The following is a 57,671-nucleotide window of genomic DNA, read 5'->3' as shown; positions in this document are numbered from 1 at the left end:
CATCTGCAGTGCAGAGATACCTTCGCGGGAACCCGCTACTTTGAAGTCCATATCGCCCAGGTGATCTTCGTCGCCCAGAATGTCAGACAGAACAACAAAGTTGTCGCCTTCTTTCACCAGGCCCATTGCGATACCCGCAACAGCAGCTTTGATTGGCACGCCTGCATCCATCAGAGCCAGGGAAGCGCCACACACGGAAGCCATGGAAGAAGAACCGTTAGATTCGGTGATTTCAGAAACCACACGAACGGTGTACGGGAATTTGTCAGCTTCCGGCATAACTGCCAGCACGCCGCGCTTCGCCAGACGACCGTGACCAATTTCACGACGCTTAGGCGAGCCAACCATACCGGTTTCACCTACGGAGTACGGAGGGAAGTTATAGTGGAACAGGAAGCTGTCAGTGCGCTCGCCCATCAGTTCGTCGATGTTCTGTGCGTCACGTGCAGTACCCAGAGTCGCGGTTACCAGCGCCTGAGTTTCGCCACGGGTGAACAGTGCGGAACCGTGAGTACGTGGCAGAACGCCAGTACGCACATCCAGACCACGGATCATGTCTTTTTCGCGGCCATCGATACGCGGTTCGCCAGCCAGAACGCGGCTACGTACAGCATTTTTCTCGATAGCGTGCAGGATTTCGCTCAGCTCGTTCGCGTCCAGGGATTCATCTTCTGCAACCAGCGTAGCGATAGTTTCAGATTTGATGACATCAATCTGCGCGTAACGCTCTTGTTTGTCAGTGATGCGGTATGCATCGCTCAGACGCGCTTCTGCCAGTGCAGCAACGCGCGCGTTCAGCGCTTCGTTAACGGCTTCTGGCTGCCAGTCCCAACGTGGTTTACCGGCTTCTTTCACCAGATCGTTGATGTTCTGGATAACAATCTGCTGCTGCTCGTGGCCGAATACCACGGCGCCCAGCATCTGGTCTTCGCTCAGCAGTTCTGCTTCGGATTCAACCATCAGTACGGCAGCTTCGGTACCGGCAACAACCAGGTCCAGCTTACTTTCTTTCAGCTCATCCTGAGTCGGGTTCAGTACGTACTGGTCGTTGATATAACCAACGCGAGCAGAACCGATAGGACCGTTGAATGGAATGCCTGACAGGGAGAGTGCAGCGGATGCACCGATCATCGCCACGATGTCCGGGTTAACCTGTGGGTTAACGGAAACAACGGTCGCGATAACCTGAACTTCGTTTACGAAGCCTTCCGGGAACAGCGGACGAACCGGGCGGTCAATCAGACGCGCAATCAGGGTTTCGCCTTCGCTTGGACGACCTTCACGACGGAAGAAGCCACCCGGGATTTTACCAGCAGCGTAGGTACGCTCCTGATAGTTCACGGTCAGAGGGAAGAAGTCCTGACCTGGTTTTGCTTTTTTCTGGCCTACAACGGTCACGAATACAGCGGTGTCATCCATGCTTACCATAACGGCAGCAGTAGCCTGACGTGCCATCATGCCGGTTTCCAGCGTGACGGTATGCTGACCATACTGGAATTTACGAACGATCGGATTCAGCAAAATTCTGTCCTTTCTTAATGAATGACAGCACACCTTCGGTGTGCTGTCGATTTAACCCGACCTTCTTCGCATCCTCGCGACTAATGACAACCGACACCCCCATGGGTGAAGCCTCTCATTAGCCGCGCGAACCTCTGCAATGAAGATCATTTATAGCAACAATACAATAGTTTCCAGTGAATTGCTGCCGTCTGGTTGAAAAAAGGGGCCATTAGGCCCCTTTTTCTGAAACTCGCAAGACTTAGCGACGCAGACCCAGACGCTCGATCAGCGCGGTGTAGCGTGCAACATCTTTACGTTTCAGGTAGTCGAGCAGTTTACGACGCTGAGAAACCATACGCAGCAGACCACGACGGCTGTGGTGATCTTTTTTGTGCTCTGCAAAGTGACCCTGCAGGTGGTTAATCTGTGCAGTCAGCAGGGCAACCTGAACTTCGGTAGAACCGCTGTCGTTAGTACCACGACCGAACTCGGAAACGATTTTAGCTTTAGCTTCAACGCTTAGAGACATGATGAACTCCAAAAAATAAAGAATGAAAGGGTGCCGATCTCTAATTCAGCAACCCCAGTTTACGCCGCGCAGATTGTTAAACAATTTGCCCGACGTTAAGCGGCGATATTCTACCCGTCTCCCCTGCTTATCGCAAGGCAAGTAAATCGCTTAGAGGGGATATTCAACAACCAGGCGACGCGGTGCGACGCGGCCTTCGTCGTCGATTTCACCCATTCCGATAAACTTGTTTTCTTCGCCTTCGGTAACGCGGACCAGCCCGGTATGCGGGGTATCTGTCGTGCGAACCGGATTGCCGTTTTTAAAGTAAACGGATGAAGTCAGGGGCAAATTCACAACCGGGAAATCAGCAGCCGGGCTGTCCATCGGCATCAGCAGCGGGTCAAGCAAATCGGCCGGGGAGATCCCCTGCTCTTCTGCCTGATCGACCAGCGCGCGAAGATGCTCAAGCGTCACCATACGTTCAACTGGATATTTACTGACCGCAAGACGACGCAGGTAAATCACATGCGCGCCACAGCCCAGTTTTTCACCCAGATCGTCAATGATGGTGCGAATGTACGTGCCTTTCGAGCAGTGAACTTCCAATTCCAGTTCGTCACCTTCGTGGCGAATGAACAGCAGTTCGTAGACGGTGATCGGGCGCGCTTCACGCGGTACTTCAATCCCCTGGCGGGCATATTCGTAGAGCTTTTTGCCCTGATACTTCAGCGCCGAATACATGGACGGCACCTGCAGGGTATCCCCACGGAAGCTTTCCAGCGCGGCCTGAAGCTGCTCGGCACTGAAGGTCACCGGACGCTCTTCGACAACCTGACCGTCTGCGTCGGAGGTGTCCGTACGCTGCCCAAGCTTCGCGATCACGCGATAGCGCTTATCGGAATCGAGCAGGTACTGAGAAAACTTGGTTGCTTCGCCCAGACAGACCGGCAGCATGCCAGTCGCCAGTGGGTCCAGCGCACCGGTATGCCCGGCGCGATTTGCGTTATAAAGACGCTTCACTTTTTGCAGCACGTCATTGCTGGATGCGCCCTGAGGTTTATCCAGCAGCAGCACGCCGTGCACGTCGCGACCGCGACGACGAGGACGACTCATCAGTCCTCCTTGCTGTCGTCCGGGTTCACACGACGTTCATCGTCATGTTTAACCACGCTGGTCACCAGGTTGGACATCCGCATACCTTCTACCAGCGAGTTATCGTAGAAGAAAGTCAGCTCCGGCACGATACGCAGACGCATCGCTTTACCGAGCAGAGAGCGGATAAAACCAGAGGCTTCCTGCAATGCTTTAATGCCATTCTTAACAGCGGCTTCGTCTTTGTCGTTCAGGAACGTGACGAACACTTTGGCATAGGCCAGATCACGGGACATCTCAACGCCCGAAACAGTGGTCATCATACCCACGCGTGGGTCTTTGATTTCGCGTTGCAGGATGAGTGCGATCTCTTTCTGCATCTCCTGAGCCACGCGCTGTGGGCGACCAAATTCTTTCGCCATAATAAATTCTCCAGACAAAAAAGGGGCCATAAGCCCCTTTTGATATTTCATGCCGGGTGGCGCTTCGCTTACCCGGCTTACAATTTTCTTAATCCTTTCGGGGATTAAGCAATGCTACGCTGGATTTCGATGATTTCGAACACTTCGATCATATCGCCAACGCGAACATCGTTGTAGTTCTTAACGCCGATACCACATTCCATGCCGTTACGGACTTCGTTAACGTCATCTTTGAAGCGGCGCAGGGATTCCAGCTCGCCTTCGTAGATAACCACGTTGTCACGTAGAACGCGGATTGGGTTATGACGTTTGATGGTACCTTCGGTAACCATACAACCCGCGATCGCACCAAATTTCGGTGATTTGAACACGTCACGAACTTCAGCCAAACCGATGATCTGCTGTTTCAGTTCTGGAGACAGCATGCCGCTCATCGCTGCTTTCACTTCGTCGATCAGATGGTAGATGACGGAGTAGTAGCGCAGATCCAGGCTTTCTGAATCGATAACTTTACGCGCAGAAGCATCAGCACGAACGTTGAAGCCAACCAGAATCGCGTTGGACGCCGCAGCCAGGGTTGCGTCGGTTTCGGTGATACCACCGACACCAGAACCGATGATCTTCACTTTCACTTCGTCGGTAGACAGTTTCAGTAAAGAGTCGGAGATCGCTTCCACAGAACCCTGAACGTCTGCTTTCAGTACGACGTTCACTTCGTGAACTTCGCCTTCAGTCATGTTAGCGAACATGTTCTCGAGTTTAGATTTCTGCTGACGAGCCAGCTTAACTTCACGGAATTTACCCTGACGATACAGTGCAACTTCACGCGCTTTCTTCTCGTCACGAACAACGGTCACTTCATCACCGGCAGCCGGAACACCTGACAGACCCAGGATTTCCACAGGAATGGATGGACCAGCTTCCAGAACTTCCTGACCCAGTTCGTTACGCATCGCACGAACACGACCGTATTCGAAGCCACACAGTACGATGTCGCCTTTGTTCAGCGTACCTTCACGGACTAGAACTGTTGCAACCGGACCACGACCTTTATCCAGGAAGGATTCGATAACGGCACCGCTTGCCATGCCTTTACGAACGGCTTTCAGCTCCAGAACTTCAGCCTGCAGCAGGATTGCGTTCAGCAGGTCATCAATACCGGTACCCGCTTTTGCAGATACTGGGATGAACTGAGACTCACCGCCCCACTCTTCCGGCATAACGCCGTACTGGGACAGTTCGTTTTTAACGCGATCCATATCAGCTTCTGGCTTATCGATCTTGTTCACAGCAACAACCACTGGCACCTGCGCCGCTTTCGCGTGCTGGATTGCTTCGATTGTCTGTGGCATCACGCCATCGTCTGCTGCTACAACCAGAACAACGATATCCGTTGCTTGTGCACCACGAGCACGCATAGAGGTAAACGCGGCGTGACCCGGGGTATCCAGGAAGGTGATCATACCGTTGTCAGTTTCAACGTGGTAAGCACCGATGTGCTGGGTAATGCCGCCCGCTTCGCCAGAGGCCACTTTCGTTGAACGAATGTAGTCCAGCAGAGAGGTTTTACCGTGGTCAACGTGACCCATGATGGTCACAACGGGTGCGCGGGATTCTGCCGCAGCGCCGGTGTCACGGTCGCTCATTACCGCTTCTTCCAGCTCGTTTTCACGACGCAGGATAACTTTGTGGCCCATCTCTTCAGCAACCAGCTGCGCGGTTTCCTGATCGATAACCTGGTTAATGGTTGCCATTGCGCCCAGTTTCATCATCGCTTTGATGACCTGAGAACCTTTAACAGCCATTTTGTTTGCCAGGTCGCCCACGGTGATGGTTTCGCCAATCACAACGTCGCGGTTAACGGCCTGAGCAGGTTTCTGGAAGCCCTGCTGTAAAGAGGAACCTTTACGCTTGCCACCTTTACCACCGCGAACAGCGGCGCGCGCTTCTTCACGGTCAGCTTTGGATTCAGAGTGCTTGTTGCCTTTCTTCTGAGGACGAGCCGCTTTAGTCGTGCGAGTACGGCCACGGCCGCCTTCAACTTCACGATCGTTCTCATCTTCGGCCTGGCGAGCATGCTGAGAAGTCGTGACGTGATAATCGCTCTTATCCTCTTCACCTTTCTCTTTTTCTTGCTCAGCCCAAACACCGGCATTTTCTTCCGCCATACGACGTGCTTCTTCAGCTACGCGACGCGCATCTTCTTCGAGCTTGCGACGTGCTTCTTCTTCCGCTTTACGCTTCAGGTCGGCTGCTTCAGTTTCACGACGGGCTTTTTCTGCCTGGGCGGTTTTGGTCATTTCGTCAGTTTGTTGATTGCTCACTTTGTCTTTTTCCGCAGCTTCACGCTTTGCTTTATCACTGGCATCGCGTTTCGCTTTTTCAGCGGCCTCACGTTCAGCTTTTAATACTGCCTCACGCTTGGCTGTTTCTTCTGCCTCACGATGGGCTTGCTCTTCCGCTTCACGCTGCGCCTGCTCTTCCGCTGCAAGGCGCTCGGCCTCTTGCGGATCACGTTTTACAAAGGTGCGTGTCTTGCGGACTTCGATTTGTACCGATTTGCTTTTTCCACCGGTACCTGGAACATTTAACGTGCTGCGCGTTTTACGCTGCAACGTCAGTTTGTCAGGCGTTGAACCGTGTTCACGGTTCAGGTGCGCTAACAAAGTTTGTTTTTCTTGTGCAGTTACTGAGTCATCAGCAGCCTTTGGGATCCCTGCATCAGCAAATTGCTGTACCAGGCGGTCCACAGGGGTCTGAATCTCAGCAGCCAGCGATTTTACAGTTACATCAGTCATGCTGTTCCTTCCTGCTACAGTTTATTACGCTTCGTCGCCGAACCAGCAAATATTACGTGCGGCCATGATGAGTTCGCCGGCTTTCTCGTCGGTTAAACCTTCGATATCAGCCAGGTCATCAACGCCTTGCTCAGCGAGATCTTCCAGCGTACAAACACCACGGGCAGCCAGCTTGAACGCAATCGCACGATCAAGACCTTCCAGATTCAGCAGGTCATCAGCCGGCTTGTTATCACCAAGGCTTTCTTCCTGAGCCAGCGCCAGGGTGGTCAGTGCGTTTTTAGCGCGTTCACGCAGGGCTTCAACGGTTGCTTCATCCAGGCCGTCAATTTCCAGCAGTTCTTTAATTGGCACATAGGCCAGTTCTTCAAGCGAAGAGAAACCTTCTTCGACCAGGACAGTGGCGAAATCTTCGTCGATATCCAGGTACTTCGTAAAGTTATCGATCGCTGCATGGGCTTCAGCCTGATGCTTAGCCTGCAGGTCATCAACCGTCATTACGTTCAGATCCCAGCCGCTCAGCTGAGACGCCAGACGGACGTTCTGACCGTTACGACCGATAGCCTGTGCCAGGTTACCTGCTTCAACGGCGATATCCATGGTGTGCTTGTCTTCGTCGACAACGATAGAAGACACGTCAGCCGGAGCCATAGCGTTAATCACGAATTGTGCCGGGTTGTCGTCCCAAAGCACGATATCAATGCGCTCGCCGCCCAGTTCAGTAGAAACAGCCTGGACACGTGCGCCACGCATACCAACGCAAGCACCGACCGGGTCGATACGCTTATCGTTGGTTTTTACCGCGATCTTAGCGCGAGAACCCGGATCGCGGGCCGCTGCTTTGATCTCGATAACTTCTTCACCGATTTCTGGCACCTCAATGCGGAACAGTTCGATCAGCATTTCTGGCTTAGAGCGAGTGACGAAGAGCTGCGCACCACGCGCTTCCGGACGCACTGCGTACAGAACGCCGCGGATACGGTCGCCTGGACGGAAGTTCTCACGCGGCAACATGTCTTCACGCAGGATCACGGCTTCAGCGTTGCTGCCCAGATCCAGAGAGATGTTGTCACGGTTCACTTTCTTCACCACACCGGTGATGATTTCACCTTCGTGTTCGCGGAACTGATCAACCACCATCGCGCGCTCAGCTTCACGCACTTTCTGTACGATAACCTGCTTAGCGGTCTGAGTGGTGATACGGTCGAAGGTGACAGATTCGATCTGATCTTCAACATATTCGCCAACGTTGAAGCTTTCGTCTTCATAACGAGCCGCTTCAAGCGTGATTTCTTTGGTTGGTTGGGTCACTTCTTCGACGATCACCCAACGGCGGAAGGTATCGAAGTCACCACTTTTACGATCGATTTCTACGCGAACATCGATCTCTTGTTCGTATTTTTTCTTGGTTGCTGTAGCCAGTGCACTTTCCAGCGCTTCGAAAATCTTCTCACGCGGCAGTGATTTCTCGTTAGAGACGGCTTCAACAACAGCCAAAATTTCTTTGTTCATCGCGGGCTTTTCACCTCAATCCAGACTGTTAAAAGTGGGGAACCAGGTTCGCCTTCTGGATATTACTCAGCGCGAACACTTCATCTTTGCCTTCGACTGTCACCGTGATCATCTCACCATCAACGGCCTTAATAATGCCCTGCCATTTACGGCGGTTTTGCACAGCCATACGCAGAACGACAGTCACTTCTTCACCGAGATACCGCGTGTAGTGCTCAGCGGTGAACATCGGACGGTGGAGACCAGGCGAGGAAACTTCCAGGTTATAGGCAACAGTAATAGGATCTTCAACGTCAAGAACTGCACTAACCTGGTGGCTGACATCAGCACAATCATCAACATTGATGCCATCTTCACTATCAATATAGATGCGCAGCGTGGATGTGCGGCTGCGAATAAATTCGATGCCGACCAGTTCGTAGCCCAGTGCTTCGACCGGTGCCTTAATCATCTCTGTTAATTTTTGCTCTAATGTGGACAAGCCCACCCCCAAGACATAAAAAAAGGGCCTAAAGCCCAGTTATTCTGTAGTCAGATAACAAAAAACCCCGATAAATCGGGGCTTTAGATAACTGAACCCTATAGCCGCAACTGCGGCCTGGAGCACTTTCTGAAAGAATTTTTTCAAATCCAGCTACGAAGGCTCTGAGTCTTCACAGTATATTTGAAAAAGAACTTTATAGGAAAGTGGTTGCGGGGGCCGGATTTGAACCGACGACCTTCGGGTTATGAGCCCGACGAGCTACCAGGCTGCTCCACCCCGCGCCTGAAACGTGGCAAATTTTACTCGTTTTGGGTAAAAAATGCAAATAATGCTGGGATTTGGTACCGAGGACGGGACGTAAAATCTGCATGCATTATATTGGTTAGAGCATTCCGCTGTCAACTCTGGTTTCCATGCGCTACGCTGAATAACGTTAAAGGCTTGTGTCTTTTTTCCTGTTTGCCTCGCAACAGGCAGCAGCACAGGATTTTTCACAAAAAATGCACGAATCTCTTCCGGTCATCGACAAAAGATGATTAAATGAAAACTCACTTATTTTGCATAAACATGCAATGAGAGCGAAAGCGGTCTCTAATCAGTCAATCAAGCAGGGTTTTATTTTATGACGACGATTCTCAAGCATCTTCCGGTAGGACAACGTATTGGCATCGCTTTTTCTGGCGGCCTGGATACCAGCGCTGCACTGCTGTGGATGCGCCAAAAGGGAGCGGTTCCTTATGCTTATACTGCGAACCTGGGTCAGCCGGATGAGGAAGATTATGATGCGATCCCTCGTCGTGCCATGGAATATGGCGCAGAGAACGCACGTCTGATTGACTGCCGTAAGCAGCTGGTTGCGGAAGGTATCGCTGCGATTCAGTGCGGTGCATTCCATAACACTACGGGCGGTCTGACCTATTTCAACACCACACCGCTGGGTCGTGCGGTGACGGGCACGATGCTGGTTGCCGCCATGAAAGACGATGGCGTGAACATCTGGGGCGATGGTAGCACCTATAAAGGCAACGACATTGAGCGTTTCTATCGCTATGGTCTGCTGACAAACGCCGAGCTGCAGATTTATAAACCGTGGCTGGATACCGACTTTATTGACGAGCTGGGCGGCCGCCATGAGATGTCCGAGTTCATGATCGCCTGCGGCTTCGACTACAAAATGTCAGTTGAGAAAGCCTACTCCACCGACTCCAATATGCTGGGTGCGACGCACGAAGCGAAAGACCTGGAATTCCTGAACTCCAGCGTGAAGATCGTTAACCCGATCATGGGCGTGAAGTTCTGGGACGAAAACGTCAAAATCCAGGCTGAAGAAGTAACGGTACGCTTTGAGCGTGGCCACCCGGTTGCCCTGAATGGTCAAACGTTCGCTGATGACGTCGAGCTGATGCTGGAAGCAAACCGCATCGGTGGTCGCCACGGCTTAGGCATGAGCGATCAGATTGAAAACCGTATTATCGAAGCGAAGAGCCGTGGCATCTATGAAGCCCCGGGGATGGCACTGCTGCACATTGCTTACGAGCGTCTGCTGACCGGTATTCACAACGAAGACACCATTGAGCAGTATCACTCCCACGGTCGTCAACTGGGTAAACTGCTGTACCAGGGCCGCTGGTTTGATCCACAGGCACTGATGCTGCGTGATGCTCTGCAGCGTTGGGTTGCAAGCGCTATCACCGGTGAAGTGACTCTGGAACTGCGTCGTGGCAATGATTATTCCATCCTGAACACCGTGTCTGACAACCTGACCTATAAAGCAGAGCGTCTGACCATGGAGAAAGGTGATTCCGTGTTCTCCCCGGACGATCGTATCGGTCAGTTAACCATGCGTAACCTGGATATCACCGACACCCGTGAGAAGCTGTTCAACTACATCGAAACCGGTCTGCTCTCTGCCTCTTCCGGCAATGGCCTGCCGCAGGTTGAGAATCTGGAACACAGCGACAAGAAGTAATTCTTAATAAAGACATGCAAAAGGCGCCTGATGGCGCCTTTTTTGTTGGCCTGATATTCTTTTGTCGGGCGGGTAAGCGCACTGCCAAAAGCTCGTTATGGCCGGTGGTACTGCGTTTACCGGGTCTGTGAAACAGGGACTCAAAAGATACAGACGAAAAAAAAGACGTCTTTCGACGTCTTTTTTCAGGAATATTGGTACCGAGGATGGGACTCGAACCCACAAGCCCGTTAGGGCACTACCACCTCAAGGTAGCGTGTCTACCAATTCCACCACCTCGGTACTGAGTACTTAGTGCGGGATATCGCTGGTCGGCTTAGCCGGTTCAGCTGGCTGAGTCTGCTCAGTTTTAGACGGAGCACTCAGATTGTCCCACTCGCTTCCTTTTGTGGTCTTGTTGCTATTGATATTGCCAAGCGCCAGACTGATGATGAAGAACAGCGTAGCCAGAATAGCCGTTGTACGGGTCATGAAGTTCGCAGAACCACTTGAACCAAACAGCGTACCGGAAGCGCCTGCTCCGAAGGAGGCTCCCATATCAGCGCCTTTACCTTGCTGCAGCATGATCAGCGCTACAAGAGCGATGGCTACAATAAGGAAAACAACTAAAAGAGCTTCGTACATAATCAACCTGTTCCTTGCGGAGTTGCCGCATACCAATGCTTCGACCAATTTAGCAGGAATTGTGTTTCCCACTGAAGCGGGTGTGAATACTAACCAAAGCGAATGACCTTCGCAAGGGCAATTTCAGCGCATTGTATCAACTGCGGAAAAAAACAGCAAAAGCGCATCTGTCGGGCAAAATAAAGGCGACAAGCGTCGCCTTTTTAAACACTTACTGTGCGAAGTTATGCGGTTTTTACCGCATCGGCGATTCGATGAGCAAACTCAGTAACCTGCTGCTCGTCTTCACCTTCAACCATCACGCGAATAAGCGGCTCAGTTCCGGATTTACGCAGCAACACGCGGCCACGATTCCCGAGGGCAGCTTCGACTTCCGCCATCACCGTTTTCACGTTCTCATTTTCTAGCGGATCGCCTTTACCCGCGGTAAAGCGAACATTCACCAGAATCTGCGGGAACATTTTCATGCCGGTGCAAAGATCGTGCAGGCTCATATGGTTACGCACCATCGCGGCAACCACCTGCAGACTGGCGACGATACCGTCACCCGTAGTGGTTTTGTCGAGCAGGATCACGTGACCGGAGTTTTCAGCCCCGATGCGCCAGCCTTTTTCCTGCAATTTTTCCAGCACATAGCGGTCGCCCACTTTAGCACGCGCAAATGGAATACCCAGCTGCTTCAGCGCCAGCTCAAGACCCATGTTGCTCATCAGCGTACCTACCGCGCCACCGCGAAGCTGTCCCTGACGCAGTCCTTCACGGGCGATGATATAGAGGATCTGATCGCCATCGACCTTATTACCTTCGTGATCAACCATGATGACGCGGTCGCCATCACCGTCAAACGCAATCCCCAGGTCAGCTTTCTCAGCCAGAACGCGGGCCTGCAGCGCGCGCACGTCAGTGGCGCCCACTTCTTCGTTGATGTTGACGCCGTCTGGCTCACAGCCGATAGCAATCACTTTAGCGCCGAGTTCACGGAACACGTTTGGCGCAATGTGGTAGGTCGCGCCATTGGCACAATCGACCACAATTTTGAGATGGCTCAGGCTCAGTTCGTTCGGGAAGGTGCCTTTACAGAATTCGATGTAACGGCCCGCTGCATCCACAATACGGCTGGCTTTGCCCAGCTCAGAAGAGTCAACGCAGGTCAGCTCTTTTTCCATTTCTGCTTCGATGGCCTCTTCGACTTCATCCGGCAATTTGGTGCCATCGATGGAGAAGAATTTGATGCCGTTGTCGTAGAACGGGTTATGGGAAGCTGAAATCACAATACCGGCTTCAGCGCGGAAGGTGCGCGTCAGATAAGCCACCGCAGGGGTTGGCATTGGACCGGTAAAGGAAGCGGAAAGCCCGGCGGCTGAAAGCCCTGCCTCTAATGCCGACTCCAGCATATAGCCGGAAATACGGGTGTCTTTACCGATGATGATCTTACGCGAGCCATGACGCGCCAGTACCTTACCTGCCGCCCAACCCAGCTTAAGCACAAATTCAGGAGTAATGGGTGCATCACCCACGCGCCCACGGATACCATCGGTGCCAAAATATTTACGATTACTCATAGCGTTTGTTTTCCTTCGCTGACAATGTGGCTTCAACCACACGCATAGCTTCTACTGTCTCTTTGACGTCATGGACGCGAATAATGTGAGCACCTTGCATAGCCGCGATCACCGCGCAGGCAAGGCTGCCGCTCAGACGTTCGCTCGGGCCAACATTCAGCAATTGCCCGACCATGGTTTTTCGCGACATCCCGACCAGCAACGGCAAGCCAAAATGGTGAAATTCCGATAAGCGTGCAAGCAGCTCATAGTTATGGGAGAGATTTTTACCGAAACCGAATCCCGGGTCGAGCAGCAATTTCTCTTTTGCGATACCGGCACGCTCACAGCGCGCGATTTGCTCAATAAAGTAGCGATTCACGTCCGCGAACACATCAGAATATTTTGGAGCTTCCTGCATCGTTTTTGGCTGGCCCTGCATGTGCATCAGGCAGACCGGCAAACCGGTTTCTGCGGCAGCCTCAAGGGCACCAGGCTCAGACAGAGAGCGAATATCATTAATGATGTGAGCACCCACTCTCGCCGATTCACGAATGACTTCCGGCTTAGAGGTGTCGACGGAGATCCAGACTTCAAAGCGCTGGGCGATAGCCTCAACCACCGGGATCACGCGTGATAACTCTTCTTCCACACTCACGTCCGCCGCACCGGGGCGCGTCGATTCACCGCCGATATCAATAATCGTTGCGCCTGCATTGATCATCAGATTGGCATGCTTCACCGCGTCAATCAGCGTGTTATGCGTGCCGCCGTCGGAAAAGGAGTCAGGGGTAACGTTCAGGATGCCCATCACATGGGGATGTGAGAGATCGAGAGTCGTGTCCTGGGCGAAAAGTTTCATGGCTAAATCCCTGGTATTTTGAGTTATGCAGATAAGAAAAACCCCGGAGCAAGCTCCAGGGTTTCAGGTGAAGATAAATACATCTTCAGCGGTGACTTATTTGTCGCCTAACTGTTCTGACATGGTATTGCCCGGATTTGGCGTACGCGGTTCATCGACCGGACGCGGTGCACGCGGGGTGCCATTGTTGTCAGAATTATTGGAAGCGCCTGGATCTTCCCAACCTGCTGGCGGACGCACTTCCCGGCGAGCCATCAGGTCGTCAATCTGCGGAGCATCAATGGTCTCATATTTCATGAGCGCATCTTTCATTGAGTGCAGAATGTCCAGGTTGTCATTCAGGATTTCACGTGCGCGGCCATAGTTGCGTTCAACCAGCGCCTTCACTTCCTGATCGATGATACGCGCGGTTTCATCGGACATATGTTTCGCTTTTGCTACAGAGCGGCCCAGGAACACTTCGCCTTCCTCTTCCGCGTACAGCAGCGGACCGAGTTTGTCGGAGAAGCCCCACTGAGTAACCATGTTACGCGCCAGATTAGTCGCGACTTTGATGTCGTTAGACGCACCGGTAGAAACATGCTCCACACCGTAGATAATCTCTTCAGCCAGACGACCGCCGTACAGGGTCGAAATTTGGCTTTCCAGCTTCTGACGGCTGGCGCTAATCGCATCGCCTTCCGGCAGGAAGAAGGTCACACCCAATGCGCGACCGCGCGGGATAATGGTCACTTTATGCACCGGATCGTGTTCCGGTACCAGACGACCAATAATCGCATGGCCTGCTTCGTGGTATGCCGTGGACTCTTTCTGCGCTTCAGTCATCACCATGGAGCGACGTTCCGCACCCATCATGATTTTGTCTTTCGCTTTCTCGAACTCCACCATCGACACGACGCGTTTGTTACCGCGAGCGGCAAACAGCGCTGCTTCGTTGACCAGGTTTGCCAGGTCAGCACCGGAGAAGCCCGGCGTACCACGTGCGATAATTGCCGCATCGATGTCCGGAGACAGCGGTACGCGACGCATGTGGACTTTAAGGATCTGTTCACGACCACGAACATCCGGCAGACCGACCACAACCTGGCGGTCGAAACGGCCTGGACGCAGCAGCGCAGGGTCAAGTACGTCTGGACGGTTAGTCGCCGCGATAACGATGATACCTTCGTTACCTTCGAAGCCGTCCATCTCAACCAGCATCTGGTTCAGAGTCTGCTCACGTTCATCGTGACCGCCGCCCAGACCCGCGCCACGCTGGCGGCCTACGGCATCGATTTCATCGATGAAGATAATGCACGGTGCTGCCTTCTTAGCCTGCTCGAACATGTCACGCACACGAGATGCACCGACACCCACGAACATTTCAACGAAGTCAGAACCTGAAATGGTAAAGAACGGGACTTTCGCTTCACCCGCAATGGCTTTCGCCAGCAGGGTTTTACCGGTACCCGGAGGACCAACCATCAGAACGCCTTTCGGGATCTTACCGCCCAGTTTCTGGAAACGGCTCGGCTCACGCAGGTATTCAACCAGTTCCGCCACTTCTTCTTTTGCTTCGTCACAACCTGCGACGTCGGCAAACGTGGTCTTGATCTGATCTTCCGTCAGCATGCGCGCTTTGCTCTTACCGAACGACATGGCACCTTTGCCACCGCCGCCCTGCATTTGGCGCATGAAGAAGATCCAGACACCGATAAGCAGCAGCATCGGGAACCAGGAAATGAAGATAGAAGCCAGCAGGCTTGGCTCTTCAGGCGGCTCACCTACCACCTTGACGTTTTTAGTCAGAAGGTTATCAAGCAGCTTAGGATCGTTCACCGGGATGTAAGTCGTGTAACGGTTACTATCTTTCTTGGTAACGTTGATCTCACGTCCGTTGATACGCGCTTCGCGAACCTGGTCCTGATTGACCTCTTGCAGGAAGGTAGAATAATCCACCTTGCGGCCATTCGACTCGCTGGGCCCAAAGCTCTGGAACACTGACATCAGCACAACGGCAATGACCAGCCAGAGTATTAGGTTTTTCGCCATGTCACTCAAGGGATTAACCTCATATTACAACTGTGTTAAAAACAGCGTCAGGAGACTCTCTATCCAGTGTCTTTCGAACGTTCGTCCGAAGTCAGCCGGTTATCATTTCCGCCCGGTCGCTACAATATACACTTCACGTGAACGAGCACGGGAAGAGTCCGGCTTACGAACTTTCACCTTCGCAAACAGGGAGCGAATTTCCTTAAGATACTCCTCGAAACCTTCGCCCTGGAACACCTTCACTACAAAACTACCACCAGGCGCTAGAACATCACGACACATTTCTAACGCAAGTTCAACCAGATACATGGAACGGGGAATATCCACCGCTGGTGTTCCGCACATATTTGGCGCCATATCAGACATGACAACCTGAACTTTACTGTCACCTACACGTTCGAGTAATGCTTTCAGGACTAATTCATCACGAAAATCGCCCTGAAGGAAGTCAACACCGACAATCGGATCCATTGGTAAAAGATCGCATGCGATGATTCGCCCCTGGCCACCAATTTGTGTCACAGCGTACTGTGACCATCCGCCAGGTGCCGCACCGAGGTCAACAATCGTCATTCCCGGTTTAAAGAGTTTGTCACTTTGCTGTATTTCATCAAGTTTAAACCAGGCACGGGAACGTAACCCCTTTTTCTGTGCCTGAAGAACATATTTATCGCTAAAGTGTTCCTGGAGCCAGCGGCTGGAGCTGGCAGAACGCTTTTTACCTGTCATTTAACTTTCCGTCCTGGTTCATCGTAACCTGCCTTTGACGTAAATTTCTACGCAGCTATTTGGCGATATAAGGGAGATGGCGGTAGAATGAACCGTTTTCAATCCCAACGTAAGCAAAAATATACGATGAATCTGAGTACTAAACAAAAACAGCACCTTAAAGGTCTGGCACATCCACTCAAGCCTGTAGTCATGCTTGGCAACAATGGTTTGACCGAAGGGGTGCTTGCCGAGATCGAACAAGCGCTGGAGCACCACGAGCTGATTAAGGTGAAAATTGCCTCTGAAGACAGAGACACGAAAACCCTGATCGTGGAAGCTATCGTGCGCAATACCGGTGCCTGTAATGTACAGGTTATCGGTAAAACGCTGGTGCTCTACCGCCCGTCTAAAGAGCGTAAAATCTCGCTGCCACGCTAAGAATATCCTGAATCGAACACTTTTTCAGTGTAAAACGAGGGATTTCCAATAGCAGGTGAGCAAAATGCCATGCTCCGTGAGTTGATAAAAGGCCGCTATGCGGCCTTTTTCCTTTCTTTACAATGTATCAACAACTGCCGTGAGATGCGAATTACAGGTACTCGACCTTAATAATTTCGTATTCCACTTCGCCGCCAGGCGTGCGGATCACCACCACATCGTCCTGCTCTTTGCCAATCAGACCACGGGCAATCGGCGAGTTAACGGAGATGAGGTTCTGTTTAAAGTCCGCCTCGTCATCGCCCACAATGCGGTAAGCCTGCTCTTCGTCATTGTCCAGGTTCAGTACCGTCACGGTAGAACCAAAAATCACGCGGCCATTGTTCGGGATTTTGCTGATATCGATCACCTGTGCATTCGACAGTTTCGCTTCAATATCTTTGATACGGCCTTCACAGAAGCCTTGCTGTTCACGCGCGGCGTGATACTCCGCGTTCTCTTTCAGGTCGCCATGCTCACGCGCATCCGCGATTGCGGCGATGATTTCAGGACGGCGAACAGATTTCAGAAAATCCAGTTCTTCGCGCAGTTTTTCGGCACCACGTAAGGTCATCGGAATAGCTTGCATTTGTTATACCTCTTAAACATTCCTGTTGGGAGCGACTCACTCACTCCGACTTCCGGCCTCGCAGGCGTCAAAGCGTGTCACAGGTCGGGAGCAAAAGAAAACTGCCCGGAAGCAAAGTTCCAGGTCAGCAGCAATTTTTCAATTTGATGCGCATTTTACCGCGAAGTTCACTATGGGTCATCGTTTACTTTACAGGGCGTTGCACCGTAGTATGACGGTTTGTTTACGGGTTGTTAGCGCGAGATTATGCGATTTTCCAGATTTATCATCGGATTGACTACCAGTGTGGCGTTCACTGTCCAGGCAGCGAATGTGGATGAGTATATTAATCAACTCCCAGCTGGCGCTAACCTTGCGCTGATGGTGCAAAAAGTGGGTGCCCAGGCGCCGGAGATTGACTATCACAGCCAGCAAATGGCACTCCCCGCCAGTACACAGAAAGTGATTACAGCTCTGGCTGCGCTCTTGCAGCTGGGGCCCGATTTCCGCTTCACCACCACGCTGGAAAGCAAAGGCAGCGTGGATGACGGCGTCCTGAAAGGCGATTTAATCGCCCGTTTTGGCGGCGATCCGACATTTAAGCGCCAGGATATCCGCAATATGGTCGCGGTGCTGAAAAAGTCAGGGGTGCAGAAAATCGACGGCAACGTGCTGATCGACACCTCCATTTTTGCCAGCCACGACAAAGCCCCCGGCTGGCCGTGGAACGACATGACTCAGTGCTTTAGCGCCCCGCCGTCTGCGGCAATCGTCGACCGTAACTGCTTCTCCGTCTCGCTGTACAGCGCGCCTAAGGCCAATGATTTAGCCTTTATTCGCGTGGCGTCCTACTACCCCGTCACCATGTTCAGCCAGGTACGCACGCTGGCGAAAGGCTCCCCTGATGCACAGTATTGCGAGCTGGATGTGGTACCTGGCGATCTGAACCGCTTTACCCTGACCGGATGCCTGACGCAGCGTGCCGACCCGCTGCCGCTGGCATTCGCCATTCAGGATGGTGCCAGCTACGCCGGTGCCATTCTGAAAGATGAGCTGAAACAGGCCAATATCAGCTATTCCGGGACGCTGCTGCGCCAGACGCAGTCCAATGAACCCGGCACGGTGATTGCCAGCAAACAGTCCGCGCCGTTGCACGATCTGCTTAAGATTATGCTGAAAAAGTCCGACAACATGATCGCAGATACGGTGTTTCGCATGATCGGCCATGCCCGATTTGGCGTTCCCGGTACGTGGCGTGCAGGTTCCGATGCCGTTCGCCAGATCTTGCGCCAGCAGGCGGGGATCGATCTTGGTAACACTATTGCGGTCGATGGCTCCGGCCTTTCGCGCCATAATTTGATCTCACCTGCAACAATGATGCAGGTTCTTCAGTACATTGCGCAGCACGACACTGAGCTAAACTTTATCTCGATGCTCCCTCTCGCGGGTTACGATGGATCTCTTCAGTACCGTGCAGGTCTGCACGCTGCTGGCGTAGACGGCAAAGTTTCCGCCAAAACGGGTTCACTGCAAGGGGTGTATAACCTGGCAGGCTTTATTACGACGGCCAGCGGCCAACGCATGGCGTTTGTGCAGTATCTTTCCGGCTATGCCGTCGAACCGAGCGACCAGCGTAATCGCCGTATCCCTCTGGTGCGTTTCGAAAGCAGGCTTTACAAGGACATCTACCAGAATAACTAGCGATGAAATTACTCATTGTTGAAGACGACCTGTTATTACAGGAAGGTCTGGCGCTGGCACTGGCCAACGAAGGATATGCGCTTGATTGTGCCGCCACTGCGGCAGAAGCTGACTCGCTGATTCAAAGCGGCGAGTACAGTCTGGTGATCCTGGATTTAGGGCTGCCCGATAAAGACGGCGCTACGTTGCTGAGCCAGTGGCGCCGCCGCGGCGTTGAAAATCCGGTGCTGATCCTGACAGCGCGCGATGCCCTCGCAGACCGAATCAATGGCCTCGACTCCGGCGCAGATGATTATCTGGTGAAACCCTTTGCCCTGGCCGAGCTACAGGCTCGCGTTCGCGCGCTGATCCGTCGCTATCAGGGGCACAGTGACAATCTGGTGACGGATGGCGATCTGACGCTAAATTTGCAAACCCAACAGGTGATGCGTCATTCGCAGGCGGTCGAAGTCACTCCGAAAGAGTTCGCTCTGCTCACGCGGCTGATTATGCGCACCGGACAAACGGTGCACCGCGAAACTCTCCAGCAGGATATCTATTCCTGGCAGGACGATCCGGGATCAAACACCCTTGAGGTCCATATTCACAATCTGCGGCGCAAGCTCGGTAAAGACCGCATCAAAACCGTTCGCGGCGTGGGCTATCGCCTGGAGAGTCAAAAATGAACAGCATGCGTCGGCGATTGATGGTTTTGCTGGCGGTCATTCTGTTATTTTTCCAGTTGATTAGCGTGATTTGGCTGTGGCATGAAAGCCGCGAGCAAATTGGCTTTCTGGTGAGTGAAACCCTGTCGGCAAAATCGCGTAACCAACATGTCGAGAAGGAGATCCGCGAAGCCATAGCCTCGCTGCTGGTGCCTTCGCTGGTCATGGTCGGTTTTACCCTGCTCTTCTCCTTCTGGGCCATCACCTGGATTACGCGCCCGCTAAACAAACTGCGCGTCAGTCTCGCCAACCGGTCGGCGGATAATCTTACTCCCCTGCCTCTTTTTTCCGATATGGAAGAGATTGGAGCGGTGACTACGTCGCTGAATCAGCTGCTTGCGCGTCTGGACCACACCATCAAGCAGGAGCGCTTATTCACGGCTGACGCGGCCCATGAGCTACGTACACCGCTCGCTGGTATCCGGCTTCATCTGGAACTCATGTCTCAGTCAGGCTCACCACAGGCTGCGACGCTGATTCATCGCATCGATCAGCTGATGCATACCGTCGAACAGCTGTTGATGCTGGCGCGAGCGGGGCAGGCAATGGCCAGCGGCCATTATGATACGGTCAACTGGACTGAGCATATTATCGCGCCGCTGGCGTTAGAACATGAGGCGAAAGAGCACAGCGTCATCTGGCCGGTTCAAAGTCCACTGACCGTTCAGGGCGATCCGGTACTTCTGAGATTGATGCTGCGCAATCTGCTGGAGAATGCGGCGCGCTATAGCCCGGCGGGTACGACTATCACAGTCACGCTAACGGAGCACGACGAGGGCACCCAGGTCAGCGTTATCGATCAGGGGCCAGGCATCGACGAGGCGCATCGCCACTCGATTACCGAGCCGTTCCGTCGTCTCGACCAACGTTTTGGTGGCAGTGGGCTGGGGCTGAGTATTGTCCAGCGTATCGTGCAGTTACACCGTGGCAATCTGAAGCTGGAGAATGCGCCTGAGGGCGGGTTAATCGCCAGTTGCTGGCTGCCCTCCACGCTGAGCTAAAAAAAAGCCCCCTTCGAGAGGGGGCTTCTTAGCGGATCAGTGCTTGTAGATGAATTCGACACCTTCTTCGTCGTCTTCGTCCCAGTCATCATCCCAGTCTTCGTCATCTTCGACGTCAACTTCTTGTTCTTCGAGCTGCTGGCGATGATAGTCATCCCACATAAACTCAACTTTCTCAGGCCCTTTCACTTCTTCTGCCTGAGCAACTGGGTTTTCGATGATAAACGTCATCACATCCCAGCAAAGATCTTTCACGCCCATCTGGCTTGCCGCAGAGATCAGGTAGTATTTGTCTTCCCAACCCATTGCTTCAGCGATGGCTTTCGCTTTCGCTTCTGCTTCGGCTTTGTCCATCAGGTCGATCTTATTAAAGACCAGCCAGCGCGGTTTAGCGGCCAGCTTATCGCTGTATTTCTCCAGCTCACCGATGATGATGCGCGCATTCTCAACCGGATCAGAACCGTCGATCGGATCGATATCGATGAGGTGTAACAGAACACGACAACGCTCAAGGTGTTTCAGGAAGCGAATACCGAGGCCTGCGCCTTCAGCCGCACCCGCAATCAGACCAGGGATATCGGCGACTACAAAGCTCTTTTCGTTATCCATACGGACAACGCCGAGGCTTGGTACCAGGGTCGTAAACGGATAATCCGCCACTTTTGGTTTCGCCGCAGAGACCGCACGAATGAACGTCGATTTACCGGCGTTTGGCATGCCCAGCATACCCACATCCGCCAGCAGCATCAGTTCCAGCTGCAGGTCGCGTTTATCGCCCGGCGTACCCATCGTTTTTTGACGCGGAGTACGGTTCACAGACGATTTGAAACGGCTGTTACCCAGACCGTGCCAGCCACCTTTTGCCACCATCAGACGCTGACCGTGTTTGGTCATGTCACCCATGGTCTCGCCCGTACCCTGATCGATAACACGCGTACCGACAGGCACTTTAATAGTGACGTCTTTGCCGCGTTTACCGGTACAGTCGCGGCTCTGACCATTCTGCCCACGCTCCGCGCGGAAAGATTTTTCAAAGCGGTAGTCGATCAGCGTGTTGAGGTTTTCATCCGCCTCTAACCACACGTCACCACCATCTCCACCGTCGCCGCCGTCAGGGCCGCCACGAGGAATGTATTTTTCACGGCGGAAGCTAACGCAACCATTACCGCCATCACCTGCAACAACCAGGATCGTTGCTTCATCAACAAACTTCATCTTACTCTCCGTAAATCATTCGCCTGAGCGGGGACAACTACAACCGCTTCACTTTTGCGCCAACGTCCCCAAAGACGATGACCAATGGCGGAATACATCGCGCCCGCAACCACGACAAACGCACCGAGATAACCCAACAGGTTTAACATCGGTTTGACGAAGAAATCGGGCCAGGCCATTGATAACAAATCTGAAAATAACAGCGTAAACAGCGGCGTGAGTGTAATCAGGGCACTCACTTGTGCTGCCTGCCAGCGCGCCATCGCTTCGGCCAGCGCGCCATAACCGACCAGCGTGTTAAGCCCACAAAAAATGAGGCACGCCAGTTGCCAGTCGCTTAACTGAGTAATCACACCCGGTTTCGCCAACGGCAGTAGTGCTATCGTACACAAAGTGTACAGCAAAAAGAGGATCTGCTGTGAGGCAAGTCTGCGCAATAACACCTTTTGCGCGACGCCGTAGCTCACCCAGACCGTTGCTGCCCCGACGCCAAAAATCACACCCCAGGTGTAATCTGTCAGTCGGGTAAAGATCTCAATCAGGCTGGTGTTAAAGAACATCACCAGACCACACAGCAACATGATTGCCCCGATGATCTGTGTGCCGCGCATCTTTTCCTTGAGGATAAAGACGCTGGCCACCATCATGCCAACCGGTGAAAGCTGACCAATCACCTGAGACGCGGTGGGACTTAAATACTGCAAGGAAGAGCTGAACAGAATGAAGTTACCGAACAGACCGCCCGTCGCAATAGCCAGAAGCACCAGCCAGCGTGGTTTACGGAAAATCCGCAGCGGCGGCAGTTTGCCTTTTATCGCCAGAATCGCGCCAAGGCCGATACTGGCCATCAGAAAGCGATAAAACACCACTGTCGGCGGTTCCATCACTTCCAGGACCTGCTTCATTGCAATTGGCAACGCCCCCCAGCACACCGCTGTAGTGAGTGCCAGAAGAATGCCGATGCCAGCCTGCTGTTTCATGCCGGTTTTCCCTGCAGAAAATTTTCCGGGTTTTCAATGTAAAAAGCCCCGCAACACGTTGCGGGGCTTTAATCCGTTACCGGACCACGAAAAACTTACTCAGCAACGATGCTGATGTATTTACGGTTGTTCGGGCCTTTAACTTCAAATTTCACTTTACCGTCTGCTTTAGCAAACAGAGTGTGGTCACGACCGCAACCTACGTTGTTGCCAGCGTGGAATTTAGTACCACGTTGACGAACGATGATGCTACCCGCCAGAACAGATTCGCCACCGAAACGCTTAACGCCAAGACGTTTAGCTTCTGAGTCGCGACCGTTACGAGTTGAGCCGCCAGCCTTTTTATGTGCCATTTAAATCTCTCCTCAGGTCTTAGGCGCTGATGCCAGTAATTTTCACATCAGTGAACCACTGACGGTGGCCCTGCTGCTTACGGTAGTGTTTACGACGACGAAACTTAACGATTTTAACTTTCTCGCCACGACCATGAGCAACAACTTCAGCTTTAATCACGCCGCCATCAACGAAAGGAACGCCGATTTTGACTTCTTCACCGTTTGCGATCATCAGAACTTCAGCGAACTCAACAGCTTCGCCAGTTGCGATGTCCAGCTTTTCCAGGCGAATGGTCTGACCTTCGCTTACTCGGTGTTGTTTACCACCACTTTGGAAAACCGCGTACATATAGAACTCCGCTTCCGCGCACATCCTCGTGTTATTCAGAGTGCGCTATAAATATTCACAATAGGGCGCGAATATTACGCAAAACGCGAGCCTTTGACAAGTGCTACCATCAATACATGAAGAAAAAAAACACAACGCGTACGCTAACGTTTATCTGAGCCGTTTTTTCAGTACAATCAGCAATACTATTGATAAACCGAAACCTTCATTAGCCCAGTAGTCATGCGCTAAACAGAATAAGAAGCCCGGCTTTTGCGATGAATTTAGAAAAAATCAACGAGTTAACCGCGCAAGATATGGCGGGTGTGAATGCAGCAATCCTGGAGCAACTCAACTCTGATGTTCAACTCATCAATCAGTTGGGTTATTACATTGTCAGTGGCGGCGGTAAACGTATCCGCCCGATGATCGCCATCCTGGCCGCGAGAGCCATTGGCTATCAGGGAAATGATCACGTCAATATCGCGGCCCTGATTGAGTTTATCCACACAGCCACGCTGCTGCATGATGATGTGGTGGATGAATCCGATATGCGTCGCGGTAAAGCCACTGCGAACGCCGCCTTTGGCAACGCCGCCAGCGTCCTGGTCGGCGATTTTATCTATACCCGCGCCTTCCAGATGATGACGCGTCTCGGCTCGCTCAAAGTGCTGGAGGTGATGTCTGAAGCCGTGAACGTCATCGCTGAAGGCGAGGTGCTGCAGCTGATGAACGTCAACGACCCGGACATCACTGAAGAAAACTACATGCGCGTCATCTACAGTAAAACTGCGCGCCTGTTTGAAGCTGCGGCTCAGTGCTCCGGTATTCTTGCGGGCTGCACCGAGGCTCAGGAGCGGGGTCTGCAGGATTATGGCCGCTACCTGGGTACCGCGTTCCAGCTGATTGACGATCTGCTCGACTACAGCGCCGATGGCGAAACGCTGGGCAAAAACGTCGGAGACGACCTGAACGAAGGTAAACCGACCCTGCCGCTGCTGCACGCAATGCGTAACGGCACGCCAGAGCAGGCAAAGCTTATCCGCGAAGCGATTGAGCAAGGAAACGGCAGACATCTTCTGGAACCCGTACTGGAAACAATGGCAATCTGCGGATCGCTGGACTGGACGCGTCAGCGTGCAGAAGAAGAAGCCGACAAAGCCATTGCCGCTATTCAGGTTATCCCAGACAGCCCATGGCGAGATGCGCTAATCGGGCTGGCACACATCGCCGTTCAGCGCGATCGTTAAGTTCCTTTTTCTCCCCGCAGCATTCGCGGGGAGTTTCAATAAGTTCCCAAAACACCCAATCTAATGTTACACATTCGGCTTACATGCCGTGTGTATAAAGCCTTGATATATTCTGAATGTTGCATCCTGTTATTCGAACTTTTTAGAACGACCGTTCGAAGAAGGTATACTCGCCATGTCAGTTCAGCCGAAATGACGTGGACGTATTTGAACCAGAGGACAGGATATGGATAAGAAATTTATCGACTGGCATTCGGCCGACATTATTGCCGCATTGCGCAAAAAAGGGACATCGCTGGCCGCCGAATCGCGACGAAGTGGGTTAAGTTCTTCTACGCTGGCTAACGCGTTAACCCGTCCGTGGCCCAAGGGAGAGTTGATCATTGCCAGTGCGCTGGAAACGCAGCCCTGGATTATCTGGCCCTCGCGCTATCACGATCCCATTACCCACGAATTTATCGACAGAACACGCATGATGCGCAAGAAGACAGAGGGAAAAGAGCGCCAGAACTGACGCTTTGACTCAGACAGGAACAGCAACCCCCCGGTCAATATTGGCAGGGGGCTGCGCGAACGATTACTCGCCCTTCACACGCTCGATATTTGCACCCAGCGCGCGCAGTTTGTCTTCAATACGCTCGTAGCCGCGATCGATATGATAGATACGATCCACAATCGTCGTCCCTTCCGCAATACAACCCGCCAGCACCAGGCTCGCAGAAGCACGTAAATCCGTTGCCATTACCTGTGCACCAGACAGCGTTTCTACACCGTGGCAGATAACCGTATTGCTTTCGATTTCTGCGTGCGCACCCATACGGATCAGTTCCGGTACGTGCATGAAGCGGTTTTCGAAAATGGTTTCAGTGATGAAGCCAGTCCCTTCCGCCACCAGGTTCAGCAGCGTGAATTGCGCCTGCATATCCGTCGGGAAAGCCGGGTGTGGTGCCGTACGCACGTTCACCGCTTTTGGACGGTTGCCGTGCATATCCAGGCTGATCCAGTCTTCCCCGATTTCGATATCCGCACCTGCGTCACGCAGTTTTGCCAGAACTGCATCCAGCGTGTCCGGCTGCGCGTTGCGGCAGATGATTTTGCCGCCAGAAATGGCAGCTGCAACCAGGAAAGTACCGGTTTCGATACGGTCTGGCAGAACACGGTACACACCGCCGCCCAGGCGCTCAACGCCTTCGATGGTAATACGGTCGGTACCCTGCCCGGTGATCTTCGCACCCAGCGCCACGAGGAAGTTCGCGGTATCCACGATTTCCGGCTCACGCGCGGCGTTTTCGATAACCGTGGTTCCTTCAGCCAGCGTCGCCGCAGACATGATGGTAACGGTCGCGCCAACGCTCACTTTATCCATCACAATGTGCGCGCCTTTCAGACGGCCATTGACGGACGCTTTCACGTAACCTTCTTCCAGCTTGATCTCTGCGCCCAGTTTTTCCAGACCAAAGATGTGCAGGTCGACCGGACGCGCACCGATAGCACAGCCGCCCGGCAGAGACACCTGACCCTGACCAAAACGTGCCACCAGCGGGCCAAGCGCCCAGATGGATGCGCGCATGGTTTTTACCAGGTCGTACGGTGCGGAGAAGTTATTGACGTTGCTGGCATCGATCCACACGGAACCATTGCGCTCCACTTTGGTGCCCAGCTGAGTGAGCAACTTCATGGTGGTGTCGATATCTTTCAGTTTCGGTACGTTCTGGATTTCTACCGGCTCTTCCGCAAGCAGTGCGGCGAAGAGGATCGGCAGCGCAGCGTTTTTCGCGCCGGAAATTGTGACTTCGCCCTGGAGACGCGTAGGTCCCTGTACACGAAATTTGTCCATGATGTGCTCTCTTATGAATTCAACCGTGCTGCGGGCTAGACACCCTCAGCTCAAAAACCGTTTAGCTTGCGATCGCGTTCCCACTCTTGCGGGGTGTACGCTTTGATCGACAGAGCGTGAATGCGATTATCTGCAATGTATTCCATCAGCGGCGCGTAGACAGCCTGCTGTTTTTTCACACGGCTCATGCCGTCGAAAATCTCACCCACAGCAATAACCTGAAAGTGACTGCCATCGCCAGTGACGTGGACTTCCTGAAGGGAGAGTGCGTTCATCAGCACTGTCTGGATTTCATGATTTTCCATGGGTTCTAAATCATCGGGTAGTGAAACAAGCCCAACATCTTAGAGCAAAGTGACGCAGGCTTAAACAGGCAAAAAGCCCCGACGATGAAACAGTCGAGGCTTTCAGAAGTAACGCACTGAAAATATTAACGAGGTAAAACGTCTTCGGGCAGATTATAGAGCTGCACCAGCGTCAGCACCTTTTCGCTGACCCCGCTTAACGTGACCGCCTGGCCCAGCTTTTTACCTTCAGCCACCAGATGGACCAGCAGCGCAACGCCTGCCGTATCCACGCGGGTAACGTGGGTTAAATCGATAAGCTTAACGCCCTGCATGATGTCACGACGCACATCCCACAGGGGGTTCAGCAGATCCTGGTCAAGTTCACCGGACAGCGCGAGTTTGTCGCCTTCACGCGACCAGCTAAATGGCTGCGTCATTACTTTTTCTCGTCCAGAGAAATTTTCTGACTGGAGATCGATTTCAGCTGTGCGGTCAGGCCATCAATACCTTTAGTACGCAGCAGATCGCTCCACTCGTTCTGTTTGGTCGTGATCATGCTCACCCCTTCGGCGATCATGTCATAGGCCTGCCAGTTGCCCGTCTGGGAGTTTTTACGCCACTGGAAATCCAGGCGCACCGGAGGACGGCCGTTCGGATCGATAATGGTCACACGAATCGGTACGATGGTCGCGTCACCCAGCGGTTGTTCCGGAGCGATTTGATAGGTCTGGCCGTGGTACATCGCCAGCGCCTGGCCGTACGCCTGTTTCAGGTATTCACGGAAAGCGGCAAAGTAAGCATCGCGCTGCGCAGGAGTCGCATCTTTGTAATAACGGCCGAGCACCAGCGCACCCGCATATTTCACCTGCACATACGGCAGCAGTTCCTGATCCACCACATCACGCAGGTAATCCGGGTTTGCACGAATTTTAGGTTGCTCGTTTTTCAGGCGATCAAAGGTCTTCTGCGCCGCCTCATCCATCAGTTTATAGGGGTTGCTCTGATCCGCAGCAACAGCTGCACTCAACGGGGCAATCACCAGCATGGCAACCATTAACAGTCGTTTAATCATGAATTACTTCTCCTGAGATGAATTCGTCGTGCCAGGGGTCGGCGCGACGTCAGTTTGGCCTTCACTCTGTGCAGAGGTATCGTCGGATTTCTTATCATCTCCTTTACCGCTGTAAAGGAACTGACCAATCATATCTTCAAGCACCATGGCTGACTTCGTATCCTGAATCACGCCGCCGTCTTTAAGAATAGACGTTCCCAGCTCAGGATCTTCAAAGCCGACGTTCAGCGCCAGGTATTGCTCGCCCAGCAGACCGGACGTGCGGATAGACAGCGAACTGGTGTCCGGAATGTGGTTGTAGCGCTCTTCGATATCCATTTCGACGCGCGGCAGATAGGTTTTTTCATCCAGCGTGATGTCTGAAACGCGGCCAATCACCACACCGCCGATACGCACCGGCGAACGCGCCTTCAGACCACCAATATTATCGAAGGTCGCATAGAGACGATAAGTGGGTTCAGTCCGAATGGAGGTGATATCCGCCGCTCTGAGACAGATAAACAGCGCAGCCAGAAGCGCCAGCAGCAGAAACACACCTACCCAAATTTCACTTTTTCTTGTTTGCATGAACTCAATTCCCAAACATCAGTGCGGTGAGCACAAAATCCAGGCCAAGAACGGCCAGCGACGAATGAACCACAGTACGCGTTGTCGCGCGACTGATGCCCTCAGAAGTTGGTATCGCGTCATATCCGTTGAACAACGCAATCCAGGTCACAGTCACGGCGAATACCGCGCTCTTAATCAGGCAGTTCACCAGGTCCATGCGCAGATCGACGGCATCCTGCATTGCAGACCAGAAGAAACCGGCATCAATCCCTTTCCACTGCACGCCAACCAATGAACCGCCCCAGATACCGACGGCGACAAACAGAATGGTCAGCAGCGGTAGAGAGATCACCCCCGCCCAGAAACGCGGCGAGATCACGCGGCGCAGCGGGTCGACCGCCATCATCTCCATACTGGAGAGCTGTTCCGTCGCGCGCATCAGGCCAATTTCGGCGGTTAACGCGGAACCAGCGCGGCCAGCGAATAACAGTGCCGCCACCACCGGGCCAAGCTCACGCAGGAGCGAAAGCGCCACCAGCATACCGAGACTGGTTTCTGCGCTGTAGGTGGTCAGCACCAGATAGCCCTGCAGCCCCAGCACCATGCCGATAAACAGACCCGACACGATGATAATCAGCATCGACAGCACGCCGACATTATAGAGCTGACGAATCAGCAACGGGGAGTGTTTGCGGAATTCCGGCTTACCCACCAGCGCATTGAACAACATCAACCCGGCACGCCCGAACGTCCTGATGGTTTTTATGCCACGGTGTCCAAGGGCGGCCAACGCATTTAACAGCATCAGCGGCTTAACTCCCTATTCCCAGTAAATCGTGATGATAGTCACCCGCCGGATAACGGAACGGCACAGGACCATCCGCTATCCCGTCGAGGAACTGGCGAACGCGCGGGTCACTGTTGTTCTGCAGCGCCTGAGCACCGCCGTGGGCGACGATCTTTTTATCCGCCACAATATAGGCGTAATCCGCGATGCTCAGCACCTCTGGCACATCGTGTGATACCACAATGCATGTGACACCCAGCGAGCTGTTCAGTTCTGAAATCAATTTGACCAGCACGCCCATGGTAATCGGGTCCTGGCCGACGAAAGGTTCATCGAACATGATTAAATCGGGTTCGAGCGCAATCGCACGCGCCAGTGCGGCACGACGCGCCATCCCGCCGGAAAGCTCCGACGGCATCAATTTGGCCGCCCCGCGCAGTCCCACGGCTTCCAGCTTCATCATCACCGTCGTTTTCAACAGTTCCGGGGAGAGACGCGTATGCTCGCGCAGCGGATAGGCGACGTTATCAAAGACGTTCATGTCGGTGAATAGCGCGCCAGACTGAAACAGCATGCTCATCCGTTTACGGACGGTATACAGGCGTGAGCGCGACATCTGCGGGACATTTTCACCGTCGAAAAGAATTTCACCGCGGTCCGGTGGGATCTGCCCACCAATCAGACGCAGCAGTGTGGTTTTGCCGATGCCGGATGGCCCCATGATCGCGGTGATCTTACCCCGCGGCACCGTCAGCGTGATGTTTTCGAATATCAATCGGTTAGCGCGCGAGAAGCTGACGTCACGGACGTCGACTAAATTCGCCATCGTTTGGCTCATTTAACGTTCCTTTCTTTCCCATCAAGGTTAAGCATGGCGCTTAATTCAGCCTTAAACCCGACATTTTTGCAGATAATTATCCGCTCAGGTTAGCGAAAGCTGGCATTTGTTTTACTTTTCCGGCGCATAAAGTCAAAATTAGGAATTCGTTACGTCTACAGACTGCATGCGGCGCCAGAGATTCATTCTCAGTGGACCGGCGAGTATACCTGAATAAAGGATTTTTGATGCTTTTAGCAACGGCACTGTTAATAATTGGTTTACTTCTGGTGGTCTACAGTGCTGACCGTTTGGTTTTCGCCGCATCCATCCTGTGCAGACTCTTTGGGATACCGCCGCTGATTATCGGCATGACGGTGGTGAGCGTCGGCACATCGCTTCCGGAAATTATTGTCTCTGTTTCCGCGTCGCTCCATGGCCAGGTCGATCTCGCCATTGGTACCGCGATCGGCTCAAATATCGTTAATATTTTATTGATCCTTGGCCTTGCCGCACTGCTGCATCCATTTCGCGTGGATTCTGATGTTCTGCGCCGCGAATTGCCGCTAATGTTAATTGTCAGCCTGCTGGCAGGCTATGTGCTTTATGATGGGCAACTGACCTTCGACGACGGTATTTTACTGCTGGCGCTGGCGATCATCTGGCTGCTCTATATCGTCAAGATTGCCCGGCTGGCGGAAAAACAGGGGAATGATAGCCTGACGCGTGAGCAGGTGGCTGAACTTCCGCGTGAAGGCACCCTGCCCGTTGCCCTGCTGTGGCTCGGCGTGGCGCTGATTATTATGCCGATGGCCACCCGTATGGTTGTCGACAACGCCACGGTACTGGCCAACTACTTCGCGATTAGCGAACTGACGATTGGCCTGACGGTAATTGCGATCGGTACCAGCCTGCCAGAACTGGCCACGGCGATCGCGGGCGCACGGAAAGGCGAAGGTGATATCGCAATTGGCAATATCATTGGCTCGAATATCTTCAACATCGCTATCGTTATGGGTTTACCCGCACTGATTGCGCCAGGGGCATTTAACCCGCTGGCCTTCTCCCGCGATTACGGTGTGATGCTGTTCGTCAGCGTGATTTTCGCCCTGCTCTGCTGGCGGCGGAAGCAGCAAATAGGCAAAGGGGCGGGCGCCTTGCTGACAGGTGGTTTTATCGTATGGATGGCGATGCTGTACTGGCTGTCGCCTCTTCTCTCTGGGTAAACGGAAACGCATTATGTCGCAAATAGAATTGCAGCCGGGTTTTGACTTTCAGAAAGCAGGCAAAAAAGTTCTGGAGATTGAACGTGAAGGTCTGGCGCAGTTAGATCAATACATAAATCAGGACTTTAGCCAGGCATGTGAGCAAATTGCCGCCTGCACCGGTAAAGTCGTGGTGATGGGAATGGGCAAATCCGGTCACATCGGTCGTAAAATGGCCGCGACCTTCGCCAGTACCGGCACGTCATCCTTCTTCGTCCATCCGGGTGAAGCCGCCCATGGCGATCTCGGAATGGTCACGCCGCAGGACGTGGTGATTGCGCTGTCTAACTCCGGTGAATCCAACGAAATCCTGGCGCTGATCCCGGTGCTCAAGCGTCTGCACGTTCCCCTCATTTGCATGACCAGTCGCCCGGAGAGCAGCATGGCGCGCGCGGCGGATATTCACCTGTGCGTGAAAGTCCCGCAAGAGGCCTGCCCGCTCGGCCTGGCACCGACGTCCAGCACCACTGCGGCGCTGGTGATGGGCGATGCCCTCGCTGTGGCACTGCTTGAAGCACGGGGTTTTACCCCCGAAGATTTTGCCCTCTCTCACCCAGGCGGCGCGCTTGGACGTAAACTTCTGCTGCGCGTGAATGATATTATGCACACCGGCGCGGAAATCCCGCACGTCAGCAAAGATGCCTCGCTGCGTGATGCGCTGCTGGAAATCACCCGTAAAAATCTCGGTATGACGGTCATTTGCGACGACCTGATGAAGATCGAAGGGATCTTCACCGACGGTGATTTGCGTCGCGTCTTTGATATGGGCGTTGACGTGCGCACGCTGGGCATTGCAGATGTGATGACCCCCGGCGGAATTCGGGTCCGGCCTGGTACGCTGGCGGTGGAAGTTTTGAACCTGATGCAGTCCCGTCATATTACCTCAGCCATGGTTGCCGATGGCGACCAACTGCTGGGTGTGGTACATATGCATGATCTTCTGCGCGCAGGCGTAGTGTAATGAAGGATAAGACAATGAGTAATGCGGGTGCATCCCTTGCAACCTGTTATGGCCCGGTCAGTACGCAGATGATGGCAAAGGCGGAAAACATCCGTCTGCTTATTCTGGATGTGGATGGTGTGCTGTCCGATGGCTTAATTTTTATGGGCAATAACGGCGAAGAGCTGAAGGCATTCAACGTGCGCGACGGCTACGGAATTCGCTGTGCGATCACATCCGGCATCGAAGTTGCTATCATCACCGGGCGTAAGGCTAAACTGGTAGAAGATCGCTGCGAAACATTAGGCATTACCCATTTGTATCAGGGGCAATCCGACAAAATGGTCGCGTTCCGGGATTTGCTGGCGAAGCTTGCCATCGCCCCTGAAAACGTCGCCTACGTTGGAGACGATCTGATCGACTGGCCGGTCATGGCTGAAGTCGGGTTGAGCATCGCCGTGGCGGATGCCCATCCTTTGCTGATCCCGCGCGCTGACTATGTCACCCGGATCAACGGCGGTCGCGGCGCCGTTCGTGAAGTCTGCGATTTGTTACTGCTGGCGCAGGGCAAGCTTGATGAGGCCAAAGGGCAATCGATATGAGTAAAACCAGACGTTGGGTTATCATTCTGCTTTCACTGGCCGTACTGGTTCTGATTGGCGTGAATCTCGCCGACCAGGACGACACGCCGGATGAAGTGGTCAGCACCAATGATCCGACCTACAAAAGCGACCACAGCGACACCGTGGTTTACAGCCCTGAAGGCGCCCTGAACTATCGCCTGATTGCGCAGCATGTAGAGTATTTTTCCGATGATGGCATCTCGTGGTTCACCCGACCGGTGATGACCACATTTGATACCAACAAAATTCCAACGTGGTCGATTAAATCTGACAGAGCAAAATTGACGAATGACCGTATGCTTTATTTGTATGGTCATGTTGAAGTCAACGCCCTGACGCCAGATTCTCAACTGCGCAAAATTACTACGGATAATGCCCAGATCAACCTGGTCACCCAGGATGTCACGTCTCAGGATCTGGTGACGTTATACGGCACAACATTTAATTCCAGCGGTCTAAGAATGCGCGGGAACTTACGCAGCAAAAACGCCGAGCTGATTGAAAAGGTTAGAACCTCCTATGAAATTCAAAACAAACAAACTCAGCCTTAACTTTATCATTGCCAGCGCGCTGCTGGCCGCCAGTCTCCCCGCGCTTGCTGTTACGGGCGACACTGAGCAGCCTATCCATATCGAATCTGACACTCAGTCGCTTGATATGCAGGGTAACGTCGTGACCTTTACCGGCAACGTCGTCATGACCCAGGGCACAATCAAAATCAATGCCGACAAAGTGGTTGTCACCCGTCCGGGCGGCGAGCAGGGCAAAGAGATTATTGATGGCTACGGCAATCCGGCCACCTTCTATCAGATGCAGGATAACGGCAAGCCGGTGAAAGGCCGCGCCTCTCATATGCACTACGAGCTGGCTAAAGATCTCGTCATCCTGACCGGCAATGCCTATCTGGAACAGCTGGATAGCAACATCACCGGCGATAAGATCACCTATCTGGTGAAAGAGCAGAAAATGCAGGCTTTCAGCGAAAAAGGTAAGCGCGTCACTACCGTTCTGGTTCCGTCTCAGCTGCAGGACAAGAACAAAGACCAGGCCCCGGCACAGAAAAAGAGTAACTAATTCGTTATGGCAACATTAACTGCAAAGAACCTCGCCAAAGCCTATAAAGGCCGCCGCGTCGTGGAAGATGTCAGTCTGACCGTAAACTCCGGCGAAATCGTGGGCCTGTTAGGCCCAAACGGTGCGGGCAAAACCACCACCTTTTACATGGTGGTCGGCATCGTTTCACGCGATGCGGGCAACATTATCATTGATGATGAAGACATCAGCCTGTTGCCACTGCATGCGCGCGCGCGTCGTGGTATTGGCTATCTGCCCCAGGAAGCGTCGATTTTCCGTCGTCTGAGCGTGTTCGACAACCTGATGGCCGTGCTGCAAATCCGTGACGATTTGACCTCCGAGCAGCGTCAGGATCGTGCCAACGAGCTGATGGAAGAGTTCCACATCGAACATCTGCGCGACAGCCTCGGCCAGGCGCTGTCCGGTGGTGAACGCCGCCGCGTAGAAATCGCCCGTGCGCTTGCCGCGAATCCAAAATTTATCCTGCTGGATGAACCTTTTGCGGGCGTTGACCCTATCTCCGTCATCGACATCAAACGTATTATCGAGCATTTGCGCGACAGCGGCCTCGGTGTGCTCATCACGGACCACAACGTACGTGAAACGCTGGCAGTTTGTGAACGCGCTTATATCGTCAGCCAGGGCCATTTAATCGCCCACGGCACGCCACTCGAAATCCTCGAAGACGAGCATGTGAAGCGTGTGTACCTTGGGGAAGACTTCAGACTCTGATAGGGTAGAGGTTAAGTCACGCCAAAGCGGGGAAAAACGCTCTGAACATGAAGCAAGGTTTGCAATTACGGCTCAGCCAGCAACTGGCGATGACGCCACAGCTACAACAGGCGATTCGTCTGTTGCAGCTGTCCACGTTAGAACTTCAGCAGGAACTCCAGCAGGCGCTGGACAGTAACCCCCTGCTGGAGCAAACCGATCTTCATGACGAGGTTGATACCCAGGAAAAGCAGGACACCGAATCGCTTGATACCGCAGACGCTCTTGAACAAAAAGAGATGCCGGACGAGCTACCGCTAGACGCCAGCTGGGATGAAATCTACACCGCCGGAACCCCTTCCGGGACGCGTGCAGATTACCAGGATGACGAGCTACCGGTCTATCAGGGTGAAACCACCCAGTCCCTGCAGGATTATCTGATGTGGCAGGTAGAGCTGACGCCATTCACCGAAACCGATCGCGCGATTGCTACCTCGATTGTCGATGCCGTGGATGACACCGGCTATTTGACCGTTTCTCTGGAAGATATTCTGGAGAGCATCGGGAACGGCGATATCGATCTCGATGAGATCGAAGCGGTGCTAAAACGCATCCAGCGCTTTGACCCGGTTGGCGTGGCGGCGAAAGATCTGCGTGATTGCCTGTTGATCCAGCTGTCGCAGTTTGCGAAAGAGACGCCGTGGATCGACGAAGCGCGGTTGATCATCAGCGATCACCTCGATTTGCTGGCGAATCACGACTTCCGCTCGCTGATGCGCGTCACCCGTCTGAAAGAAGATGTGCTGAAAGAGGCGGTGAATCTGATTCAGTCCCTCGATCCACGCCCCGGACAGTCGATCCAGACCAGCGAACCCGAGTACGTCATTCCTGACGTTCTGGTACGCAAACACAATGGCCGCTGGGCCGTTGAACTGAATTCCGACAGCATTCCTCGCCTGCAAATCAATCAGCAATACGCCTCCATGTGCACCAGCGTGCGCAACGACTCCGACAATCAATATATTCGTAGCAATCTTCAGGAAGCGCGCTGGCTGATCAAAAGCCTTGAGAGCCGAAATGATACGCTGCTACGGGTGAGTCGTTGCATCGTCGAACAGCAGCAGGCGTTTTTCGATCAGGGCGAAGAGTTTATGAAACCGATGGTGCTGGCGGATATCGCCCAGGCCGTCGAGATGCACGAATCGACCATTTCGCGCGTGACTACGCAGAAGTATCTGCACAGCCCGCGCGGTATTTTTGAGCTTAAGTATTTCTTCTCCAGCCATGTGAATACCGAAGGCGGTGGCGAAGCCTCGTCAACGGCCATTCGCGCACTGGTGAAGAAGTTGATCGCCGCGGAAAACCCCGCGAAGCCACTGAGTGACAGTAAGTTAACCACCATGCTGTCCGACCAGGGTATTATGGTGGCACGTCGTACTGTTGCGAAGTATCGAGAGTCTTTATCCATTCCGCCGTCTAACCAGCGTAAACAACTGGTTTGACACAACCGATAAGGAAGACACTATGCAGCTCAACATCACAGGACAGAATGTCGAGATCACTGAAGCCTTGCGTGATTTTGTGAATACAAAATTCGCCAAACTGGAGCAGTATTTCGAGAGGATCAATCAGGTCTACATTGTGTTAAAAGTGGAGAAAGTGACTCATATCTCGGACGCAACCCTGCATGTCAACGGGGGCGAAATCCATGCCAGTGCGGAAGGGCAAGACATGTATGCGGCTATCGACGGCTTGATTGACAAGCTGGCACGACAGCTTAATAAACATAAAGATAAACTGAAACAACACTAATTGTCCGGGCAGTTAACGGGTGCAGGGCGGCCTGTTGTCAAACACAACAGGCCATTTGTACAGTTAGCGCTTAGGTGAAATTATGATGAACAACGATTCCTCGCTTCAATTGAGTAATGTCCTTAACCAGGAATGTACCCGCAGTGGCGTTCACTGTCAGAGCAAAAAACGGGCTCTGGAAATTATCAGTGAACTGGCTGCAAAACAGTTAAGCCTGCCGCCTCAGGTGGTATTCGAGGCCATTCTGACCCGTGAAAAAATGGGCAGTACCGGCATCGGCAATGGCATCGCCATTCCGCATGGCAAACTGGAAGAAGACACATTACGCGCCGTGGGCGTTTTTGTGCAGCTTGAAACGCCTATCGCTTTTGATGCGATTGATAACCAGCCGGTTGATTTGCTTTTCGCTCTGCTGGTGCCTGCTGACCAGACGAAAACCCATTTGCATACGCTTTCTCTGGTCGCAAAACGTCTGGCGGATAAAACAATTTGCCGCCGTCTGCGCGCAGCCCAAAGTGATGAAGAGCTGTACCAAATTATCACCGAAGCGGAAGGCAATCAGGATGATGCGTAACCAGGAGATGGCCTTCACATCTGCAGTCGTGAGGAGAAACGGAACATGGTGCTGATGATCGTCAGCGGTCGTTCAGGCTCGGGGAAATCCGTGGCCCTGCGAGCGCTCGAAGATATGGGATTTTACTGCGTCGACAACCTTCCGGTTGTCCTGCTGCCCGACCTGGCGCGAACGCTTGCTGACCGGCAGATCTCTGCTGCGGTCAGTATCGACGTGCGCAACATGCCGGAATCCCCGGAAATCTTTGAAGAGGCGATGAACAGCCTGCCGGATAACTTCACGCCGCAGTTGCTGTTCCTTGACGCTGACCGTAACACGCTAATCCGTCGCTACAGTGACACCCGTCGTTTACACCCCCTTTCCAGCAAGAATCTGTCGCTTGAAAGTGCCATCGACGAAGAGAGCGATCTGCTGGAACCGCTGCGTTCCCGTGCAGATCTGATCGTCGATACCTCTGAAATGTCCGTGCATGAGCTGGCAGAAATGCTGCGTACCCGCCTGTTGGGTAAACGCGAGCGCGAGCTGACCATGGTGTTCGAATCCTTTGGCTTCAAACACGGCATTCCAATCGATGCGGATTATGTGTTCGACGTACGATTCCTGCCGAACCCGCACTGGGACCCGAAACTGCGTCCAATGACCGGTCTGGACAAGCCCGTGGCGGCATTCCTCGATCGTCACACAGAAGTTCACAATTTTATCTACCAGACGCGAAGCTACCTTGAGCTATGGTTACCTATGCTGGAAACCAACAATCGTAGCTACCTGACGGTCGCAATTGGTTGTACCGGCGGTAAACATCGTTCGGTGTATATTGCCGAACAGCTGGCTGATTACTTCCGCTCACGCGGTAAAAACGTTCAGTCTCGTCATCGCACGCTGGAAAAACGTAAAACATGACCGTAAAACATACCGTTGAGATCACCAACAAGCTGGGCATGCACGCACGCCCGGCGATGAAACTGTTTGAACTGATGCAAGGATTTGATGCGGAAGTGCTGCTGCGTAACGATGAAGGCACGGAAGCAGAAGCCAACAGCGTAATTGCGCTGCTGATGCTGGATTCCGCAAAGGGCCGACAGATTGAAGTGGAAGCGACCGGTCCGCAGGAAGTCGAAGCGCTGGCTGCGGTCGTCGCGCTGTTCAACGCCGGATTTGATGAGGACTAAGTCCTCATCTGTACAATTTATTCCTGGTCATAAACCCTTCCCCACCTAACTGCCGCATCTGGCGCATGATCCACGCCTGACGATTGCGGACATACCCTGACGGGGCATCCGCTTTATAGCGAATCGGGTTAGGTAACACTGCGGCCAGCAGTGCGGCCTCGGCTTGGGTCAGGCGGCTGGCGGGTTTGTGGAAATAGCGTTGTGCCGCCGCCTCCACGCCAAACACCCCATCACCAAACTCAGCGATATTGAGATACACCGTCAGAATGCGTTTTTTACTCCAGACGGTCTCCATGCCCAGCGTCAGACCTGCCTCAAGCCCTTTGCGCACCCAGCTTCTGCCATCCCATAAAAACAGGTTTTTCGCCGTCTGCTGAGAGAGCGTCGAGGCACCGCGCACGCGATTTTCATTCCGCTCATTGTGGGCCAGCGCTTTTTCAATCGCCGAGACGTCAAAGCCCCAGTGTTCCGGGAATTTCTGATCTTCCGCCGCGATAACCGCCAGTCCCATCCACGGGGAGATTTCGTCCATGCTCACCCAGTCCGAGTGGGCCACATAGCTGAAATCCCCCGTCAGCCATGCGCCGAGCTGGCGCTCAACCATGACCGCAGAAAACGGCACTGGCACAATGCTGAACAGCGCGATGCCACCGCCCCAGAACACCGCAAGCGCCAGCAGCGCGCGCAGCACAATGCGTTTCACCCAGGCGACAGGAGAGCGATTTTTACTCACCGGGAAAGCACCAGCACGCGTTCGACCAGTTTCTCAATACCGACGGCGGCTTCAGCGATAGTTTGCGCCAGCATATAGGCGGGTGTAGTCACGATTTTATTGTCCTCATCGACCACGATATCTTCCACCGGGCACGGCACATGCTCGCCGCCCATCTCTTCGATCACTTCAGCGGTATCGATGTCAGTGCCGATGGTCAGGCGCAGCGGGAAATCAAAAATCTTAGGCAGCATCGCAGGGGCGATGCACATAAAGCCCAGCGGTTTTCCTGCGGCGTGCATGCGCTGCGCCAGCGCTTTCAGCGCATCATCGACCCGACACTCGCTGCCCTGGCTGGCGAAATTACTCAAATTTTTGGCGTCACCAAAACCACCTGGCACGATCAGGGCATCCAGCTCCTCGGCATTGGCCTGTGCCAGCGGCTGGATATTGCCACGGGCAATGCGCGCCGCTTCAATCAGCACATTGCGGGTTTCCGGCATCAATTCACCAGATAAATGATTGATAACATCCGTCTGGCTTTTATCCGGCGCAAAACAGATCGCTTCTGCACCCTGTTTCGCCAGTGCGAGCAGCGTCAGAACTGACTCATGAATCTCTGCGCCGTCGTAAACGCCGCAGCCGCTCAGTACAACACCTACCTTTTTCATTTCGCCGTCCCTTCTCTCCAACTCTCTGAAGCACATTAAAAATTCTGATTAAAACGCTATGCTTCACACATTTCACTGATTCCTGTAACAAATCATTTAAGATTTGCTATCTTAACTGCGTGCGGCCTAAATTTTCGGGCAGCGTCCATGCAGTCACAATACTAAAAAAACAGGCGCTGCCAAGATTTCCCTGGTGTTGGCGCAGTATTCGCGCACCCCGGTTTAGCCGGGGTCATTTTTTGGTATTTTCCACCCACGCTTTCAACACATCCACATCGTTCTGCCACTCTTGTTTCATCTCCTCAACCCATTCACCTACGTTATCCCACCACGCCGGTAAATCCGGAGACTGGATCTGCTGACCCAACTGCTGCAAATGGCGTAACCCGACCGATCCGGCAGCGCCTTTAATTTTGTGCCCCTCTTCGACAATGCCTTTCTGGTCGCGTGCCGTCAGATTGGACTCCAGCACGCTTAAATAGCCCGGCATCATTTTCTCGAACACCGCCACCCCATCGGTGATCAGTTTCGGCCCGACCAGATCGATGTACTGCTCCAGCATGGCGATATCCAGAAGTGATTGTGCTTTTTCGCTCTCTACAGGCGTCATCGTGCTCTCCTCTTCATCACAGGTATCCCAGAATTTTTTGATCATAGCGGTCAGGGCTGGCACCGCCAGCGGTTTGCTGAGCACATCGTCCATACCGGCATCGAGGTACTCTTTTTTGTCCTTCAGGACGTTAGCGGTCAGAGCCACCAGCGGCGGTAATTCATCGCGCGTATAACGACGCGTCAGCTCGCGGGAGATGTCCAGCCCGGTCATATCCGGGAGCTGAATATCCAGCAGCACGAGGTCATACTCACCCGGCGTAAACATCTCCAGCGCGGCAGTCCCGGTCATCGCCACATCGACGCTGTTACCCAGTTTTTCGAGCACAGAACGGGCGACAATCACGTTCAGCTCAATATCTTCCACCAGCAGAACATGAAGGGCTGGCAGCGGCAGTTCATCGTTCTCGAAGGTATCTTCTACCTCTTCTGCAACCGCAGGCGCATGTACCGTCAGCGTAAATACAGAGCCTTTCCCCTGCTGGCTGGAGACGGTGATATCCCCGCCCATGCTCTTCGCCAGACGGCGTGAAACGGCCAGGCCAATCCCGGTGCCCGTTGCCGGTTTCCCGCCGTGGCTGTCTTTCACCTGATAATACATGGCGAAGATTTTGTCCTGCTCCTCCTGCGGAATGCCGATGCCGGAGTCTTCCACTTCGAAGTGCAGCATATCGCCTGAATCGAAGCGAATACGCACCACCACTTCCCCTTTCTGGGTGAACTTTACGGCGTTGCTGATGAGGTTCCACAGGATCTGGCGCAGACGCGTACCGTCCGTCACCACTTTATGCGGCAGCGGCAGCGAAGGCTCCAGCACAAAGCGCAGCCCTTTCTGCTGCGCCTGCAGACCGGAGAGATTCTCCAGATCCGCCAGGAATCCGGTGAAGTCGACGGGCTGATTATCCAGCTGGACTTTTCGGCGTTCCATCTTATCCATATCAATAATATCGTTGAAGATATTACCGAGGGTCACGGCGGAAACGTGGATAGTTTTGAGGTATTTTTCCTGTTCGCCGGTCAGTTCCGTGTCCAGCAGAATACGGCTAAGCCCCACGATGCCGTTCAACGGCGTACGCAGCTCGTGGCTGATGGTCGAGATGAAGGTGGTCTTGTCGCGGCTGGCACGCTCTAGCGCGTCCTGATAACGCTTACGCTCGGTAATATCGCGGCCAAAGCCCATCAGGCCGTGGCGTTTGCCCACGCGGTCGTAATAAGGCACTTTACGGATTTCAAAGCAGGCTTTGCGCCCGTCGGGATAATCCAGCCACTGCTCGTAGGTGAGAGAGACATTGTGGCGGAACACTTTCTCGTCGGTTTCGATAACCTTGGCCGCCGCCTCTTCCGAGTAGACATCCTGCGGTTTAAGGTGAATCAGCTGTTTCTCACTTTTCCCCGTCAGCAGCTCCATCGCCCGGTTACAGCCGGAGAACTCTTTATCTTCGTTGCGGTAGAAGACCAGATCCGGTGAAGCGTCGAGGAACGAGCGCAAGAAGGAGGATTGCTGCTCCAGCTGAATCTGCGTGACTTCACGCTCTTTCATCTCAACCTTCAGCTGCTCAAGGGTCGCCTGACGTTCGGCTTCCGCTTTCTCACGATCCGAAATCTCCTGATTCAGCTGCGCAATGTTGTCTTTTAGCTGGACGTTAAGCTTGAGGTCACGCTCGCGCATCTCCTCCAGTTTCTGCACCAGACGGGAGAGCCGCTGGCGTGACTCTTCCAGCTGTTCCACCACCACCGAGAGAAAATAGACCGCCCACGGGGTGATCAGCAGGCCGAAGAAGATCGAGCGGATAACGTCGATACTTTCGACCTGGCCGTGCAGCACCATGGTTACCGCCATCTGCACGACAATCGCCAGCACCACCAGCGCCAGGGCCAACAGCAGTGAGAAACGCACCAGGCCGAGCTTCATCATCAGGTCGACGTAGTACTGCGCAAGCATACGAATTTGCTTCATAGGGGATCCCTTCACGACTTCATCGCTCAATAATACTCAAATTCCGGGCAAGGCGTTGAAGGTTGTGTGAAAAAGTGCGGCGTGAATCAGGAGATTAGCCTCACTCCCGGCGATTCGGGAGTGAGGAAGAGGTGCGATCAGGAGCGTCTGAGAAGCAGCCAGAGGCTGATCAGGAAGAACGACGCGCTCGGCAGCAGCGCACCGATCAGCGGTGGAATACCGTAGACCAGCGTCAGCGGGCCAAAGATCTGGTCCAGCACGTAGAAAACAAAGCCGAAGCTGATACCGGTGACCACACGCACGCCCATCGGCACGCTACGCAGCGGCCCGAAGATGAACGACAGCGCCATCAGCATCATTACCGCCACGGACATCGGCTGGAAGATTTTGCTCCACATGTTGAGCTGATAACGCCCGGCATCCTGGCCGCTCGACTTCAGGTACTTCACATAATTGTGCAGGCCACTGATAGAGAGCGCATCCGGGTCCAGCGCCACCACGCCCAGTTTGTCAGGCGTCAGGTTCGTCTTCCAGGTGCCCGAAACGGTCTGAGCACCGGTGATTTGTTTCGGATCTTGCAGGTTCGATTCATCCACCTGCGACAGGCGCCAGAGCTTCTGCGCCGGATCGAATTTCGCCGTGGTCGCGTAACGCACGGACTGTAAACGGCGATGTTCGTTGAAGGCGTAAATACTCACACCGCCCAGCTCATCATCACCCTTCACACGTTCGATATAGACGAAGTTGTTACCGTCTTTCGCCCACAGGCCTTGTTGAGTTGAGAGCAAAGAGCCGCCGTACATGGCCTGCGCACGATAGTTACGCGCCATCTGCTCGCCCTGCGGAGCGACCCATTCACCGATTGCCATCGTCAGCAGGACCAGTGGAATAGCCGTTTTCATCACCGACAGCGCCACCTGCATACGGGTGAAGCCCGAAGCCTGCATTACCACCAGCTCACTGCGCTGGGCCAGCATCCCCAGCCCCAGCAACGCGCCTAACAGCGCGGCCATCGGGAAGAAGATTTGCACATCTTTTGGCACGCTGAGAATGGTATACATCCCGGCGCCCAGTGCGTCGTAACTCCCCTGCCCGGCTTTTTTCAGCTGGTCGACAAACTTGATGATGCCCGAGAGCGACACCAGCATGAACAACGTCATCATGATGGTGGTGAAAATGGTTTTACCGATATAGCGGTCAAGAACGCGGAAAGCCTGCATCACACCGCTCCTTTACGTACAAAGCGGGCACGTATGCGGCGCATCGGCACGCTATCCCACAGGTTTAATACCACTGCCAGCAGCAGGTACAGGCCATTGACCACCCACATCCAGATCATCGGGTCGATCTTGCCCTTGCCGCCATTCGACTTGATAGACGTTTGCAGCAGGAAGAACACCAGATAGAGCAGCATCGCTGGCAGCATGGAGAGCACACGACCCTGACGCGGATTAACCACGCTCAGCGGCACAACCATCAACGCCATCATAAACACGGTGAATACCAGCGTCAGACGCCAGTGCAGTTCCGCTCTCGCGCGATTGGTATCGGTGTTTATCAGGGTACGCATGTCCATCTGCTCGGTATCCGTTGGATCGAGCGCCACGTTCTGATGGCCGACAATCGCCTGATAGTTCTGGAAATCGGTAATACGGAAGTCGCGCAGCAGCGCGGTGCCTTCAAAGCGGGTGCCTTTGTTCAGCGTCACCACTTGAGAGCCGTCTTTACGCTGCGAGAGCTGACCGGAATCCGCGACCACCACGGAAGGGCGGGCGTTGCCTTTGGTACGGATTTGCGCGAGGAACACATCGTTGAATCGACTGCCGTCAACGCTTTCAATGAAGAGGACGGAGCTGCCGTCTGTGGCCTGCTGGAACTGGCCCTGCGCGAGCGCCGCCATGCCAGGGTTGGCTTTGGCTTCGGCCAGCACTTCATCCTGATGTCGGGAAGACCAGGGGCCGGCCCACATCACGTTTACCGCCGCCACGATACCGGTGAACAGTGCCAGCACCATCGCGGCTTTCACCAGTACGGCTTTGCTTAGGCCGCAGGCGTGCATGACGGTGATTTCACTTTCGGTATAAAGTTTTCCCAGCGTCATGAGCAGGCCGAGGAAAAGGCTTAGCGGCAGAATAAGCTGCGCCATTTCGGGCACGCCTAATCCGAGCAGAGAAAGCACCAGATTTGTTGGGATTTCGCCGTCTACCGCCGCGCCGAGGATCCTGACTAACTTCTGACAGAAAAAGATCAGAAGTAAGATGAAAAGGATCGCCAGCTGGCTTTTGAGCGTCTCCCGCACCAGATATCTTATGATTATCACTTTAAATACGCCCGTAAAAACCCGTCTCTTTGCTGGAAAATTGCTTGTTTCATGGCTTAAACGTCATTTATTCTCTTGAGTCGTCGAAAACATCGCTAAGATTAAAAAACCCGGCGGTGTCGCGCTTCAGGATATTTTTTGACGTGTCGAAACCGTAGTAACGTAAGATTAACACGAAGTCACCACAACAGCGGACATGAGTTACGAAAGGTTTCAATTCTATCCGTAGCAGCCGTCGTTGTCTTTAAGATTCAGGAGCGTAGTGCATGGAGTTCAGTGTAAAAAGCGGTAGCCCGGAGAAACAGCGGAGTGCCTGCATCGTTGTGGGCGTCTTTGAACCACGCCGACTCTCCCCGATCGCCGAACAACTCGATAAAATCAGTGACGGCTATATCAGCGCCCTGCTGCGCCGTGGCGAACTCGAAGGCAAACCTGGGCAGACGCTGTTACTGCACCATGTTCCCAACGTGCTGTCCGAGCGCATTCTGCTGATTGGTTGCGGTAAAGAGCGCGAGCTTGATGAACGCCAGTACAAGCAGGTCATTCAGAAAACTATCAATACCCTGAATGATACCGGCTCAATGGAAGCCGTCTGCTTCCTGACCGAACTGCACGTGAAAGGTCGCAACACCTACTGGAAAGTGCGTCAGGCCGTTGAGACCGCGAAAGAGAGCCTCTACAGTTTTGATCAGTTGAAGACCAACAAAAGCGAACCGCGTCGTCCGCTGCGTAAAATGGTCTTTAACGTCCCAACCCGTCGCGAGCTGACCAGCGGCGAGCGCGCCATTCAGCACGGTCTGGCGATTGCCGCCGGTATCAAAGCGGCGAAAGATCTCGGCAATATGCCGCCAAACATCTGCAACGCCGGTTATCTGGCCTCGCAGGCGCGTCAGCTGGCTGATTCCTACAGCAAAAATGTCGTCACCCGCGTCATCGGCGAACAGCAGATGAAAGAGCTAGGGATGCACTCGTACCTTGCGGTCGGAAACGGTTCGCAGAACGAATCGCTGATGTCGGTCATCGAGTACAAAGGCAATCCGTCCGAAGATGCGCGCCCTATCGTGCTGGTTGGTAAAGGCCTCACCTTTGACTCCGGCGGTATCTCCATCAAACCTGCCGAAGGCATGGATGAGATGAAGTACGATATGTGCGGTGCAGCGGCAGTGTACGGCGTGATGCGTATGGTTGCCGAACTGCAGTTGCCGATTAACGTCATCGGCGTACTGGCGGGCTGTGAAAACATGCCTGGTGGTCGCGCGTACCGTCCAGGCGATGTTCTGACCACCATGTCCGGCCAGACCGTTGAAGTGCTGAACACCGACGCCGAAGGCCGTCTGGTGCTGTGCGACGTGCTGACCTACGTGGAGCGCTTTGAGCCTGAAGCGGTCATCGACGTGGCGACGTTGACCGGCGCCTGTGTGATTGCCCTCGGCCATCACATCACCGGCCTGATGTCGAACCACAATCCGCTGGCCCATGAGCTGATCGGCGCATCCGAGCAAGCGGGCGACCGCGCATGGCGTTTGCCGTTGGGCGATGAGTATCAGGAGCAGTTAGAGTCTAACTTCGCAGACATGGCCAACATTGGCGGCCGTCCTGGCGGGGCGATTACCGCAGGCTGCTTCCTGGCACGCTTTACCCGCAAGTACAACTGGGCTCACCTGGATATCGCGGGTACCGCATGGCGCTCCGGTAAAGCCAAAGGCGCCACCGGTCGTCCAGTTGCCCTGCTGTCGCAGTTCCTGCTCAACCGCGCCGGTTTTAACGGCGAAGAGTAGTTGCACGCCGTTGTCCGGCGGCGTCAGGCTTGCCGGACCTACAAGGTGTACGCTGGCCGGGTAACCCCCGGCTTTGCGTTTAAATCCACCCAAAGAAGCCCCATATTATGAAGAATGCGACGTTCTACCTTCTGGACAACGATAACACCGTCGATGGCTTAAGCGCCGTTGAGCAACTGGTGTGTGAAATTGCCGCAGAACGTTGGCGCAGCGGTAAACGCGTCCTGATTGCCTGTGAAGATGAAGCGCAGGCGATTCGTCTTGACGAAGCGCTGTGGGCAAGGCCACCCGAAGGTTTTGTTCCGCATAATTTGTCGGGAGAAGGGCCGCGCGGTGGCGCACCGGTGGAGATTGCCTGGCCACAAAAGCGTAACAGCAGCGCGCGCGATATTCTGATCAGCCTACGTATCGGCTTTGCAGATTTTGCCACCGCTTTCACAGAAGTGGTAGACTTTGTCCCTCACGAAGATTCTCTGAAACAACTGGCGCGCGAACGCTACAAAGCGTACCGCCTGGCCGGTTTTAACCTGAATACGGCAACCTGGAAATAATGGAAAAGACATACAACCCACGAGATATCGAACAGCCGCTTTACGAGCACTGGGAAGAGCAGGGCTATTTCAAGCCTAACGGCGATGAAAGCAAAGAGTCCTTCTGCATCATGATCCCGCCGCCGAACGTCACCGGCAGTTTGCATATGGGTCATGCCTTCCAGCAAACCATCATGGATACCATGATCCGTTACCAGCGCATGCAGGGCAAAAACACCCTGTGGCAGGCCGGGACTGACCACGCGGGCATTGCGACCCAAATGGTGGTTGAGCGTAAGATTGCCGCTGAAGAAGGTAAAACCCGCCACGACTACGGTCGCGACGCGTTCATCGACAAAATCTGGCAGTGGAAAGCCGAATCTGGCGGCACCATTACCCGTCAGATGCGTCGTCTCGGCAACTCCGTGGACTGGGAGCGCGAGCGCTTCACCATGGATGAAGGCCTTTCCAACGCCGTGAAAGAAGTTTTCGTCCGTCTGTACAAAGAGGACCTGATTTACCGTGGCAAACGCCTGGTGAACTGGGACCCGAAACTGCGCACTGCGATCTCCGATCTGGAAGTGGAAAACCGCGAGTCGAAAGGCTCCATGTGGCACATCCGCTATCCGCTGGCCGATGGCGCAAAAACCGCAGACGGTAAAGATTACCTGGTGGTTGCGACGACGCGTCCAGAAACCCTGCTGGGCGATACCGGCGTGGCCGTTAACCCGGAAGATCCGCGTTACAAAGATCTGATCGGTAAATTTGTGGTTCTGCCGCTGGTGAACCGCCGTATTCCAATTCTTGGCGACGAGCACGCCGATATGGAAAAAGGCACCGGCTGTGTGAAAATCACCCCGGCACACGATTTCAATGACTATGAAGTTGGCCGTCGTCACGCCCTGCCGATGATTAACATTCTGACCTTTGACGGCGATATCCGTGAAAGCGCGGAAGTGTATGACACCAAAGGCGAAGAGTCTGACGTTTACTCCTCTGAAATCCCGGCTGAATTCCAGAAACTGGAACGTTTTGCTGCGCGTAAAGCGGTGGTTGCGGCCATTGACGCGCTCGGCCTGCTGGAAGAGATCAAACCTCACGATCTGACCGTTCCTTACGGCGACCGTGGTGGCGTGGTCATCGAGCCGATGCTGACCGACCAGTGGTACGTGCGTGCCGATATCCTGGCGAAACCGGCTGTCGAAGCGGTTGAGAACGGTGATATCCAGTTCGTACCAAAACAGTATGAAAACATGTACTTCTCCTGGATGCGCGATATTCAGGACTGGTGTATCTCTCGTCAGCTGTGGTGGGGTCACCGTATCCCGGCCTGGTATGATAACGACGGCAACGTGTTCGTTGGCCGCACCGAAGAAGAAGTGCGTCAGGAAAATAATCTGGGCGCTGACGTGGCCCTGCGCCAGGACGAAGACGTCCTGGACACGTGGTTCTCCTCCGCCCTGTGGACCTTCTCCACTCTCGGCTGGCCGGAAAACACCGATGCCCTGCGTCAGTTCCACCCGACCAGCGTGATGGTCTCCGGCTTCGACATCATCTTCTTCTGGATTGCCCGCATGATCATGATGACCATGCACTTCATCAAAGATGAGAATGGCAAGCCGCAGGTTCCGTTCCATACCGTCTACATGACCGGTCTGATTCGTGACGACGAAGGCCAGAAGATGTCCAAATCCAAGGGTAACGTTATTGACCCACTGGATATGGTTGACGGGATTTCGCTGGCAGATCTGCTGGAGAAACGTACCGGCAACATGATGCAACCGCAGCTGGCAGAGAAAATTCGCAAGCGCACCGAGAAGCAATTCCCGGACGGTATCGAGCCGCACGGCACCGACGCCCTGCGTTTCACCCTGGCAGCGCTGGCCTCTACCGGTCGCGATATCAACTGGGACATGAAACGTCTGGAAGGTTACCGCAACTTCTGTAACAAGCTGTGGAACGCCAGCCGCTTCGTGCTGATGAACACCGAAGATCAGGATTGCGGCTTCAACGGCGGCGAAATGACTCTGTCTCTGGCGGATCGCTGGATTCTGGCGGAATTCAACCAGACCATCAAAGCGTACCGTGAAGCGCTGGATACCTATCGCTTTGATATCGCAGCAGGCATTCTGTATGAGTTCACCTGGAACCAGTTCTGCGACTGGTATCTGGAGCTGACCAAGCCAGTAATGAATGGCGGCAATGAAGCGGAGCTGCGCGGCACGCGCAACACGCTGATTACCGTTCTGGAAGGTTTGCTGCGTCTCGCGCACCCAATCATCCCGTTCATCACCGAGACCATCTGGCAGCGTGTGAAGGTCATCAAAGGCATCACTGCCGACACCATCATGCTGCAGCCGTTCCCGGAATTCGACGCCGCACAGGTAGATGAAGCAGCCGCTTCCGATACCGAATGGCTGAAACTGGCGATTGTGGCAATCCGTAACATTCGCGCAGAGATGAACATCTCTCCAGGCAAACCACTGGAACTGCTGCTGCGCGGTTGCAGCGAGACGGCGATTCGTCGTGTGACTGAGAACAGTAGCTTCCTGCAAAACATGGCGCGTCTGGAAAGCATCACCGTGCTGCCAGCTGATGACAAAGGTCCGGTCTCCGTGACTAAAATCATCGAAGGCGCCGAGCTGCTGATCCCAATGGCGGGCCTGATCGATAAAGAGACCGAACTGGCTCGTCTGGCAAAAGAAGTGGCCAAAGTCGAACTGGAAATCGGAAAAATCGAGAGCAAGCTGGCTAACGAAGGCTTTGTCGCACGCGCCCCTGAAGCGGTTATCGCGAAAGAGCGTGAACGTCTGGTCGCCTTCGCCGATGCAAAAGCGAAACTGATCGAGCAGCAGGCCGTTATCGCCGCGCTGTAATTCCTCTACCCCTTGCCTGATCGCAGGCAAGGGGTATCCTCCCTGAATTATCCTCGCTTGCACTCCCCTTTCTGTGGTGCTATTAACTGCAACTGTGTGTCAATTTTTGTCATGAGTAATGCTATGAGCGTGATTACCCCCGTCGCAGCGGCCATGCGCCGGATCACTGAGCAAGACAATGCCGGGATCGCTGCGGTTATCCGTGAAGTGTCGGCGGAGTACGGCCTGACGGCCGATAAAGGCTATACCGTCGCCGACCCCAACCTGGACGAGCTATTTCAACTTTACAGCCAGCCGGGCCATGCCTACTGGGTGATTGAACAGAACGGCAAAGTTGTCGGTGGAGGCGGTGTCGCGCCACTGAGCTGCAGCGAGCCAGATATCTGCGAGCTGCAAAAGATGTATTTCCTGTCGAACGTGCGCGGACAAGGCCTGGCGAAAAAGCTGGCGCTGCTTGCTCTCGATCACGCACGCGCGCAAGGTTTTAAACGTTGCTACCTCGAAACGACCGCCTTCCTCAAAGAAGCCATCGGCTTATATGAGCACCTGGGTTTTGAACATATTGATGCGCCGCTGGGCTGTACCGGGCATGTCGATTGCGAAGTCAGGATGCTGAAAATTCTGTAAATCTCCTTCCTGCCCTCTTCTGTTAAGCAGCCGTAAACTGAATGCTCTACACTCTCAGTTCACACCAAAACGGGGGAAAGACGATGTCGAAGATAAAAAGCTATGCCGCGCCGCAGGCAGGTGCAGACCTTGAACTGTACGAATACGATGCGGGCGAGCTGAAAGCAGAAGACGTCGAAGTCCAGGTCGATTATTGCGGGATCTGCCACTCAGACCTGTCGATGATCGACAATGAATGGGGCATTTCAAGCTATCCGCTGGTTGCCGGTCACGAAGTGATTGGCCGCGTGGTGGCACTGGGTACAGCAGCGCAGGACAAAGGGCTGAAAGTGGGCCAGCGCGTCGGCATTGGCTGGACCGCTCGTAGCTGCGGCCATTGCGATGCCTGTATTAGCGGCAACCAGATCAACTGTCTGGAAGGCGCAGTTCCTACCATCCTCAATAAAGGCGGTTTCGCCGACAAACTTCGCGCCGACTGGCAGTGGGTTATCCCGTTGCCCGACAGCATTGATATCGAATCCGCCGGCCCGCTACTGTGCGGCGGTATCACCGTTTTCAAACCACTTCTGATGCATCACGTCACTGCCACCAGCCGCGTCGGCGTGATTGGGATCGGCGGTTTAGGCCATATCGCTATCAAATTACTGCACGCGATGGGCTGCGAAGTGACTGCCTTTAGCTCCAATCCGGCGAAAGAGAAAGAAGTGCTGGCGATGGGGCGGATAAAGTGGTCAACAGCCGCGATCCGGAACTGCTGAAAGCGCTGGCCGGTCAGTTCGATCTGATCATCAACACCGTCAATGTCGATCTCGACTGGCAGCCGTACTTTGAAGCGCTGGCATACGGCGGGAATTTCCACACCGTCGGTGCGGTACTGAAGCCGCTTCCGGTTCCGGCATTCACCCTGATTGGCGGCGATCGCAGCATTTCCGGCTCTGCGACCGGTACCCCGTTTGAATTACGCAAACTAATGAAATTCGCGGGACGCACCAAAGTAGCGCCAACTACCGAACTCTACCCGATGTCGAAAATCAACGAAGCCATCCAGCATGTGCGTGACGGTAAAGCCCGTTATCGCGTGGTGTTGAAAGCGGACTTCTGACATTAATCGCCCGGTAGCGTTTTGCTTGCCGGGCCGACAACACTGAATCGTTGGCCGGGTAAGGCAGCCGCCACCCGGCACATTTCACACTACCGCGCGAGCGCCGCAAAAACTTCCGCAACAGCCACCGCCCCTGGGTCCGTCACCCCGTCCAGATTCTCTTTATTCACATACGACGAACGCCCCGCGCCAGCCTTTTGCATACTGGCCGTCGCGTCGGCCCCTTTCTTCGCCGCCTGTGCAGCAGCCTGGATGTCGCTCTTCTGCAACGCTTCCAGCGCCGGTTGCAGCGCATCGATCAACGTGCGATCGCCGAGATCCGCCCCGCCGTACTGCTTCATTTGCGCAAGCCCACTGAGGAGAGCATCCGCCAGCGGTTTGCCGTCGTGAAGCGCTTGCCCGGCAGCAGTAAAGAAGATCGACATCAACACCCCGCTCGATCCGCCCATCACCGTTGCCAGTCGCTCGCCCGTCAACAGCAGCAGTTTCGGGACGTCGTTCAGCGGTAGCTGCTTCTCTTGCAATAACTGCGCAATGTCCCGCGCGCCTTGCGCAAAGGTCGAACCCGTATCGCCGTCACCCACTTTTGCATCCAGCGCATTCAGGCGATTCTCCAGATCGACCAGCGTTTGCGTCGTCGCCCCAACCAAAGCCGCCACCTGTGCGTTGTCAGAAGGTGCATAGTCCACGCGATCCTGTATAGCCGTATGCGGCAACGTGCGCAGCGGCGCAAACGCCACTGGTTTTTGCCAGCCGATGGTCTCGACAGGCTCATTAATCGCCCGTTCAAAGGTCTCGTTTAGCCTGAGCAGCGACAGAGAAAAGCCCTTCATGTCCAGCGAGCTTACCAGCGGTGCGGGGCCGATGAGATACGCAATCTGATCCTGCAGCGCCGAATGCGCCAGCTCTTTCGTCAGCAGCGCCATTTCCAGCGCAGACACGCCGCCGAGATTGTTAATCAGCACCGCAAAACGCCCGTCCCCCGCCTTCTCTTTGAGCGGCGCGATCAGCTTGTCGATAATGGCTTTGCTGTTTTGCGTATCCAGCACCGACGCCCCCGGCTCGCCGTGAATGCCCAGACCCAACTCGACATGCCCTTGCTTAATGCGTCCCTCTTCGTCATCGCTTCCCGGCAGATTGCAGGTCTGCATCGCCACACCCAGGCTCCACAGGTTTTCGCAGGCCTGTTGCGCAATATCCCGGACTTCACTCAGCGATTTCCCTTTTTCGGCTGCAAAACCTGCAATTTTGTGGACCAGCGCGGTACCCGCAATGCCGCGCGGCTGTTTGTTGTCAGGAAGCGCGATGTCATCGGCCACAATCACCATCTCGACTTTCAGTCCGTAGCGTTTGGCCTTTTCCGCTGCGAGGCCGAAGTTCAGACGATCGCCGGTGTAATTTTTAACGATCAGCAGGCAACCACGATCACCCGTCACTGCCACGATGGCATTCAGCACCGCGTCGACGCTCGGGGACGCAAACAGATCCCCGCACACCGCAGCGGTTAACATCCCTTTGCCGACAAATCCGGCATGCGCCGGTTCGTGGCCGGAACCCCCACCGGAAATCACCGCCACCCGGCTTTTATCCCAGTCACTGCGCGCGACCACGCGGATGGCCGGATCGATATCGAGTTTGACCAAATTGCCGTGTGGCGCGGAGATCAGTATGCCTTCAATGGCGTCATTGACCAGCTGTTTGCGGTCATTAAAAAAGAATCTGGACATAGCTTTCCAACTTTTTGTGAATCGTATGCAAAAGCATAGTCCGCGCTGGGTAATGCGCCGCAAAGTCAGGAATTTACTGAGTCAAATTGCCGTCAGGTTGCCTATACTCGACGCAGGACAAAGAGAGGAAGCGCACCATGAGTACACCACTGCTGATTGCCCGGACGCTGGATAAAGAGTTGTTCCTGTTGCCCGGAATGGCGAACCGCCACGGGCTGATTACCGGTGCCACCGGGACGGGGAAAACCGTGACTCTGCAAAAACTGGCGGAGTCTTTTTCCAGTATTGGCGTGCCGGTCTTTATGGCTGACGTGAAAGGCGATTTAACCGGCATCGCCCAGAAGGGAACATCGTCAGAAAAACTGCTTGAGCGGCTGAAAAACATCGGCGTGACCGACTGGCAGCCGCAGGCGAATCCTGTGGTGGTGTGGGATATTTTCGGTGAGAAAGGCCACCCCGTGCGCGCGACCGTCTCGGATCTCGGCCCGCTGCTGCTGGCACGGCTTCTTAATCTTAACGACGTCCAGTTCGGCGTGTTGAATATCATTTTCCGCATTGCCGACGATCAGGGCTTGCTGCTGCTTGATTTTAAAGATCTGCGCGCGATTACCCAGTACATTGGCGATAACGCCAAATCCTTCCAGAACCAGTACGGAAATATCAGCCCCGCTTCGGTGGGCGCTATTCAGCGCGGATTACTCACCCTTGAGCAGCAGGGCGCAGAGCACTTCTTCGGCGAACCCATGCTGGATATCAAAGACTGGATGCGTACCGACAGTAACGGCAAAGGGATCATCAACATCCTGAGCGCCGAAAAGCTCTATCAGATGCCGAAACTCTACGCCGCCAGTCTGCTGTGGATGCTTTCAGAACTCTATGAACAGCTACCGGAAGCGGGCGATCTGGAGAAACCCAAGATTGTGTTCTTCTTTGACGAAGCGCATCTGCTGTTCAGCGACGCCCCACAGGTCCTGCTGGATAAAATCGAACAGGTGATTCGTCTGATCCGTTCCAAAGGTGTGGGCGTCTATTTTGTCTCGCAGAACCCTTCCGACATTCCCGATAACGTGCTGGGCCAGCTCGGGAATCGCGTGCAGCACGCGCTGCGTGCTTTTACTCCGAAAGATCAAAAAGCGGTTAAAGCGGCGGCGCAAACCATGCGCGCGAATCCTGCGTTTGATACGGAAGAGGCGATTCAGGCGCTCGGCACCGGGGAAGCGCTCATCTCATTCCTTGATGCCAAAGGCAGCCCGTCCGTCGTCGAACGCGCAATGGTTATCGCGCCGTTCTCTCGCATGGGGCCGGTGACGGACGACGAGCGTAACGCGCTGATCAACCACTCGCCTGTTTACGGCAAATACGAGGATGAAGTGGATCGGGAGTCCGCGTTTGAGATGCTGCAAAAAGGGGTTCAGACGAGTACCGAGAAGCAGCAAGCTCCAGCGGCTAAAGGGAGTGACGTTGCCGTTGACGACGGCATTCTCGGCGGGCTGAAAGATATTCTCTTTGGCAGCACTGGCCCACGCGGCGGTAAACGCGATGGTGTGGTGCAGACTATGGCTAAAAGCGCCGCGCGGCAGGTGACGAATCAGATTGTGCGCGGCATGCTGGGGAGTTTACTGGGTGGACGACGTCGGTAGCGGGGAGATCCACGGCGTACCCAACGCAGAGCCTTGCACACCGTGCTGGTTCAGATAACGATCCAGTTCGACCATCCCCGTCCAGCGGTTCTCGCACCACAGCGGCGCGAGAAGCGTTGGGCGGCGTGCGCTGGCAGAGATGCGGTGGTAAATCACCTCCGGCGGCGTGTGGCGGATCATCTCTCCTGCCGTCACGGTGTATTCGTCCAGCGCAATGCCATTTAACCGCCCGGCTTCCCAGGCTTTTGCCATGGTGCTTCCGGTTACAATATGCAGCGGGTGGAGCTTAATGCCATCCACGCCCGTCTCTACAACTCTTTCCAGGGTTTCCAGACCGTGCTGCTGCCCTTCTCCCGGCAGGCCGACAATCAGATGCGAACAGACCTTTAAACCGCGCTCCCGCGCCAGCCGGGTGGTTTTCTGGTAACAGGCAAAATCATGACCACGGTTAATCCGATGCAGGGTTTTTTCGTGCGCGGTCTGCAATCCCAGCTCCAGCCAGATTTCGTAGCCCAGATCTTTATATTCGCTCAGTAAATCCAGTACGGCTTCAGGTACGCAGTCCGGGCGCGTACCGACACAAAGCCCGACGATATTCGCCTGGCTTACGGCCTGCTGATACATGGAGCGCAGCACCTGCACTTCTGCAAAGGTGCTGGTGTAGGCCTGGAAGTAGGCCAGATACTGTTTTGCGCGGTTAACCAGACTCGCCTGATGGGAAAGCTGCTCGGTGATAGAGTTATGCTGCTGCGCCTCATCGGCAAAAGAAGCCACATTACAGAAAGTACAGCCGCCACGCCCGATGGTGCCATCGCGATTAGGGCAGCTAAATCCGCCGTGCAGCGTGAGCTTGTGAACCTTTTGTCCGTAGCGGCGTGAAAGATCCCCACCAAACATGTTGACTAATTTCTGTAACTGCATAATCTGATAGACCGTCCCGGAGAAAGGGGACAAGCCTGCCATTTTTAGCCTCTGTCGGCGATGACCTGGATCAATCGCCCAGGACGGCTATTATTCATTTGAATAAAAACTCACTATTACTGCAATTTCATTCATCACCCAGGCAATTACTTTTCCTTATGTTCGCGGGGATTTTTTCACTTATCGCCCCCTGGCAGTAAAACAGTGCGATTATGCAACTTGATCGCCCGTACCAGATTATTATCCTGCAAAAAACCCGCACTTCAGCACGCTAAAGGGATAATACCGCTTTCAGATAGTGAGTCAGATCACACTCCCTCGCGCCTTCCCCCTCTCTTTTGCGGCTGCAAAACCGATTAAATCTCTTTTATATTCAAAGAAATAACTCACCTTTAGCACATTTTTGTATAAATAAGATTGCCATTTGACCTGTGTATCAATTCCCGATAAGTTGGAAATCCGCTGGAAGCTTTCTGGATAAGCAGCCTGCTTATCATATTTATGCAGTAATTGAGATTCCCTCTGAAGCAAGTCCTCAAACTTGTTTGACCTGTGCGAAAAGGAAATGAAGAGGGCGAATGCGAGGTGCGCGTATGAAACGCAAACCCCGTCGCCGCGCTCTTTCTGTGCCTGTGCGCCACGGTTCAGTGGGGAGTCCCGAAGAGCCTGGGGAGGTTCACTGATATGTTGTACGATAAATCCCTTGAGAAGGATAACTGTGGTTTCGGCCTGATCGCCCACATAGAAGGCGAACCTAGCCACAAGGTAGTGCGTACCGCTATACACGCACTGGCCCGTATGCAGCACCGTGGTGCAATCCTCGCTGATGGTAAAACCGGCGATGGTTGTGGCTTGCTGCTACAAAAACCGGATCGTTTCTTCCGGATCGTTGCGCAAGAGCGCGGCTGGCGTTTAGCCAAAAACTACGCTGTCGGCATGCTGTTCCTGAATCAGGATCCTGAAAAAGCTGCCGCCTCACGCCGCATCGTCGAAGAAGAACTTCAACGCGAAACCCTGTCGATTGTCGGCTGGCGCAATGTGCCAACCAACGAAGGGGTGCTCGGTGAAATCGCCCTCTCCTCGCTGCCACGTATCGAACAGATTTTTGTGAATGCGCCTGCGGGCTGGCGTCCGCGCGATATGGAACGCCGCCTGTTTATTGCCCGTCGCCGCATCGAAAAACGTTTGCAGGACGATAAAGAGTTCTACGTCTGTAGCCTCTCGAACCTGGTGAACATCTATAAAGGTCTGTGTATGCCGGCTGACCTGCCGCGCTTCTACCTGGACCTCGCGGACCTGCGTCTGGAATCGGCCATTTGCCTCTTCCACCAGCGCTTCTCCACCAACACTGTTCCACGCTGGCCGCTGGCTCAGCCTTTCCGCTATCTGGCGCACAACGGTGAGATCAACACCATCACCGGTAACCGCCAGTGGGCGCGCGCGCGTACCTATAAATTCCAGACTCCGCTGATCCCGGATCTGCATGACGCCGCCCCGTTCGTCAACGAAACCGGCTCTGACTCTAGCTCGATGGATAACATGCTCGAACTGCTGCTGGCAGGCGGGATGGATATCGTACGTGCAATGCGTCTGCTTGTTCCGCCAGCCTGGCAGAACAACCCGGATATGGACCCGGACCTGCGCGCGTTCTTCGACTTTAACTCCATGCACATGGAGCCGTGGGACGGCCCGGCAGGCATCGTTATGTCCGATGGGCGCTACGCCGCCTGTAACCTCGACCGTAACGGTCTGCGCCCGGCGCGCTACGTTATCACCAAAGACAAGCTGATCACCTGCGCGTCCGAAGTGGGGATCTGGGATTACCAGCCTGACGAAGTGGTCGAAAAAGGCCGCGTCGGCCCTGGCGAACTGATGGTTATCGACACCCGCAGCGGGCGCATTCTGCACTCGGCGGAAACCGATGACGATCTGAAAAGCCGTCATCCGTACAAAGAGTGGATGGAGACAAACGTCCGCCGTCTGGTGCCGTTCGAAGACCTGTCGAACGAAGAAGTCGGCAGCCGCGAGCTGGACGACGATACCCTCGCCAGCTACCAGAAACAGT

General features: G+C 54.1%; 55 protein-coding genes, 2 tRNA genes and 1 pseudogene (2 of these 58 only partly in view). 25 read left to right on the top strand and 33 right to left on the bottom strand.

The window, feature by feature from the left end; all coding sequences use genetic code 11:
- From pnp to DAI21_RS07370, 8 genes are all read right to left on the bottom strand, one after another.
- On the bottom strand, nt 1–1,521 hold the 5' portion of the coding sequence (gene pnp, locus DAI21_RS07405) for a polyribonucleotide nucleotidyltransferase (protein ID WP_095283551.1). Its footprint begins 615 nt before the window's first position; 1,521 of the gene's 2,136 nt are visible here — the first part of the coding sequence; its start codon is at nt 1,519–1,521; its stop codon lies off the left edge, out of view.
- A 241-nt stretch (nt 1,522–1,762) separates the two neighbouring features.
- Nucleotides 1,763–2,032, bottom strand: coding sequence for a 30S ribosomal protein S15 (gene rpsO / locus DAI21_RS07400; protein WP_003861789.1), 270 nt, complete (start codon nt 2,030–2,032; stop codon nt 1,763–1,765).
- 150 nt (nt 2,033–2,182) lie between these two features.
- Entirely contained in the window at nt 2,183–3,127 is a 945-nt protein-coding gene (truB, locus tag DAI21_RS07395; RefSeq protein WP_100778757.1) for a tRNA pseudouridine(55) synthase TruB, read from the bottom strand.
- Complete coding sequence (gene rbfA, locus DAI21_RS07390; protein WP_100778756.1) at nt 3,127–3,528, bottom strand: 30S ribosome-binding factor RbfA; 402 nt, start codon at nt 3,526–3,528, stop codon at nt 3,127–3,129. Before rbfA ends, truB begins: the two co-directional genes overlap by 1 nt.
- Before the next feature lie 104 nt (nt 3,529–3,632).
- Nucleotides 3,633–6,326: a translation initiation factor IF-2 gene (infB, locus tag DAI21_RS07385; protein WP_100778755.1), complete on the bottom strand. Its 2,694-nt coding sequence runs from the start codon at nt 6,324–6,326 to the stop codon at nt 3,633–3,635.
- 24 nt (nt 6,327–6,350) lie between these two features.
- Nucleotides 6,351–7,838 carry a transcription termination factor NusA gene (gene nusA, locus DAI21_RS07380; protein WP_100778754.1) on the bottom strand — a complete coding sequence of 496 codons (1,488 nt, stop codon included), beginning with the start codon at nt 7,836–7,838 and terminating at the stop codon, nt 6,351–6,353.
- Between the two features lie 28 nt (nt 7,839–7,866).
- Nucleotides 7,867–8,319 (bottom strand): ribosome maturation factor RimP, encoded by a 453-nt coding sequence (gene rimP, locus DAI21_RS07375; RefSeq protein WP_142503648.1) that lies wholly within the window; start codon nt 8,317–8,319, stop codon nt 7,867–7,869.
- Between the two features lie 207 nt (nt 8,320–8,526).
- Nucleotides 8,527–8,603: transfer RNA gene (locus DAI21_RS07370), tRNA-Met, on the bottom strand.
- Nucleotides 8,604–8,944: 341 nt separating this feature from the next.
- Between DAI21_RS07370 and argG the strand changes: the two genes are divergently transcribed.
- A complete protein-coding gene (argG, locus tag DAI21_RS07365; protein ID WP_100778752.1) occupies nt 8,945–10,291 on the top strand; it encodes an argininosuccinate synthase in 1,347 nt (448 codons plus the stop codon).
- A gap of 195 nt (nt 10,292–10,486) precedes the next feature.
- On the opposite strand, the gene DAI21_RS07360 is transcribed toward argG, so the two are convergent.
- From DAI21_RS07360 to rlmE, 6 genes are all read right to left on the bottom strand, one after another.
- Nucleotides 10,487–10,573 (bottom strand) — tRNA-Leu (locus DAI21_RS07360).
- A 9-nt stretch (nt 10,574–10,582) separates the two neighbouring features.
- A complete protein-coding gene (gene secG / locus DAI21_RS07355) occupies nt 10,583–10,915 on the bottom strand; it encodes a preprotein translocase subunit SecG (RefSeq protein WP_100778751.1) in 333 nt (110 codons plus the stop codon).
- 224 nt (nt 10,916–11,139) lie between these two features.
- Entirely contained in the window at nt 11,140–12,477 is a 1,338-nt protein-coding gene (glmM, locus tag DAI21_RS07350; protein ID WP_107702767.1) for a phosphoglucosamine mutase, read from the bottom strand.
- The gene (gene folP, locus DAI21_RS07345; RefSeq protein WP_100778749.1) at nt 12,470–13,318 is read right to left on the bottom strand and encodes a dihydropteroate synthase; all 849 of its coding nucleotides are present in this window, start codon (nt 13,316–13,318) and stop codon (nt 12,470–12,472) included. Before folP ends, glmM begins: the two co-directional genes overlap by 8 nt.
- Nucleotides 13,319–13,414: 96 nt before the next feature.
- Nucleotides 13,415–15,349: an ATP-dependent zinc metalloprotease FtsH gene (gene ftsH, locus DAI21_RS07340; protein WP_100778748.1), complete on the bottom strand. Its 1,935-nt coding sequence runs from the start codon at nt 15,347–15,349 to the stop codon at nt 13,415–13,417.
- 102 nt (nt 15,350–15,451) lie between these two features.
- Nucleotides 15,452–16,078 carry a 23S rRNA (uridine(2552)-2'-O)-methyltransferase RlmE gene (rlmE, locus tag DAI21_RS07335; RefSeq protein ID WP_100778747.1) on the bottom strand — a complete coding sequence of 209 codons (627 nt, stop codon included), beginning with the start codon at nt 16,076–16,078 and terminating at the stop codon, nt 15,452–15,454.
- A 126-nt stretch (nt 16,079–16,204) separates the two neighbouring features.
- On the opposite strand from rlmE, the gene yhbY reads away from it, so the two are divergent.
- Entirely contained in the window at nt 16,205–16,498 is a 294-nt protein-coding gene (gene yhbY, locus DAI21_RS07325; RefSeq protein ID WP_095283563.1) for a ribosome assembly RNA-binding protein YhbY, read from the top strand.
- Between the two features lie 151 nt (nt 16,499–16,649).
- On the opposite strand, the gene greA is transcribed toward yhbY, so the two are convergent.
- Nucleotides 16,650–17,126, bottom strand: a complete 477-nt coding sequence (greA, locus tag DAI21_RS07320) for a transcription elongation factor GreA (RefSeq protein ID WP_100778746.1) — start codon at nt 17,124–17,126, stop codon at nt 16,650–16,652.
- 246 nt (nt 17,127–17,372) lie between these two features.
- On the opposite strand from greA, the gene dacB reads away from it, so the two are divergent.
- Genes dacB through pmrB form a run of 3 tightly spaced genes read left to right on the top strand, consistent with a single transcriptional unit; the run spans nt 17,373 to nt 20,511 of the window.
- A complete protein-coding gene (gene dacB / locus DAI21_RS07315; RefSeq protein WP_100778745.1) occupies nt 17,373–18,806 on the top strand; it encodes a serine-type D-Ala-D-Ala carboxypeptidase in 1,434 nt (477 codons plus the stop codon).
- 2 nt (nt 18,807–18,808) lie between these two features.
- Nucleotides 18,809–19,471 (top strand): two-component system response regulator PmrA, encoded by a 663-nt coding sequence (gene pmrA / locus DAI21_RS07310; protein ID WP_102105486.1) that lies wholly within the window; start codon nt 18,809–18,811, stop codon nt 19,469–19,471.
- The gene (gene pmrB, locus DAI21_RS07305) at nt 19,468–20,511 is read left to right on the top strand and encodes a two-component system sensor histidine kinase PmrB (RefSeq protein ID WP_107702766.1); all 1,044 of its coding nucleotides are present in this window, start codon (nt 19,468–19,470) and stop codon (nt 20,509–20,511) included. Before pmrA ends, pmrB begins: the two co-directional genes overlap by 4 nt.
- Before the next feature lie 36 nt (nt 20,512–20,547).
- Here pmrB and cgtA read toward each other — a convergent pair whose 3' ends face one another.
- The 4 genes from cgtA to rplU form a co-directional block, all read right to left on the bottom strand.
- Nucleotides 20,548–21,726, bottom strand: a complete 1,179-nt coding sequence (gene cgtA, locus DAI21_RS07300; RefSeq protein WP_100778742.1) for an Obg family GTPase CgtA — start codon at nt 21,724–21,726, stop codon at nt 20,548–20,550.
- Nucleotides 21,723–22,706, bottom strand: coding sequence for a DMT family transporter (locus tag DAI21_RS07295; RefSeq protein ID WP_107702765.1), 984 nt, complete (start codon nt 22,704–22,706; stop codon nt 21,723–21,725). Before DAI21_RS07295 ends, cgtA begins: the two co-directional genes overlap by 4 nt.
- A 95-nt stretch (nt 22,707–22,801) precedes the next feature.
- Entirely contained in the window at nt 22,802–23,059 is a 258-nt protein-coding gene (rpmA, locus tag DAI21_RS07290; protein WP_004385076.1) for a 50S ribosomal protein L27, read from the bottom strand.
- Between the two features lie 19 nt (nt 23,060–23,078).
- On the bottom strand, nt 23,079–23,390 hold the full coding sequence (rplU, locus tag DAI21_RS07285) for a 50S ribosomal protein L21 (RefSeq protein WP_095284390.1): 312 nt from the start codon (nt 23,388–23,390) through the stop codon (nt 23,079–23,081).
- 257 nt (nt 23,391–23,647) lie between these two features.
- Here rplU and ispB point away from each other — a divergent pair, with 257 nt between their 5' ends.
- Entirely contained in the window at nt 23,648–24,619 is a 972-nt protein-coding gene (ispB, locus tag DAI21_RS07280) for an octaprenyl diphosphate synthase (protein WP_102105489.1), read from the top strand.
- 226 nt (nt 24,620–24,845) lie between these two features.
- The gene (gene sfsB / locus DAI21_RS07275; RefSeq protein ID WP_100778739.1) at nt 24,846–25,133 is read left to right on the top strand and encodes a DNA-binding transcriptional regulator SfsB; all 288 of its coding nucleotides are present in this window, start codon (nt 24,846–24,848) and stop codon (nt 25,131–25,133) included.
- Between the two features lie 63 nt (nt 25,134–25,196).
- Here the strand turns inward: sfsB and murA are convergent, their stop codons facing one another.
- The 7 genes from murA to mlaF form a co-directional block, all read right to left on the bottom strand.
- The gene (murA, locus tag DAI21_RS07270; RefSeq protein ID WP_107702764.1) at nt 25,197–26,456 is read right to left on the bottom strand and encodes a UDP-N-acetylglucosamine 1-carboxyvinyltransferase; all 1,260 of its coding nucleotides are present in this window, start codon (nt 26,454–26,456) and stop codon (nt 25,197–25,199) included.
- Between the two features lie 50 nt (nt 26,457–26,506).
- Nucleotides 26,507–26,761 (bottom strand): BolA family iron metabolism protein IbaG, encoded by a 255-nt coding sequence (gene ibaG, locus DAI21_RS07265; protein WP_100778737.1) that lies wholly within the window; start codon nt 26,759–26,761, stop codon nt 26,507–26,509.
- A 125-nt stretch (nt 26,762–26,886) separates the two neighbouring features.
- Entirely contained in the window at nt 26,887–27,180 is a 294-nt protein-coding gene (gene mlaB / locus DAI21_RS07260) for a lipid asymmetry maintenance protein MlaB (RefSeq protein ID WP_107702763.1), read from the bottom strand.
- Complete coding sequence (mlaC, locus tag DAI21_RS07255) at nt 27,180–27,815, bottom strand: phospholipid-binding protein MlaC (RefSeq protein WP_100778735.1); 636 nt, start codon at nt 27,813–27,815, stop codon at nt 27,180–27,182. The genes mlaB and mlaC overlap by 1 nt, the downstream gene beginning before the upstream one ends.
- A gap of 3 nt (nt 27,816–27,818) precedes the next feature.
- Nucleotides 27,819–28,382 carry an outer membrane lipid asymmetry maintenance protein MlaD gene (gene mlaD, locus DAI21_RS07250; RefSeq protein ID WP_100780811.1) on the bottom strand — a complete coding sequence of 188 codons (564 nt, stop codon included), beginning with the start codon at nt 28,380–28,382 and terminating at the stop codon, nt 27,819–27,821.
- A gap of 4 nt (nt 28,383–28,386) precedes the next feature.
- A complete protein-coding gene (gene mlaE, locus DAI21_RS07245; RefSeq protein WP_100778734.1) occupies nt 28,387–29,169 on the bottom strand; it encodes a lipid asymmetry maintenance ABC transporter permease subunit MlaE in 783 nt (260 codons plus the stop codon).
- 7 nt (nt 29,170–29,176) lie between these two features.
- Nucleotides 29,177–29,989 (bottom strand): phospholipid ABC transporter ATP-binding protein MlaF, encoded by an 813-nt coding sequence (mlaF, locus tag DAI21_RS07240; RefSeq protein WP_100778733.1) that lies wholly within the window; start codon nt 29,987–29,989, stop codon nt 29,177–29,179.
- A 227-nt stretch (nt 29,990–30,216) separates the two neighbouring features.
- Between mlaF and DAI21_RS07235 the strand changes: the two genes are divergently transcribed.
- The 11 genes from DAI21_RS07235 to npr all read left to right on the top strand — a co-directional run bounded on the left by DAI21_RS07235 (nt 30,217) and on the right by npr (nt 38,136).
- Nucleotides 30,217–31,194 carry a calcium/sodium antiporter gene (locus DAI21_RS07235; RefSeq protein ID WP_102105490.1) on the top strand — a complete coding sequence of 326 codons (978 nt, stop codon included), beginning with the start codon at nt 30,217–30,219 and terminating at the stop codon, nt 31,192–31,194.
- A 13-nt stretch (nt 31,195–31,207) separates the two neighbouring features.
- Nucleotides 31,208–32,194, top strand: a complete 987-nt coding sequence (kdsD, locus tag DAI21_RS07230; RefSeq protein WP_100778731.1) for an arabinose-5-phosphate isomerase KdsD — start codon at nt 31,208–31,210, stop codon at nt 32,192–32,194.
- 14 nt (nt 32,195–32,208) lie between these two features.
- On the top strand, nt 32,209–32,775 hold the full coding sequence (gene kdsC, locus DAI21_RS07225) for a 3-deoxy-manno-octulosonate-8-phosphatase KdsC (protein WP_102105492.1): 567 nt from the start codon (nt 32,209–32,211) through the stop codon (nt 32,773–32,775).
- Nucleotides 32,772–33,347 carry an LPS export ABC transporter periplasmic protein LptC gene (gene lptC, locus DAI21_RS07220; protein ID WP_100778729.1) on the top strand — a complete coding sequence of 192 codons (576 nt, stop codon included), beginning with the start codon at nt 32,772–32,774 and terminating at the stop codon, nt 33,345–33,347. Before kdsC ends, lptC begins: the two co-directional genes overlap by 4 nt.
- Entirely contained in the window at nt 33,316–33,870 is a 555-nt protein-coding gene (lptA, locus tag DAI21_RS07215) for a lipopolysaccharide ABC transporter substrate-binding protein LptA (protein ID WP_100778728.1), read from the top strand. The genes lptC and lptA overlap by 32 nt, the downstream gene beginning before the upstream one ends.
- 6 nt (nt 33,871–33,876) lie before the next feature.
- Complete coding sequence (gene lptB / locus DAI21_RS07210; RefSeq protein WP_100778727.1) at nt 33,877–34,602, top strand: LPS export ABC transporter ATP-binding protein; 726 nt, start codon at nt 33,877–33,879, stop codon at nt 34,600–34,602.
- A gap of 47 nt (nt 34,603–34,649) precedes the next feature.
- On the top strand, nt 34,650–36,083 hold the full coding sequence (rpoN, locus tag DAI21_RS07205; protein WP_102105493.1) for an RNA polymerase factor sigma-54: 1,434 nt from the start codon (nt 34,650–34,652) through the stop codon (nt 36,081–36,083).
- Between the two features lie 22 nt (nt 36,084–36,105).
- Nucleotides 36,106–36,393, top strand: coding sequence for a ribosome hibernation promoting factor (gene hpf, locus DAI21_RS07200; RefSeq protein WP_100778725.1), 288 nt, complete (start codon nt 36,106–36,108; stop codon nt 36,391–36,393).
- Nucleotides 36,394–36,475: 82 nt separating this feature from the next.
- Complete coding sequence (ptsN, locus tag DAI21_RS07195) at nt 36,476–36,967, top strand: PTS IIA-like nitrogen regulatory protein PtsN (RefSeq protein WP_100778724.1); 492 nt, start codon at nt 36,476–36,478, stop codon at nt 36,965–36,967.
- 45 nt (nt 36,968–37,012) lie between these two features.
- On the top strand, nt 37,013–37,867 hold the full coding sequence (gene rapZ / locus DAI21_RS07190) for an RNase adapter RapZ (RefSeq protein WP_100778723.1): 855 nt from the start codon (nt 37,013–37,015) through the stop codon (nt 37,865–37,867).
- Nucleotides 37,864–38,136: a PTS phosphocarrier protein NPr gene (gene npr / locus DAI21_RS07185; RefSeq protein ID WP_095283587.1), complete on the top strand. Its 273-nt coding sequence runs from the start codon at nt 37,864–37,866 to the stop codon at nt 38,134–38,136. The genes rapZ and npr overlap by 4 nt, the downstream gene beginning before the upstream one ends.
- A gap of 4 nt (nt 38,137–38,140) precedes the next feature.
- On the opposite strand, the gene mtgA is transcribed toward npr, so the two are convergent.
- The 5 genes from mtgA to lptF all read right to left on the bottom strand — a co-directional run bounded on the left by mtgA (nt 38,141) and on the right by lptF (nt 44,405).
- Nucleotides 38,141–38,869, bottom strand: a complete 729-nt coding sequence (gene mtgA / locus DAI21_RS07180; protein ID WP_107702762.1) for a monofunctional biosynthetic peptidoglycan transglycosylase — start codon at nt 38,867–38,869, stop codon at nt 38,141–38,143.
- Entirely contained in the window at nt 38,866–39,519 is a 654-nt protein-coding gene (gene elbB, locus DAI21_RS07175; RefSeq protein WP_107702761.1) for an isoprenoid biosynthesis glyoxalase ElbB, read from the bottom strand. The genes mtgA and elbB overlap by 4 nt, the downstream gene beginning before the upstream one ends.
- A 232-nt stretch (nt 39,520–39,751) precedes the next feature.
- The gene (gene arcB, locus DAI21_RS07170; RefSeq protein ID WP_107702760.1) at nt 39,752–42,085 is read right to left on the bottom strand and encodes an aerobic respiration two-component sensor histidine kinase ArcB; all 2,334 of its coding nucleotides are present in this window, start codon (nt 42,083–42,085) and stop codon (nt 39,752–39,754) included.
- Nucleotides 42,086–42,222: 137 nt separating this feature from the next.
- Nucleotides 42,223–43,305, bottom strand: a complete 1,083-nt coding sequence (lptG, locus tag DAI21_RS07165; RefSeq protein WP_100778719.1) for an LPS export ABC transporter permease LptG — start codon at nt 43,303–43,305, stop codon at nt 42,223–42,225.
- Entirely contained in the window at nt 43,305–44,405 is a 1,101-nt protein-coding gene (lptF, locus tag DAI21_RS07160) for an LPS export ABC transporter permease LptF (RefSeq protein WP_100778718.1), read from the bottom strand. The genes lptG and lptF overlap by 1 nt, the downstream gene beginning before the upstream one ends.
- Before the next feature lie 266 nt (nt 44,406–44,671).
- Here lptF and pepA point away from each other — a divergent pair, with 266 nt between their 5' ends.
- The 5 genes and pseudogenes from pepA (at nt 44,672) to DAI21_RS07130 (ending at nt 51,318) form a co-directional block, all read left to right on the top strand.
- Nucleotides 44,672–46,183, top strand: coding sequence for a leucyl aminopeptidase (gene pepA, locus DAI21_RS07150; RefSeq protein WP_100778717.1), 1,512 nt, complete (start codon nt 44,672–44,674; stop codon nt 46,181–46,183).
- Between the two features lie 107 nt (nt 46,184–46,290).
- Nucleotides 46,291–46,734, top strand: coding sequence for a DNA polymerase III subunit chi (holC, locus tag DAI21_RS07145; protein WP_100778716.1), 444 nt, complete (start codon nt 46,291–46,293; stop codon nt 46,732–46,734).
- Entirely contained in the window at nt 46,734–49,589 is a 2,856-nt protein-coding gene (locus tag DAI21_RS07140) for a valine--tRNA ligase (RefSeq protein WP_102105497.1), read from the top strand. Before holC ends, DAI21_RS07140 begins: the two co-directional genes overlap by 1 nt.
- A gap of 123 nt (nt 49,590–49,712) precedes the next feature.
- Nucleotides 49,713–50,216, top strand: a complete 504-nt coding sequence (locus DAI21_RS07135) for a GNAT family N-acetyltransferase (protein ID WP_107702759.1) — start codon at nt 49,713–49,715, stop codon at nt 50,214–50,216.
- A gap of 83 nt (nt 50,217–50,299) precedes the next feature.
- A pseudogene (locus DAI21_RS07130) lies at nt 50,300–51,318 on the top strand (NAD(P)-dependent alcohol dehydrogenase).
- 89 nt (nt 51,319–51,407) lie between these two features.
- Here the strand turns inward: DAI21_RS07130 and DAI21_RS07125 are convergent.
- Nucleotides 51,408–53,045 carry a dihydroxyacetone kinase subunit DhaK gene (locus DAI21_RS07125; RefSeq protein ID WP_107702758.1) on the bottom strand — a complete coding sequence of 546 codons (1,638 nt, stop codon included), beginning with the start codon at nt 53,043–53,045 and terminating at the stop codon, nt 51,408–51,410.
- Between the two features lie 137 nt (nt 53,046–53,182).
- Between DAI21_RS07125 and DAI21_RS07120 the strand changes: the two genes are divergently transcribed.
- Nucleotides 53,183–54,685: a helicase HerA-like C-terminal domain-containing protein gene (locus tag DAI21_RS07120; RefSeq protein WP_107702757.1), complete on the top strand. Its 1,503-nt coding sequence runs from the start codon at nt 53,183–53,185 to the stop codon at nt 54,683–54,685.
- Here the strand turns inward: DAI21_RS07120 and DAI21_RS07115 are convergent.
- The gene (locus DAI21_RS07115) at nt 54,662–55,606 is read right to left on the bottom strand and encodes a TIGR01212 family radical SAM protein (protein ID WP_107704224.1); all 945 of its coding nucleotides are present in this window, start codon (nt 55,604–55,606) and stop codon (nt 54,662–54,664) included. The two genes, DAI21_RS07120 and DAI21_RS07115, sit on opposite strands and share 24 nt — an antisense overlap.
- Nucleotides 55,607–56,290: 684 nt before the next feature.
- Here DAI21_RS07115 and gltB point away from each other — a divergent pair.
- On the top strand, nt 56,291–57,671 hold the beginning of the coding sequence (gene gltB, locus DAI21_RS07105; RefSeq protein WP_100778710.1) for a glutamate synthase large subunit. Its footprint extends 3,080 nt past the window's final position; 1,381 of the gene's 4,461 nt are visible here — the first part of the coding sequence; its start codon is at nt 56,291–56,293; its stop codon lies beyond the right edge, outside the window.

Source organism: Lelliottia sp. WB101, from assembly GCF_003051885.1.
Lineage (GTDB): Bacteria > Pseudomonadota > Gammaproteobacteria > Enterobacterales > Enterobacteriaceae > Enterobacter > Enterobacter nimipressuralis.
This window is presented reverse-complemented; position numbering and strand designations above follow the sequence as displayed.

Bases quoted from the DNA above. Each gene is read 5' to 3' on its own strand.
- folP (WP_100778749.1), bottom strand. From the start codon at position 13,318: ATGAAACTTTTCGCCCAGGACACGACTCTCGATCTCTCACATCCCCAT.
- mlaD (WP_100780811.1), bottom strand. From the start codon at position 28,382: ATGCAAACAAGAAAAAGTGAAATTTGGGTAGGTGTGTTTCTGCTGCTG.
- arcB (WP_107702760.1), bottom strand. From the start codon at position 42,085: ATGAAGCAAATTCGTATGCTTGCGCAGTACTACGTCGACCTGATGATG.
- DAI21_RS07115 (WP_107704224.1), bottom strand. From the start codon at position 55,606: ATGCAGTTACAGAAATTAGTCAACATGTTTGGTGGGGATCTTTCACGC.
- DAI21_RS07295 (WP_107702765.1), bottom strand. From the start codon at position 22,706: ATGAAACAGCAGGCTGGCATCGGCATTCTTCTGGCACTCACTACAGCG.
- kdsD (WP_100778731.1), top strand. From the start codon at position 31,208: ATGTCGCAAATAGAATTGCAGCCGGGTTTTGACTTTCAGAAAGCAGGC.
- ptsN (WP_100778724.1), top strand. From the start codon at position 36,476: ATGATGAACAACGATTCCTCGCTTCAATTGAGTAATGTCCTTAACCAG.
- kdsC (WP_102105492.1), top strand. From the start codon at position 32,209: ATGAGTAATGCGGGTGCATCCCTTGCAACCTGTTATGGCCCGGTCAGT.
- cgtA (WP_100778742.1), bottom strand. From the start codon at position 21,726: ATGAAGTTTGTTGATGAAGCAACGATCCTGGTTGTTGCAGGTGATGGC.
- pmrB (WP_107702766.1), top strand. From the start codon at position 19,468: ATGAACAGCATGCGTCGGCGATTGATGGTTTTGCTGGCGGTCATTCTG.
- dacB (WP_100778745.1), top strand. From the start codon at position 17,373: ATGCGATTTTCCAGATTTATCATCGGATTGACTACCAGTGTGGCGTTC.
- rapZ (WP_100778723.1), top strand. From the start codon at position 37,013: ATGGTGCTGATGATCGTCAGCGGTCGTTCAGGCTCGGGGAAATCCGTG.
- lptC (WP_100778729.1), top strand. From the start codon at position 32,772: ATGAGTAAAACCAGACGTTGGGTTATCATTCTGCTTTCACTGGCCGTA.
- ispB (WP_102105489.1), top strand. From the start codon at position 23,648: ATGAATTTAGAAAAAATCAACGAGTTAACCGCGCAAGATATGGCGGGT.
- mlaE (WP_100778734.1), bottom strand. From the start codon at position 29,169: ATGCTGTTAAATGCGTTGGCCGCCCTTGGACACCGTGGCATAAAAACC.
- lptA (WP_100778728.1), top strand. From the start codon at position 33,316: ATGAAATTCAAAACAAACAAACTCAGCCTTAACTTTATCATTGCCAGC.
- mlaC (WP_100778735.1), bottom strand. From the start codon at position 27,815: ATGATTAAACGACTGTTAATGGTTGCCATGCTGGTGATTGCCCCGTTG.
- pmrA (WP_102105486.1), top strand. From the start codon at position 18,809: ATGAAATTACTCATTGTTGAAGACGACCTGTTATTACAGGAAGGTCTG.
- DAI21_RS07125 (WP_107702758.1), bottom strand. From the start codon at position 53,045: ATGTCCAGATTCTTTTTTAATGACCGCAAACAGCTGGTCAATGACGCC.
- rpsO (WP_003861789.1), bottom strand. From the start codon at position 2,032: ATGTCTCTAAGCGTTGAAGCTAAAGCTAAAATCGTTTCCGAGTTCGGT.
- lptG (WP_100778719.1), bottom strand. From the start codon at position 43,305: ATGCAGGCTTTCCGCGTTCTTGACCGCTATATCGGTAAAACCATTTTC.
- murA (WP_107702764.1), bottom strand. From the start codon at position 26,456: ATGGACAAATTTCGTGTACAGGGACCTACGCGTCTCCAGGGCGAAGTC.
- npr (WP_095283587.1), top strand. From the start codon at position 37,864: ATGACCGTAAAACATACCGTTGAGATCACCAACAAGCTGGGCATGCAC.
- mlaF (WP_100778733.1), bottom strand. From the start codon at position 29,989: ATGAGCCAAACGATGGCGAATTTAGTCGACGTCCGTGACGTCAGCTTC.
- secG (WP_100778751.1), bottom strand. From the start codon at position 10,915: ATGTACGAAGCTCTTTTAGTTGTTTTCCTTATTGTAGCCATCGCTCTT.
- glmM (WP_107702767.1), bottom strand. From the start codon at position 12,477: ATGAGTAATCGTAAATATTTTGGCACCGATGGTATCCGTGGGCGCGTG.
- rplU (WP_095284390.1), bottom strand. From the start codon at position 23,390: ATGTACGCGGTTTTCCAAAGTGGTGGTAAACAACACCGAGTAAGCGAA.
- argG (WP_100778752.1), top strand. From the start codon at position 8,945: ATGACGACGATTCTCAAGCATCTTCCGGTAGGACAACGTATTGGCATC.
- mlaB (WP_107702763.1), bottom strand. From the start codon at position 27,180: ATGACGCAGCCATTTAGCTGGTCGCGTGAAGGCGACAAACTCGCGCTG.
- hpf (WP_100778725.1), top strand. From the start codon at position 36,106: ATGCAGCTCAACATCACAGGACAGAATGTCGAGATCACTGAAGCCTTG.
- DAI21_RS07235 (WP_102105490.1), top strand. From the start codon at position 30,217: ATGCTTTTAGCAACGGCACTGTTAATAATTGGTTTACTTCTGGTGGTC.
- nusA (WP_100778754.1), bottom strand. From the start codon at position 7,838: ATGAACAAAGAAATTTTGGCTGTTGTTGAAGCCGTCTCTAACGAGAAA.
- truB (WP_100778757.1), bottom strand. From the start codon at position 3,127: ATGAGTCGTCCTCGTCGTCGCGGTCGCGACGTGCACGGCGTGCTGCTG.
- rpoN (WP_102105493.1), top strand. From the start codon at position 34,650: ATGAAGCAAGGTTTGCAATTACGGCTCAGCCAGCAACTGGCGATGACG.
- ibaG (WP_100778737.1), bottom strand. From the start codon at position 26,761: ATGGAAAATCATGAAATCCAGACAGTGCTGATGAACGCACTCTCCCTT.
- yhbY (WP_095283563.1), top strand. From the start codon at position 16,205: ATGAATCTGAGTACTAAACAAAAACAGCACCTTAAAGGTCTGGCACAT.
- greA (WP_100778746.1), bottom strand. From the start codon at position 17,126: ATGCAAGCTATTCCGATGACCTTACGTGGTGCCGAAAAACTGCGCGAA.
- elbB (WP_107702761.1), bottom strand. From the start codon at position 39,519: ATGAAAAAGGTAGGTGTTGTACTGAGCGGCTGCGGCGTTTACGACGGC.
- holC (WP_100778716.1), top strand. From the start codon at position 46,291: ATGAAGAATGCGACGTTCTACCTTCTGGACAACGATAACACCGTCGAT.
- sfsB (WP_100778739.1), top strand. From the start codon at position 24,846: ATGGATAAGAAATTTATCGACTGGCATTCGGCCGACATTATTGCCGCA.
- DAI21_RS07140 (WP_102105497.1), top strand. From the start codon at position 46,734: ATGGAAAAGACATACAACCCACGAGATATCGAACAGCCGCTTTACGAG.
- rbfA (WP_100778756.1), bottom strand. From the start codon at position 3,528: ATGGCGAAAGAATTTGGTCGCCCACAGCGCGTGGCTCAGGAGATGCAG.
- ftsH (WP_100778748.1), bottom strand. From the start codon at position 15,349: ATGGCGAAAAACCTAATACTCTGGCTGGTCATTGCCGTTGTGCTGATG.
- infB (WP_100778755.1), bottom strand. From the start codon at position 6,326: ATGACTGATGTAACTGTAAAATCGCTGGCTGCTGAGATTCAGACCCCT.
- rpmA (WP_004385076.1), bottom strand. From the start codon at position 23,059: ATGGCACATAAAAAGGCTGGCGGCTCAACTCGTAACGGTCGCGACTCA.
- lptB (WP_100778727.1), top strand. From the start codon at position 33,877: ATGGCAACATTAACTGCAAAGAACCTCGCCAAAGCCTATAAAGGCCGC.
- pepA (WP_100778717.1), top strand. From the start codon at position 44,672: ATGGAGTTCAGTGTAAAAAGCGGTAGCCCGGAGAAACAGCGGAGTGCC.
- rlmE (WP_100778747.1), bottom strand. From the start codon at position 16,078: ATGACAGGTAAAAAGCGTTCTGCCAGCTCCAGCCGCTGGCTCCAGGAA.
- DAI21_RS07135 (WP_107702759.1), top strand. From the start codon at position 49,713: ATGAGCGTGATTACCCCCGTCGCAGCGGCCATGCGCCGGATCACTGAG.
- DAI21_RS07120 (WP_107702757.1), top strand. From the start codon at position 53,183: ATGAGTACACCACTGCTGATTGCCCGGACGCTGGATAAAGAGTTGTTC.